Source organism: Wolbachia endosymbiont of Anurida maritima, from assembly GCF_042182995.1.
Classification (GTDB): domain Bacteria; phylum Pseudomonadota; class Alphaproteobacteria; order Rickettsiales; family Anaplasmataceae; genus Wolbachia.
The window spans coordinates 519,042-576,712 of sequence record NZ_CP102058.1 but is presented as its reverse complement, the minus strand read 5'-3'; the positions used below and the strand labels follow the sequence as shown (position 1 = coordinate 576,712).

General features: G+C 34.9%; 59 protein-coding genes, 3 tRNA genes and 5 pseudogenes (2 of these 67 cut by a window edge). 27 read left to right on the top strand and 40 right to left on the bottom strand.

Annotated features, from left to right (window positions below; translation table 11 throughout):
• Together NOX90_RS03240 and NOX90_RS03235 are read right to left on the bottom strand one after the other, a co-directional pair.
• On the bottom strand, nucleotides 1-301 hold the 5' portion of the coding sequence (locus tag NOX90_RS03240; protein ID WP_375604573.1) for a transposase. Its footprint begins 83 nt before the window's first position; the window shows 301 of its 384 coding nt (coding positions 1-301); its start codon is at nucleotides 299-301; the stop codon falls past the left edge of the window.
• Nucleotides 302-318: 17 nt separating this feature from the next.
• Nucleotides 319-684, bottom strand: a complete 366-nt coding sequence (locus tag NOX90_RS03235) for a transposase (RefSeq protein WP_375603639.1) — start codon at nucleotides 682-684, stop codon at nucleotides 319-321.
• Between the two features lie 46 nt (nucleotides 685-730).
• Between NOX90_RS03235 and NOX90_RS03230 the strand changes: the two genes are divergently transcribed.
• Nucleotides 731-1,474, top strand: coding sequence for a hypothetical protein (locus NOX90_RS03230; RefSeq protein WP_375604486.1), 744 nt, complete (start codon nucleotides 731-733; stop codon nucleotides 1,472-1,474).
• Here the strand turns inward: NOX90_RS03230 and NOX90_RS03225 are convergent.
• The 3 genes from NOX90_RS03225 to NOX90_RS03215 all read right to left on the bottom strand — a co-directional run bounded on the left by NOX90_RS03225 (nucleotide 1,471) and on the right by NOX90_RS03215 (nucleotide 5,248).
• On the bottom strand, nucleotides 1,471-2,643 hold the full coding sequence (locus tag NOX90_RS03225; protein ID WP_375604485.1) for a CCA tRNA nucleotidyltransferase: 1,173 nt from the start codon (nucleotides 2,641-2,643) through the stop codon (nucleotides 1,471-1,473). The genes NOX90_RS03230 and NOX90_RS03225 overlap by 4 nt on opposite strands.
• A gap of 80 nt (nucleotides 2,644-2,723) precedes the next feature.
• A complete protein-coding gene (locus tag NOX90_RS03220) occupies nucleotides 2,724-3,869 on the bottom strand; it encodes a hypothetical protein (protein WP_375604484.1) in 1,146 nt (381 codons plus the stop codon).
• A 173-nt stretch (nucleotides 3,870-4,042) separates the two neighbouring features.
• Nucleotides 4,043-5,248, bottom strand: a complete 1,206-nt coding sequence (locus tag NOX90_RS03215; protein WP_375604483.1) for a hypothetical protein — start codon at nucleotides 5,246-5,248, stop codon at nucleotides 4,043-4,045.
• Nucleotides 5,249-5,366: 118 nt separating this feature from the next.
• On the opposite strand from NOX90_RS03215, the gene ychF reads away from it, so the two are divergent.
• Entirely contained in the window at nucleotides 5,367-6,461 is a 1,095-nt protein-coding gene (ychF, locus tag NOX90_RS03210) for a redox-regulated ATPase YchF (protein WP_375604482.1), read from the top strand.
• Nucleotides 6,462-6,478: 17 nt separating this feature from the next.
• On the opposite strand, the gene NOX90_RS03205 is transcribed toward ychF, so the two are convergent.
• The gene (locus NOX90_RS03205) at nucleotides 6,479-7,138 is read right to left on the bottom strand and encodes a conjugal transfer protein TraJ (protein ID WP_375604481.1); all 660 of its coding nucleotides are present in this window, start codon (nucleotides 7,136-7,138) and stop codon (nucleotides 6,479-6,481) included.
• A gap of 102 nt (nucleotides 7,139-7,240) precedes the next feature.
• On the opposite strand from NOX90_RS03205, the gene NOX90_RS03200 reads away from it, so the two are divergent.
• Together NOX90_RS03200 and NOX90_RS03195 are read left to right on the top strand one after the other, a co-directional pair.
• Complete coding sequence (locus NOX90_RS03200; protein ID WP_375603621.1) at nucleotides 7,241-7,483, top strand: transposase; 243 nt, start codon at nucleotides 7,241-7,243, stop codon at nucleotides 7,481-7,483.
• 64 nt (nucleotides 7,484-7,547) lie between these two features.
• Nucleotides 7,548-8,006: a transposase gene (locus NOX90_RS03195; RefSeq protein WP_375604575.1), complete on the top strand. Its 459-nt coding sequence runs from the start codon at nucleotides 7,548-7,550 to the stop codon at nucleotides 8,004-8,006.
• 41 nt (nucleotides 8,007-8,047) lie between these two features.
• Here NOX90_RS03195 and NOX90_RS03190 read toward each other — a convergent pair whose 3' ends face one another.
• The 4 genes from NOX90_RS03190 to NOX90_RS03175 all read right to left on the bottom strand — a co-directional run bounded on the left by NOX90_RS03190 (nucleotide 8,048) and on the right by NOX90_RS03175 (nucleotide 10,932).
• The gene (locus tag NOX90_RS03190) at nucleotides 8,048-8,842 is read right to left on the bottom strand and encodes a hypothetical protein (RefSeq protein WP_375604480.1); all 795 of its coding nucleotides are present in this window, start codon (nucleotides 8,840-8,842) and stop codon (nucleotides 8,048-8,050) included.
• Between the two features lie 73 nt (nucleotides 8,843-8,915).
• On the bottom strand, nucleotides 8,916-9,737 hold the full coding sequence (locus NOX90_RS03185; protein ID WP_375604479.1) for an AAA family ATPase: 822 nt from the start codon (nucleotides 9,735-9,737) through the stop codon (nucleotides 8,916-8,918).
• Between the two features lie 17 nt (nucleotides 9,738-9,754).
• Nucleotides 9,755-10,342 carry an L-threonylcarbamoyladenylate synthase gene (locus tag NOX90_RS03180; protein WP_375604478.1) on the bottom strand — a complete coding sequence of 196 codons (588 nt, stop codon included), beginning with the start codon at nucleotides 10,340-10,342 and terminating at the stop codon, nucleotides 9,755-9,757.
• A 110-nt stretch (nucleotides 10,343-10,452) separates the two neighbouring features.
• A complete protein-coding gene (locus tag NOX90_RS03175; RefSeq protein WP_375604477.1) occupies nucleotides 10,453-10,932 on the bottom strand; it encodes a hypothetical protein in 480 nt (159 codons plus the stop codon).
• A gap of 75 nt (nucleotides 10,933-11,007) precedes the next feature.
• On the opposite strand from NOX90_RS03175, the gene miaA reads away from it, so the two are divergent.
• Nucleotides 11,008-11,871, top strand: a complete 864-nt coding sequence (gene miaA / locus NOX90_RS03170) for a tRNA (adenosine(37)-N6)-dimethylallyltransferase MiaA (RefSeq protein ID WP_375604476.1) — start codon at nucleotides 11,008-11,010, stop codon at nucleotides 11,869-11,871.
• A gap of 101 nt (nucleotides 11,872-11,972) precedes the next feature.
• Here the strand turns inward: miaA and iscX are convergent, their stop codons facing one another.
• The 3 genes from iscX to rpsD form a co-directional block, all read right to left on the bottom strand.
• Nucleotides 11,973-12,188, bottom strand: a complete 216-nt coding sequence (gene iscX / locus NOX90_RS03165; RefSeq protein WP_375604475.1) for a Fe-S cluster assembly protein IscX — start codon at nucleotides 12,186-12,188, stop codon at nucleotides 11,973-11,975.
• Between the two features lie 30 nt (nucleotides 12,189-12,218).
• Nucleotides 12,219-12,305: transfer RNA gene (locus tag NOX90_RS03160), tRNA-Leu, on the bottom strand.
• A 9-nt stretch (nucleotides 12,306-12,314) separates the two neighbouring features.
• A complete protein-coding gene (rpsD, locus tag NOX90_RS03155; protein WP_375604589.1) occupies nucleotides 12,315-12,929 on the bottom strand; it encodes a 30S ribosomal protein S4 in 615 nt (204 codons plus the stop codon).
• Between the two features lie 105 nt (nucleotides 12,930-13,034).
• Between rpsD and tkt the strand changes: the two genes are divergently transcribed.
• Nucleotides 13,035-15,077, top strand: a complete 2,043-nt coding sequence (gene tkt, locus NOX90_RS03150; protein WP_375604474.1) for a transketolase — start codon at nucleotides 13,035-13,037, stop codon at nucleotides 15,075-15,077.
• Between the two features lie 166 nt (nucleotides 15,078-15,243).
• Here tkt and NOX90_RS03145 read toward each other — a convergent pair whose 3' ends face one another.
• From NOX90_RS03145 to NOX90_RS03130, 4 genes are all read right to left on the bottom strand, one after another.
• On the bottom strand, nucleotides 15,244-16,020 hold the full coding sequence (locus NOX90_RS03145) for an IS4 family transposase (RefSeq protein ID WP_375604473.1): 777 nt from the start codon (nucleotides 16,018-16,020) through the stop codon (nucleotides 15,244-15,246).
• A gap of 32 nt (nucleotides 16,021-16,052) precedes the next feature.
• Nucleotides 16,053-17,000: an IS5 family transposase gene (locus NOX90_RS03140; RefSeq protein ID WP_375603607.1), complete on the bottom strand. Its 948-nt coding sequence runs from the start codon at nucleotides 16,998-17,000 to the stop codon at nucleotides 16,053-16,055.
• Between the two features lie 1,101 nt (nucleotides 17,001-18,101).
• Nucleotides 18,102-18,257 (bottom strand): hypothetical protein, encoded by a 156-nt coding sequence (locus tag NOX90_RS03135; protein ID WP_375603647.1) that lies wholly within the window; start codon nucleotides 18,255-18,257, stop codon nucleotides 18,102-18,104.
• A 73-nt stretch (nucleotides 18,258-18,330) separates the two neighbouring features.
• Nucleotides 18,331-19,056 (bottom strand): ABC transporter ATP-binding protein, encoded by a 726-nt coding sequence (locus tag NOX90_RS03130; protein ID WP_375604472.1) that lies wholly within the window; start codon nucleotides 19,054-19,056, stop codon nucleotides 18,331-18,333.
• A gap of 146 nt (nucleotides 19,057-19,202) precedes the next feature.
• Between NOX90_RS03130 and NOX90_RS03125 the strand changes: the two genes are divergently transcribed.
• Nucleotides 19,203-19,276, top strand: a tRNA-Arg gene (locus NOX90_RS03125).
• 291 nt (nucleotides 19,277-19,567) lie between these two features.
• A pseudogene (locus NOX90_RS03120) lies at nucleotides 19,568-20,568 on the top strand (pyruvate dehydrogenase complex E1 component subunit beta).
• A gap of 5 nt (nucleotides 20,569-20,573) precedes the next feature.
• On the opposite strand, the gene NOX90_RS03115 reads toward NOX90_RS03120, so the two are convergent.
• Complete coding sequence (locus NOX90_RS03115) at nucleotides 20,574-20,930, bottom strand: TrbC/VirB2 family protein (RefSeq protein WP_375604471.1); 357 nt, start codon at nucleotides 20,928-20,930, stop codon at nucleotides 20,574-20,576.
• A gap of 276 nt (nucleotides 20,931-21,206) precedes the next feature.
• On the opposite strand from NOX90_RS03115, the gene NOX90_RS03110 reads away from it, so the two are divergent.
• Nucleotides 21,207-21,572: a transposase gene (locus NOX90_RS03110; RefSeq protein ID WP_375603639.1), complete on the top strand. Its 366-nt coding sequence runs from the start codon at nucleotides 21,207-21,209 to the stop codon at nucleotides 21,570-21,572.
• Complete coding sequence (locus tag NOX90_RS03105) at nucleotides 21,515-21,973, top strand: transposase (RefSeq protein WP_375604575.1); 459 nt, start codon at nucleotides 21,515-21,517, stop codon at nucleotides 21,971-21,973. Before NOX90_RS03110 ends, NOX90_RS03105 begins: the two co-directional genes overlap by 58 nt.
• Here the strand turns inward: NOX90_RS03105 and NOX90_RS03100 are convergent.
• The 3 genes from NOX90_RS03100 to NOX90_RS03090 are packed head-to-tail and all read right to left on the bottom strand — an operon-like array spanning nucleotide 21,959 to nucleotide 22,631.
• On the bottom strand, nucleotides 21,959-22,219 hold the full coding sequence (locus tag NOX90_RS03100; RefSeq protein ID WP_375604470.1) for a hypothetical protein: 261 nt from the start codon (nucleotides 22,217-22,219) through the stop codon (nucleotides 21,959-21,961). The genes NOX90_RS03105 and NOX90_RS03100 overlap by 15 nt on opposite strands.
• Before the next feature lie 51 nt (nucleotides 22,220-22,270).
• Nucleotides 22,271-22,453: a hypothetical protein gene (locus NOX90_RS03095; RefSeq protein WP_375604469.1), complete on the bottom strand. Its 183-nt coding sequence runs from the start codon at nucleotides 22,451-22,453 to the stop codon at nucleotides 22,271-22,273.
• 55 nt (nucleotides 22,454-22,508) lie between these two features.
• Nucleotides 22,509-22,631 carry a hypothetical protein gene (locus tag NOX90_RS03090; RefSeq protein ID WP_375604468.1) on the bottom strand — a complete coding sequence of 41 codons (123 nt, stop codon included), beginning with the start codon at nucleotides 22,629-22,631 and terminating at the stop codon, nucleotides 22,509-22,511.
• 171 nt (nucleotides 22,632-22,802) lie between these two features.
• On the opposite strand from NOX90_RS03090, the gene NOX90_RS03085 reads away from it, so the two are divergent.
• From NOX90_RS03085 to tsaB, 3 genes are all read left to right on the top strand, one after another.
• Nucleotides 22,803-23,423: a hypothetical protein gene (locus NOX90_RS03085; protein ID WP_375604467.1), complete on the top strand. Its 621-nt coding sequence runs from the start codon at nucleotides 22,803-22,805 to the stop codon at nucleotides 23,421-23,423.
• Nucleotides 23,424-23,695: 272 nt separating this feature from the next.
• Nucleotides 23,696-24,826, top strand: a complete 1,131-nt coding sequence (locus NOX90_RS03080) for a cation:dicarboxylate symporter family transporter (RefSeq protein ID WP_375604588.1) — start codon at nucleotides 23,696-23,698, stop codon at nucleotides 24,824-24,826.
• Nucleotides 24,826-25,410, top strand: a complete 585-nt coding sequence (gene tsaB, locus NOX90_RS03075; RefSeq protein WP_265021948.1) for a tRNA (adenosine(37)-N6)-threonylcarbamoyltransferase complex dimerization subunit type 1 TsaB — start codon at nucleotides 24,826-24,828, stop codon at nucleotides 25,408-25,410. The genes NOX90_RS03080 and tsaB overlap by 1 nt, the downstream gene beginning before the upstream one ends.
• Here the strand turns inward: tsaB and NOX90_RS03070 are convergent.
• Nucleotides 25,405-26,028, bottom strand: coding sequence for a hypothetical protein (locus NOX90_RS03070; protein ID WP_375604466.1), 624 nt, complete (start codon nucleotides 26,026-26,028; stop codon nucleotides 25,405-25,407). The two genes, tsaB and NOX90_RS03070, sit on opposite strands and share 6 nt — an antisense overlap.
• A gap of 265 nt (nucleotides 26,029-26,293) precedes the next feature.
• On the opposite strand from NOX90_RS03070, the gene NOX90_RS03065 reads away from it, so the two are divergent.
• Nucleotides 26,294-27,001 (top strand): class II aldolase/adducin family protein, encoded by a 708-nt coding sequence (locus NOX90_RS03065; RefSeq protein ID WP_375604465.1) that lies wholly within the window; start codon nucleotides 26,294-26,296, stop codon nucleotides 26,999-27,001.
• Nucleotides 27,002-27,335: 334 nt separating this feature from the next.
• Here NOX90_RS03065 and radC read toward each other — a convergent pair.
• The 4 genes and pseudogenes from radC to NOX90_RS03045 form a co-directional block, all read right to left on the bottom strand.
• Nucleotides 27,336-27,965 (bottom strand): annotated as a pseudogene (radC, locus tag NOX90_RS03060) (RadC family protein).
• A 67-nt stretch (nucleotides 27,966-28,032) separates the two neighbouring features.
• Nucleotides 28,033-28,350, bottom strand: a complete 318-nt coding sequence (locus tag NOX90_RS03055) for a transposase (protein WP_375604464.1) — start codon at nucleotides 28,348-28,350, stop codon at nucleotides 28,033-28,035.
• Nucleotides 28,256-28,453, bottom strand: a complete 198-nt coding sequence (locus tag NOX90_RS03050) for a transposase (protein WP_375604568.1) — start codon at nucleotides 28,451-28,453, stop codon at nucleotides 28,256-28,258. Before NOX90_RS03050 ends, NOX90_RS03055 begins: the two co-directional genes overlap by 95 nt.
• A gap of 64 nt (nucleotides 28,454-28,517) precedes the next feature.
• A complete protein-coding gene (locus NOX90_RS03045; protein ID WP_375603621.1) occupies nucleotides 28,518-28,760 on the bottom strand; it encodes a transposase in 243 nt (80 codons plus the stop codon).
• A gap of 662 nt (nucleotides 28,761-29,422) precedes the next feature.
• Here NOX90_RS03045 and NOX90_RS03035 point away from each other — a divergent pair.
• From NOX90_RS03035 to NOX90_RS03025, 3 genes are all read left to right on the top strand, one after another.
• Nucleotides 29,423-30,529, top strand: coding sequence for a D-alanyl-D-alanine carboxypeptidase family protein (locus NOX90_RS03035; RefSeq protein ID WP_375604463.1), 1,107 nt, complete (start codon nucleotides 29,423-29,425; stop codon nucleotides 30,527-30,529).
• Nucleotides 30,530-30,628: 99 nt separating this feature from the next.
• The gene (locus NOX90_RS03030) at nucleotides 30,629-30,943 is read left to right on the top strand and encodes a DMT family transporter (RefSeq protein ID WP_250294651.1); all 315 of its coding nucleotides are present in this window, start codon (nucleotides 30,629-30,631) and stop codon (nucleotides 30,941-30,943) included.
• 16 nt (nucleotides 30,944-30,959) lie between these two features.
• Entirely contained in the window at nucleotides 30,960-31,277 is a 318-nt protein-coding gene (locus NOX90_RS03025) for a DMT family transporter (RefSeq protein ID WP_375604462.1), read from the top strand.
• Nucleotides 31,278-31,432: 155 nt separating this feature from the next.
• On the opposite strand, the gene NOX90_RS03020 is transcribed toward NOX90_RS03025, so the two are convergent.
• Complete coding sequence (locus tag NOX90_RS03020) at nucleotides 31,433-34,213, bottom strand: PD-(D/E)XK nuclease family protein (RefSeq protein ID WP_375604461.1); 2,781 nt, start codon at nucleotides 34,211-34,213, stop codon at nucleotides 31,433-31,435.
• A gap of 100 nt (nucleotides 34,214-34,313) precedes the next feature.
• On the opposite strand from NOX90_RS03020, the gene NOX90_RS03015 reads away from it, so the two are divergent.
• Nucleotides 34,314-37,322, top strand: coding sequence for a phosphoribosylformylglycinamidine synthase subunit PurL (locus NOX90_RS03015; RefSeq protein ID WP_375604460.1), 3,009 nt, complete (start codon nucleotides 34,314-34,316; stop codon nucleotides 37,320-37,322).
• Between the two features lie 893 nt (nucleotides 37,323-38,215).
• Here the strand turns inward: NOX90_RS03015 and NOX90_RS03010 are convergent.
• The 8 genes and pseudogenes from NOX90_RS03010 to NOX90_RS02975 all read right to left on the bottom strand — a co-directional run.
• Nucleotides 38,216-38,410 (bottom strand): annotated as a pseudogene (locus tag NOX90_RS03010) (transposase); the annotation flags it as partial.
• Between the two features lie 59 nt (nucleotides 38,411-38,469).
• Nucleotides 38,470-39,246: a hypothetical protein gene (locus NOX90_RS03005; RefSeq protein ID WP_375604587.1), complete on the bottom strand. Its 777-nt coding sequence runs from the start codon at nucleotides 39,244-39,246 to the stop codon at nucleotides 38,470-38,472.
• Between the two features lie 65 nt (nucleotides 39,247-39,311).
• A pseudogene (locus NOX90_RS03000) lies at nucleotides 39,312-39,632 on the bottom strand (phage tail tube protein); the annotation flags it as partial.
• Nucleotides 39,633-39,647: 15 nt separating this feature from the next.
• A complete protein-coding gene (locus NOX90_RS02995) occupies nucleotides 39,648-40,031 on the bottom strand; it encodes a transposase (RefSeq protein WP_375604573.1) in 384 nt (127 codons plus the stop codon).
• A gap of 17 nt (nucleotides 40,032-40,048) precedes the next feature.
• A complete protein-coding gene (locus NOX90_RS02990) occupies nucleotides 40,049-40,414 on the bottom strand; it encodes a transposase (protein ID WP_375603639.1) in 366 nt (121 codons plus the stop codon).
• Between the two features lie 12 nt (nucleotides 40,415-40,426).
• Entirely contained in the window at nucleotides 40,427-40,963 is a 537-nt protein-coding gene (locus tag NOX90_RS02985; RefSeq protein WP_375604459.1) for an ankyrin repeat domain-containing protein, read from the bottom strand.
• 735 nt (nucleotides 40,964-41,698) lie between these two features.
• The gene (locus NOX90_RS02980; RefSeq protein ID WP_375604458.1) at nucleotides 41,699-42,295 is read right to left on the bottom strand and encodes an RDD family protein; all 597 of its coding nucleotides are present in this window, start codon (nucleotides 42,293-42,295) and stop codon (nucleotides 41,699-41,701) included.
• Nucleotides 42,296-42,319: 24 nt separating this feature from the next.
• Nucleotides 42,320-42,402, bottom strand: a tRNA-Leu gene (locus NOX90_RS02975).
• Between the two features lie 114 nt (nucleotides 42,403-42,516).
• Here NOX90_RS02975 and NOX90_RS02970 point away from each other — a divergent pair.
• Both NOX90_RS02970 and NOX90_RS02965 read left to right on the top strand, forming a co-directional pair.
• Nucleotides 42,517-43,968 carry a replicative DNA helicase gene (locus NOX90_RS02970; protein ID WP_375604457.1) on the top strand — a complete coding sequence of 484 codons (1,452 nt, stop codon included), beginning with the start codon at nucleotides 42,517-42,519 and terminating at the stop codon, nucleotides 43,966-43,968.
• A gap of 114 nt (nucleotides 43,969-44,082) precedes the next feature.
• Nucleotides 44,083-45,492 (top strand): hypothetical protein, encoded by a 1,410-nt coding sequence (locus NOX90_RS02965; RefSeq protein WP_375604456.1) that lies wholly within the window; start codon nucleotides 44,083-44,085, stop codon nucleotides 45,490-45,492.
• Between the two features lie 18 nt (nucleotides 45,493-45,510).
• Here NOX90_RS02965 and metG read toward each other — a convergent pair whose 3' ends face one another.
• Entirely contained in the window at nucleotides 45,511-47,127 is a 1,617-nt protein-coding gene (gene metG / locus NOX90_RS02960) for a methionine--tRNA ligase (RefSeq protein WP_375604455.1), read from the bottom strand.
• 313 nt (nucleotides 47,128-47,440) lie between these two features.
• Nucleotides 47,441-48,610 (bottom strand): bifunctional 2-polyprenyl-6-hydroxyphenol methylase/3-demethylubiquinol 3-O-methyltransferase UbiG, encoded by a 1,170-nt coding sequence (gene ubiG / locus NOX90_RS02950; protein ID WP_375604454.1) that lies wholly within the window; start codon nucleotides 48,608-48,610, stop codon nucleotides 47,441-47,443.
• A 157-nt stretch (nucleotides 48,611-48,767) separates the two neighbouring features.
• Here ubiG and dnaG point away from each other — a divergent pair, with 157 nt between their 5' ends.
• From dnaG to NOX90_RS02930, 4 genes and pseudogenes are all read left to right on the top strand, one after another.
• Entirely contained in the window at nucleotides 48,768-50,507 is a 1,740-nt protein-coding gene (gene dnaG / locus NOX90_RS02945) for a DNA primase (protein ID WP_375604453.1), read from the top strand.
• Nucleotides 50,508-51,260: 753 nt separating this feature from the next.
• Nucleotides 51,261-51,344: pseudogene (locus NOX90_RS02940) on the top strand (Fic family protein); the annotation flags it as partial.
• Between the two features lie 42 nt (nucleotides 51,345-51,386).
• Nucleotides 51,387-51,815 carry a Fic family protein gene (locus tag NOX90_RS02935; protein WP_375604452.1) on the top strand — a complete coding sequence of 143 codons (429 nt, stop codon included), beginning with the start codon at nucleotides 51,387-51,389 and terminating at the stop codon, nucleotides 51,813-51,815.
• 209 nt (nucleotides 51,816-52,024) lie between these two features.
• A complete protein-coding gene (locus tag NOX90_RS02930; protein WP_375604451.1) occupies nucleotides 52,025-53,113 on the top strand; it encodes an efflux RND transporter periplasmic adaptor subunit in 1,089 nt (362 codons plus the stop codon).
• On the opposite strand, the gene grxD is transcribed toward NOX90_RS02930, so the two are convergent.
• Both grxD and NOX90_RS02920 read right to left on the bottom strand, forming a co-directional pair.
• The gene (gene grxD / locus NOX90_RS02925) at nucleotides 53,085-53,453 is read right to left on the bottom strand and encodes a Grx4 family monothiol glutaredoxin (protein WP_375604450.1); all 369 of its coding nucleotides are present in this window, start codon (nucleotides 53,451-53,453) and stop codon (nucleotides 53,085-53,087) included. The genes NOX90_RS02930 and grxD overlap by 29 nt on opposite strands.
• Before the next feature lie 15 nt (nucleotides 53,454-53,468).
• Complete coding sequence (locus NOX90_RS02920; RefSeq protein ID WP_375604449.1) at nucleotides 53,469-53,687, bottom strand: BolA/IbaG family iron-sulfur metabolism protein; 219 nt, start codon at nucleotides 53,685-53,687, stop codon at nucleotides 53,469-53,471.
• Between the two features lie 126 nt (nucleotides 53,688-53,813).
• On the opposite strand from NOX90_RS02920, the gene NOX90_RS02915 reads away from it, so the two are divergent.
• Entirely contained in the window at nucleotides 53,814-54,725 is a 912-nt protein-coding gene (locus NOX90_RS02915) for a P44/Msp2 family outer membrane protein (protein ID WP_375604448.1), read from the top strand.
• A gap of 14 nt (nucleotides 54,726-54,739) precedes the next feature.
• Here the strand turns inward: NOX90_RS02915 and NOX90_RS02910 are convergent, their stop codons facing one another.
• Nucleotides 54,740-56,062 carry a malic enzyme-like NAD(P)-binding protein gene (locus NOX90_RS02910; protein WP_375604447.1) on the bottom strand — a complete coding sequence of 441 codons (1,323 nt, stop codon included), beginning with the start codon at nucleotides 56,060-56,062 and terminating at the stop codon, nucleotides 54,740-54,742.
• A gap of 126 nt (nucleotides 56,063-56,188) precedes the next feature.
• Between NOX90_RS02910 and pgsA the strand changes: the two genes are divergently transcribed.
• Together pgsA and NOX90_RS02900 are read left to right on the top strand one after the other, a co-directional pair.
• Nucleotides 56,189-56,731, top strand: coding sequence for a CDP-diacylglycerol--glycerol-3-phosphate 3-phosphatidyltransferase (pgsA, locus tag NOX90_RS02905; RefSeq protein WP_375604446.1), 543 nt, complete (start codon nucleotides 56,189-56,191; stop codon nucleotides 56,729-56,731).
• Nucleotides 56,732-56,831: 100 nt separating this feature from the next.
• Nucleotides 56,832-57,671, top strand: the 5' portion of a protein-coding gene (locus tag NOX90_RS02900; protein WP_375604445.1) for a hypothetical protein. The gene runs 156 nt beyond the window's last position; only the first 840 of its 996 coding nucleotides appear in the window; the start codon lies at nucleotides 56,832-56,834; the stop codon falls past the right edge of the window.

The following is a 57,671-nucleotide window of genomic DNA, read 5'->3' as shown; positions in this document are numbered from 1 at the left end:
AATCCTTACTCATACGTCTAAAATTGGAGAGCCAAGCAAAGGTTCTCTCAACAATCCAACGTTTAGGAATAACCTGAAATCCTGTATCAACTACTTTCTTGGTAATCGTCAACAAACATCCAGTTTCCAATAAACAGCGGTTTTGCAATTTACCTGTATATCCTTGATCAGCAAAAAACTTACGTAATGTTGGAGCTTTGCATTTGGCTTGAACAAAAAGATTTAGTGCACCATCACGATCTTGAATGCTTGCACTGTGTACTTCAGCAGCAATTACAAGACCTAGAGTATCTACAACGATGTGGCGTTTTCTACCCTTTACTTTCTTGCCAGCATCATATCCTCTGGATCCCCTTTTTGAGTGGTTTTTACTGATTGACTGTCAATTATTCCTACTGATGGAGTTTCATTCTTACCAATTATCTTTCTTAGTTTTTTAACTAGAAAATCATGAATTTCTTGCCATATTCCACTTTTTTTTAAACGCGAATTACAACTATACACGGTTTTCCATGGTGGAAAATTCTTAGGTAGTTGTCTCCATTGACAGCCTGTTCTCATCACATACCTTATTGCATCGATAATCGTTCTGATACTGTGTTTTCTTGGTCTGCCGGTCTTTTTAGGTTCAAAATATTGCTCTATCATCTTCCATTCTTTGTCACTTATATCGCTTGGGTACATTTAAAATATATCTTATAACACACTTCTTAACTCCTTTCTACTTAGTTTGAAGACATGCTCTGAATCAACCCTTTCAAAATTGCGGAACTTGCCCAATAAGCTTTTTGGGAATCAGAATCTCAATAACTTTTTATCTAAGAAAAACGAGGAGTTAAAAAAAGGTTTTCCTGAATTTGAAAAGAAACACTTTTGTCATAACGTACATAATAAAACCATAAAATTTCTATCAAATCAAAATCATGGTAAATTTGAAAGCAGTAAGCTGCTTGAATTATTAGAAAGTAATTTGGAACAATCCGCAAGGGAGATCATAGAAGCCAAGGTTAAAGAAGTTGTCAACGAACATTGTAACATTGGAAAAAATGTAGGTAAAGAACTACAAGATGGCACGTTAAAAGCCAAGTTGTTAACTTCTGTTAAGCAATGCATGAAAAAATTAAATTTTAACGAAAAAGATGCAGTTGCAACTAGAGATTCTATCTTGCAAAGCTTTAATAGCAAAAATAATAATAATAACGACTCAGGAGAATTACTTAAAGAAATTGTTGTGAAAGAGCTAATAGAAGCTAGAATGAGATTTTTTTTAGATAAGATTCAAAAGTTACAGCTAGTATCAAGCATAAGAGATAAATTTTTATCTCCAGATCAGGGAATGTGTAATCAAACTCAAGGAGGAGTAAACAAATATCAATTAACAGAAAAAGCTAAAAAAGAATACACACCTCATTCCTCGATGAGTTCCCCTAATATTGCAAGCATACATTTATTGAATGCCCAGAGAGTAGCCTAAAGTAGACCCTTAGCATAAAGCACCAGCTCCTCTTTTGTTAAAGTGTAGGAGCTGTCTTCCCAATGTTGCCTGAGCAACTCTAAGTTTTTACCTAAACTTTTTCCTGGCTGGTGACCTATACTTATTAAATCATCGCCAGATAAAGGAAATTTTGGAATATTGAATGTGTTAGCAAACGAAATGTATTTATCAACATTTTCTCCAGACTCAGCACCACAAATTCTTACTAAATCACAATATAGTTCCCTACCAAATAAAGATATGTATTTTTTTTGCTCTCTTTCTGAGAGTTCTGTTTTGATATCGTTGGATAGTAAAAATAGCAGCTTTTTCTTTTGCTTGTTCGAAAGACGTAAAAATTTGCTTACATATTCTCCAAGACTTAGCCTGTCATTTTTGGTAGTCCTAAGAAGTAACGCTAATTTTACTAGTGCATCAGTGCCGAAAAGAAGTGACGAAGACAGAATTTCGCATTTTACTTCTTTTGGGATAATCTTTTGCAAAACATCAGATTCTTGCATGCTCTTAAGTGTTGGAAAAGGATCATTGCACTCCAGCAATTTAAGTACTTCATCTCTTATTCTCTCTCCAGAGAGGTTTTGGATCATATGCGAATGCTTTTTGCATATGCTTAGTATTTCATCACTCAAATCTCCGACACATATTTTTGCATGAAAACGAAATGCTCTTAAAATACGTAAATAATCCTCTTTAATTCTATCTTCAGCGTTACCTATAAAGTTTAACCTTTGCGCTTTTAAGTCCTCTATACCACCAAAGTAATCATATATATGGCCATGCTTATCTGCGTATAGAGCGTTAAATGTAAAGTCACGCCTTGAAGCATCAGCTTGCCAATTATTGGTAAATTCTACTTTTGCATGTCTACCGTCACACTTTACATCATGTCTTAGTGTTGTAATCTCAAAGGATCTTTTGTTTAAAATTGCAGTGATAGTTCCATGTTTTAAGCCAGTTGGAATAGTTTTTATATTACGGAGTTTTAACGCTTTAATTGCTTGATCAGGCAGAAGATTGGTAGCGAGGTCAATGTCGTGAACGTCACGCTGCAAAATTGAGTCTCTCACACACCCGCCGACAAGCCTAGCCTCACCACCAAATTCCTCTATGGCATCGATAATTAAACTAGTCTCATGGTCAACTTGCATTTAGTTAGTATATGCTGCAGTTCATATTATATGAAATGCAAGCAAAAAGCCCTATATAAAAATATACAGGGCTATGAAGTTTATTTTACGGATATTTGTTGCTGCTGATCTTCTATTTTTACTTCTTCCATACTACATCTTGGGTTAAGAGACTGTGCATAAATAGAGTCTTCCTGCTCTTGAAGTTGCCTTGCAAGCAAAAAGTCTTTTTCCTCCTGATCTTGGAGTTGCTTTGCATAGAGGAGATCTTCTTGCCCTTGAACTTCTCTTGCAAGCAAGGAATCTTGTTGTTCTTGTGCTAATATATTAAGCAGTGGTTCGAAATGACTACAGCCTTCGTTCATCATATGTATAATAGATTGATCATTGTAATTTAGGTGATCAAGCGTCATATTTCCTGAAGAATCAATAAGGCTATGCGTTTGACCTAATTCAATAAAGCCTAGCACACCTGCTAGTAACTGAAATGCTTCATCAGAGTTAATTTCTTGTAACTTTTGAGTAAGCGCTTCATTAGAATCAGAGCCAATTATTGCCTGCTGAATTTCCACACCAAATTCACCTCTACCTTGAGATACTTCTCTTTGCAAAAATTTAAAATAAGATTGATCTTCAATAAAGTGCAATCTAACACCATACTTCCCACAGAGTATTCTACCTTCAACTTCGGGATCACCCCATCTATTATTACTCATGATGTTTATTACATAAGTATTCAAATCTTCACTACGGTGCTGGCCATTATTATCATGACTATTCACAATTGCATTCGCAAACCATTCTGGTGGATTATTTTGTGCAAATTCTCTGCAGTCATTCCTTAACTGCTCTACAGTAACTTGTACCCCTGTTTGCTGTTCTAACCCTTGTCTGAACGAATCGAAAAAGCAGTTTCCGTCATCGATTGCCCGCCCTACATAAAAATTGTCAGGTTTGTTTAATTTTTGTTCCCTACTACCTTGTTTTTCTGCTTTTTCAGTAACTTTTTTCTCTAAATCAAAAATTTCGTTCCATTCGTATCTACCTTCTAATCCTAGCCTTCTACTTTCCTTTTCTGCTGCATTAGCTAAGTCTTTTTTGGAAACATCCTGCTTACTTTCAAATAACTTGTATAAAGCTTTGAAAAGTGATATTAAAGGAGTTCTGAAATCAAAGTTTTTTTCTTTTTTAATTGTATTGACTTCAATTTCATGTAAGTCTATTATTAGTTGTTGATTTGAGTTCATGATTTTACCCCTCTAGATATTAAGCTATATATTACTATACCAATCAAGGTAATAATAAATCATTAATTAGGACTAAGAAAAACCTCACGTTCTTACACTCCATTTAATCTAGGCTTAAAAATTAAGGCATTTTTATAGAATACCCTATGTAGAAGTATATAGGGCTATGAAGTTTATTTTATGTATATTTGTTGCTGTTGATGAGGTGTTACTCTTGGTTCTTCCATGCTACATGATGGACTCAAAGACTTCTGCTGCTCAGAACGCTCTATGTGCTGCTCTATATCACTAACGCACTGCCCTATAACAACATTAATTTCTCCATCAGCATTTTTTGCCAATAACTCATCAAATCTCTTCTCAACCTCTTCTCTCTCAGAGATATCCTTTGAAAGGTTACAATATTTTAAGATCTCATCTAACTGATATTGTTTTGCTAATAGGAAATCTTCTTTCTCTTGAACTTCCTTAGTTTTAGCTCTAGAGTAATGACCACTTTCAAGATATATTGTTTCTCGCTCTTTACTGCCCCATAACTCGTCTTTTTTCTTTACATACTCAGGATTTATCATGTTTGGGTCTGGTTTATATATTGTTGCATTTTCCTGACCCTCAAAATATGCTTCGATTTCAGTATTAGATAAAGAAGCTAAAATAGGGATTTCACCGTGAAAAACAAAATACCCTTGTCTTTGTATTGCTTGCAAATAAGTCTGATAAAAGGCTTCTTGACAAACAACTGAATCTAATATTATTTCGTTATTAGTTATATATTCCTCTTTATATTTTTCTTCAGTAAGCGTGGTGTCAAGTATATATGCACAAGACTCAAGCTCTTCCTCTACTCTATTATACAATGTTTCCTCATTTTCTTTCTTTAGTAAATCTTCGATACTAAGCAAATCTCTTTGCTGCGCATTACGCTCATTATGTGCACTGATAGCTTGCCTTATTACTTCATATATTTCATTACGAAATTTTTCATCCTTAGAAAACTTTTCTATAATTCTATCTTTTAAAGCTTTTGTTCTTTCAACACTTTCATTCATTACATCGTTAACTTTTTTATTTGTTTCCTCAATGAGTCCTTTCATCTCTTTTGGTACATTAAGCACTTCCCCAGTGTTACTCAATAGATCTACAAAAAATATTTTTAAGTGTTGCTTAAGAGGATTTGGCATTTTTGGATCACTTAAGGATTTAAATTGACTTAAAAATTTGTGCCATTCCATTCTCATATCTTGCGCTCTTTCAGCTTCATATATAACAGAGCTGTTGTCAGCAAACACTGCATGGAAAAAGCAATTGCCATCACCTGTAGTATCATATTTAACTACTTGACTATTAGTTGGTAATTTCCGTTCCCTAGATTGAAGCATAACTTTTACCTTAATTTAAGCTATATATTAATATACCAACAACACTGTCAATAAGTAACTAATTAGGTATAGCAGAAATTTTTAAATTATGCAATAGTTATAATTTTACATAGCAAATATGAGTTTTAACTGCGGTATAGTTGGACTGCCAAACATAGGAAAATCAACCTTATTTAATGCACTTACAGAGTCAAGTGCAGCCGAAGCTGCAAATTATCCTTTTTGCACAATCGAGCCAAATATAGGCAAGATTTCGATAAAAGATCAGCGTTTGAAACAAATCGCAGCAATTGCCGGTTCAGAGAAGACAATCTATAACCAATTAGAAGTTGTGGATATTGCAGGTCTGGTAAAGGGTGCAAGCAAAGGTGAAGGACTCGGAAACAAATTTTTAAGCCATATCAGAGAAGTTGATGCCATCGTTCATCTGCTCAGGTGCTTTACGGATGACGATATCAGCCATATACACAGTAAAATAGATCCAATATCAGATGCTGAAGTGGTAGAAATGGAATTAATCCTAGCTGATATTGATAGCATAGAAAAAAGGCTACCTCAGTTGGAANAAAAAGCAAAACAAGGCGATAAAGAGCTAAAGAAACAACTTGAGCTAATGCAAGAGGTTCTAGCTACTTTGAAACTCGGTAAACCTGCAAGAAGCTTGGAGAATATCGATGAAGATGAGATGAAGTCGCTTCAATTGCTGACAACAAAGCCCATTATGTACGTTTGCAATGTTGAAGATACAAATGTTATAACTGGCAATGAATTATCTAAAAAGGTAGAGAGAATGGCGGAGGAAAATAAAAGCAAATTTTATTGCATTTCAGCAAAACTTGAAGCAGATATTGCAAACCTTGATAGCGAAGAGGAAAAACAGAGTTTTTTATCAGAATTTGGCTTACAAGAATCAGGCCTTGATGGAGTAGCGCGTATCATGTATGAAGTGCTGAGTATGATAACTTTCTTTACTGTAGGGCCAAAAGAAGCACGTGCATGGCCAGTAAAAATAGGATCAACAGCTGACAAAGCTGCAGGTGTAATCCACACTGATTTTGAGAAAGGCTTCATAAAAGCAGAAACTATAAGCTTTGCAGACTACATAAAGTATGGAAGTGAATCAGCTTGCAAAGACGCAGGAAAAATTCGCTTTGAAGGCAGAGATTATATCGTACAAGATGGTGATATAATGCACTTTAAGTTTAATGTGTAGTAATATTTTAAATGTGATTATCTGTATTTATAACCATTAACAATAAATTTAAATGGTATTATGCCACCCAGGGCTGCCTGAATATTGGACAAAGTAAAGCTGATCTCAACAGCCTGATTTTTTACCTCCTTATTTTGCTCAATTGTAAGAACTACAGTAGCATTTCCAGCAAATGTAACTAGGTCCTTGGTCGATCGGTCAATAGATAATGTTATTACGTTTATGTTGGTAATTTTTCTTTTGGATGAAACAGCTTCATTATTCGTTTTTTCCTGAAAGCCTTGATAGATTTTATGTATAGAATTGTTTCTTATAAAATTTTCTTGGTACTTCGGTTCAACGATCTTAATGGACTCATATATTTCGATGTATTTACTTATTAAGTACCTCGCTGTGGAAGTGTATTCATCTTCCTTTTTACTGAAACTAAGCTTATGCATTGCAGAGAACTCATCTTCTGTGTGGTTCATATACTTCACAAAATTTAAATCTTTTTTAACAGGAAATAACAGGTATATATTTAATGTTAATAAACATAAGCATACTAGGAGAAGCGATACTATTAATGCCATCCAAGATCTTTCTGCTACACAAAACAGATACCTATGGCAGTACCATTCGACTGCTTTACTGAAATAACTTTTGTTTTTTACTGATTTAAGCAATTTATCTTCCATAACACAATACTACCAGACCTAATTATAATAACAATAAGCTTAGAGCATGTCTTCAAACTAAGTAGAAAGGAGTTAAGAAGTGTGTTATAAGATATATTTTAAATGTACCCAAGCGATATAAGTGACAAAGAATGGAAGATGATAGAGCAATATTTTGAACCTAAAAAGACCGGCAGACCAAGAAAACACAGTATCAGAACGATTATCGATGCAATAAGGTATGTGATGAGAACAGGCTGTCAATGGAGACAACTACCTAAGAATTTTCCACCATGGAAAACCGTGTATAGTTGTAATTCGCGTTTAAAAAAAGTGGAATATGGCAAGAAATTCATGATTTTCTAGTTAAAAAACTAAGAAAGATAATTGGTAAGAATGAAACTCCATCAGTAGGAATAATTGACAGTCAATCAGTAAAAACCACTCAAAAAGGGGATCCAGAGGATATGATGCTGGCAAGAAAGTAAAGGGTAGAAAACGCCACATCGTTGTAGATACTCTAGGTCTTGTAATTGCTGCTGAAGTACACAGTGCAAGCATTCAAGATCGTGATGGTGCACTAAATCTTTTTGTTCAAGCCAAATGCAAAGCTCCAACATTACGTAAGTTTTTTGCTGATCAAGGATATACAGGTAAATTGCAAAACCGCTGTTTATTGGAAACTGGATGTTTGTTGACGATTACCAAGAAAGTAGTTGATACAGGATTTCAGGTTATTCCTAAACGTTGGATTGTTGAGAGAACCTTTGCTTGGCTCTCCAATTTTAGACGTATGAGTAAGGATTATGAGCATTCTCCTCTCACTTCAAAAAATAACATCTTTTTTAATATGATCACTATTATGCTTCACAAATTAGCTCATTCTTGAGTTTGAAGACATGCTCAAAATTAGATACTCTAAAAAAAACTTTAAAATATGTCTAAATTTTCCCAAATAGGATGAATGATTATATCACCTTGTTCTGCAATGAGGTAGAATTTATCGATTTTGCTCACATCTATATTTATCATTTTTACACTGAAATTTTCAGGATCATAAGTATTACTTTCTACACTTTTGTGATAATTATAATAATGTAATTTATTTTGATCATCAAAATAACCAAATTCATCAGCAAAGGTTCCCACTTTTCTACCTTTACCACTTTTGACTAGCTCAAATAGATCAATTACATGGTTTTGGAATCCAGGCTCAATAGGCCCTTCTGCAGCAAAAAATTTAGGTGCATGACCAACGTATTCCTTAAATTTTAGATTATGAGTCTTTTTTACACTACCAAAATCCACAAACTTATATTCATCTGAAACGCCAGAATATTGTGGATCATACTTTTTATATTCAAAAAACTCGTTACCTAAAAAATTACAAAACGTTAATTTATAATCATCATGATCGGATTTAACGACTTTAAGGTAATGAAAATCTCTAGGAATCTTTACTTCCTCTTCCGTAATATGATTACGTACAACAAGCTCACCATTTAGCATATGATAGCCAATTTTTGGCAAAGTGGCTATATTGATTGCCTTGTTTAACTTTAAATTTGCCTCATAGATGCCGCTTAACAACTCCTTTCCTTTTTCTAAGGTGACGTCCTGGTCTAAAGCTATATTCTTGATTGAACTCAATTCTTTCTGCATGTTCAGTATGGCTTTTGTCAAAACTTCTATTGATTGCCATACAGTTAATTTATTATCAGTCAAATTATATACTTCAAGTATTAAATTAACAGGATTTTATCATGAATTTATGTTAAAAGTATTATACTTTGTAAACTTATGTCATGATATTAACTACATTAGCTAAAACATGCTTTTTATCTAAGTGGAGTTGCTTAGCAATAACAAAAAGTTCATCTATTTTTTTCCACTGACCTAGTAAAATTTCAACACCATTTACCTCTCTCTTTATGCTTTCTAAAATGAAGGCCTGAATTATATATGATGCTAATTCTAGTTCGATTTCGCTATTAATTACTTTATTAATCATATTGGGATTCTTTAAATCATGAAGGAATTTATAAAAGCATTTGTATGCTTCATAAGCATCACTACTTATTGCATTTATTATCATTCCTGGCATTCCAGGAAATAAAGTAATCATTTCATCAAACGTTTTATCATCAGATTTACATTGAGATGAAGCAACTTGCTTTGTTTCATCATAAGTTAATGGGAGTAAATTCAGCTGAAAGCACCTACACCGGATAGTAGCTTGTATATCATATGGCTTATGGCTAATTATAAATATCTTAGAATTTTTTGGCGGCTCTTCTAATATTTTCAATATTGCATTTTTAGCGTTATTAGTCATTGCCTCTAAGCTATCTATTATAGCTATTTTGTGTTCTGATTGAATAGGACTTAAGTGTAGAAAGTTTTTCATTTCTCTGACTTTTTCTATTCCGATAGTATCACCTTCAACAATGTGTAAGTCCAATGCTACTTCATTATAGCTTTTTATGAGTAACCAATTGGAGAAGGATTTTGCAAGTGTTGCTTTTCCTATACCTTTTTTACCACAGATCAGCCAAGACTGAACAGACAAGTTGTTCATTAATTTTTTTTTGGCTTGGTTGTGACCTATTACTTTTTTCATTCTTTCTCCTATAGATCTTAGTTTGAAAATGCGTTGTTTACTGTTTGTAATGAAATTGCACCTTCCCTTAAAACCTTAATCTTATCTTCGGTTAAGTCAATAATAGTAGATTCTGTACCAGAAACTAGTTCATCATCTTCAATCACTACAGATAAATGTTGCTTAATGGATTGTGGTATATCGTCTGCCTTACATAAACTTTTTTCTCCTGAAATATTTATACTAGTTGCAACTATTGGAACTTTCAGTTTATTTAATATTGAAATTGCAATAGGATGCTTAGGGATTCTGATGCCTATACTATCTTTAAAGAACTCGTTTGGCAATATATTGTTGTTTTTAAGTGGTAAAATATAGGTAATTGGTCCAGGAGAAAAGTGATTTACTAAACCAATATACTTTTTCTTTAGCTTTGCTATTTTTGTCAAATTGTAAATATCACTAACAAATATAGACAGTGGCTTATTTTGAGAGCGTTTCTTTATCTGATATATTTTTCCTATAGATTTATTATTTAATGCATTACAAGCAAGAGCATACACTGTTTCTGTTGGAAAACACACTAACAAGTTATTCTGTATTGCATTTATTATTTTAGATACCATATAGCTAAAAACTTATTCATAACAACTAGTGTTGCATTGTATCTTATATAGTAACTGCTAGTTTTTGTGAACGTAATGCAACGCAGCTTACCATTTGTTATGCAGATTTGCTACAACCCAAACTCTTCATTGACTTTATCCATTATTGCCTGTGGTGGATCCTCTCCCCATCCTGAATACAAAATCTCTCCATAGTCTGCAACATCTATAGAGCCAGTTCTGCTTTTTGCTAGAAACATTTCTCTTTTCTCTTTATCAACTAATACATAATGCCACGCTGATTTTCCACGATCTTTACCACGGACTAAATATATGAGATCTGATCTACTTCTTTTTGTTGCATCAGCAAAAGATCTTTCATTGACAGTTCTGCTTTTGCTTTTGATACCACCGCTTTCAGAAAAAGCTTCCTTAGATTCGTTTTTTTTGCCTGCTAATTCAGAAATTTTTCCTTTTTCCCCTAATGCACGTTCTTTGGTGTTTTGAGATGAATACTTGCTGGAAAAACCTCCTCCTGAAGCATTTCCATTATTAGAAATCCTGTTTGCAAAACGCTTAGCAAATGAATCATTATCGTTTTTTTCTGCCATAAAAATCTCCAAATTTTAGATTGTAGGACCCAAATTTTTACTACACTCTATCATACGTTAATTAAATTAATATAAATGAAAAATAATATAGTAATTATTACAGGAATTACGGCCTCAGGTAAATCAGAATTGTGTGATAACCTGATAAAAGAATATAATAATATCAGCATAATAAATTGTGATTCAAAGCAGGTATACAAAGAAATTCCCATAATTACTGCTCAACCGCCAAAGCAAGAAGAATTTTATAAACTATATGGTTATGTTTCAGCAAAAGAAAATTATTCCGTGGGTCTATGGTTAGAGGATTTAGAAAAAGAAGTTAATCACGCATTAGAAAATGCTCAAATACCTATCATCACTGGAGGAAGTGGGCTCTACATTAGCAGCTTAATCAAGGGCTTATCATCAATGCCACAAATAAGTCAGGAAGTGAGGAAAAATGTAAGTGAATTAAGCAAAAATTTAAGTAAAGAAGAGTTCTATAAGTTAGTGCTAAGTAAAGACTCAAAAATTCAGGGTAAAATATTCATGAATGACTTGCATCGCCTTTCAAGGGCACTTGAAGTTATCACCGAAACTGGCAAGTCAATTTTTGTGTGGCAAGAACATAGACAGCCTCCCTTGTTCAATAATTTTAAGATACACACAATTTTGCCTAAGCGTGAAAACGTATATCAAAAAATAAATTCTCGTTTCATTACAATGGTTGAAAATGGAGCAATTGATGAAGTAAAGAAGCTACTTAGCATGAACCTAGCTCCACATTTGCCAGCTATGAAAGCACACGGAGTGCCAGAAATTATAAAATACTTGAAAGGTGAGATTAATTTAGACGAAGCGATACAAATTGCTCAAACAAACACAAGACACTATGCGAAACGTCAATATACTTGGTTTAAAAATCAGTTCCCAAATTCTGTAAAAGACAAGATTTAATCTGACAGACAAGAATTAACTGATAAAAGAATTAAAACTAATATCAGGCTGTTGTTTAATGCTACTAATATTTTTCTGAAAAGCAATAATTGCAATAGAAATCACATTTGCGTATGGTTTATTGCTAATCTTTCCTCAATCCAAGCTGCTTGAATGGCTTCGAGTATTTTTTCGTTACAGCGTTTTTCATCATCATCAAATTCCTCTAAACTCAAGACCTTTTTTTTAAGCTCAGTGAATCTGATACTAATTATATTCTCATCTGGAAATTTTTCCTCCAGAGCTTCTACAATATCTTCTACATCAAGCCATTTCATACTTTTTTGTATTTATCTGCTAAGTTAAATTGGTGCCCATGGGGAGACTTGAACTCCCAAGGTCGCAAAACCCACGGATTTTAAGTCCGCTGCGTCTACCGATTCCGCCACACGGGCTTTTTTTATCTATCTAGAGTAAAACTCTATTACTAAATTGACTCCCATGTCTGCTGAATAAGGAACCTCAGAATATTGAGGCGACCTCAAATATTTCACTGAATGCTCTTTACTATCTGCTTCTAAATAATCCGGGGCCTTGCGCTCTTGTCTTTGCGCAGTCTCTACTACTATAGGGATTTTTGCTGCCCTTTCTCTTATTTTTATTATATCACCTGGTTTCACTCGATAACTCGATATGTTAACCACCTTATCATTAACTGTAACGTGTTTATGAGATATGAGCTGCTTTGCTGAGTAAATTGTTGGAACAAGACCAGAGTGGTATAAAACAGAACTCAATCTCGATTCTAAGATACCGATAAAATTATCAGCCGTATAACCCTTTCTGTTATAAGCATCTAAAAATGTACGTCTGAGCTGCTTACTTGAAATCGCGTAGTAAAACTTAAATTTCTTATGTGCAGCAAACTGCTTACCAAAGTCAGATAACTTCTTAAATCCAAGAATACCATGTTGACCTGGAGGGTATTTCCTTTTGTTTACTGGGTCTTTAGCTCTACCCCATAAATTTACACCAAGTCTACGGCTAATCCTATACTTTCTAGTGATAACAGTTGTCATATAAAAACTCTCACGATTCAACTCTAGATTATTAAGGATTTTGGCACTTAGTGTCAACTTGTTTTTGTTGGTATAATCTTTTATACTTCATTTTTAAGTTTTTCTATGAATCATCTACCTTTGGAATCTATGGCAAACGCCATCCGTTTTTTATCAATTAATTCAGTACAAAAAGTGAACTCTGGGCACCCAGGTATGCCACTTGGCATGGCAGATGTTGCAACTGTTTTGTTTGCTAAATATCTGAATCATAATCCTGATGATTCTAAATGGTTCAATAGGGATCGCTTTGTTTTATCAAACGGTCATGGGTCAATGTTACTATATTCAATATTATATTTGACAGGTTATATTAGCATAGATGAGCTAAAGAACTTCAGGCAAATGGGATTCAAGACCCCAGGTCATCCAGAGTTTGGCTTGACTTTCGGAGTAGAGGCAACAACAGGCCCGCTCGGTCAGGGGTTTGCCACTGCTGTTGGTATGGCACTTGCTGAATCGATTCTTAAAGAACAATTTGGAGATAGCTTAATTAATCACTACACTTACGTGATGCTAGGGGATGGCTGTCTTATGGAAGGAATAAGCCATGAAGCAGCATCACTTGCTGGGCATCTTAAATTGAATAAGCTCATAGCCCTTTTTGATGATAATGATATCTCTATAGATGGCGCTACTTGCCTTTCCTGCTCTGATGATGTAGAGAAACGCTTCTTAGCGTATGGATGGAATATTGACAAAATTGATGGCCATGATTTTGATGCCATATCCTTTGCAATAGAGCAAGCAAAAAAGTCTGATAAACCTACAATGATCTGCTGCAAAACCATTATCGGAAAGTTTTCAAGCCGTGCTGGCACATCCTCTGCTCACAGTGGTGCTTTTTCGGAGGAAGACATCAAACAGATGAGAGAGAAATTAAACTGGAATTATGAACCATTCCATGTGCCAGAAGATGTGAAAAATGCCTGGAAGAAAACTGTTGAGAGAGCAAAACAAAACTACACGATGTCATTCCAGCGCGTGACCAAGAAAGAAGAAAAAGAATGGATCCCAGTTTCAAGCACTGGGATGACAAAAGAGAATGCTGGGATGACAGGGTATCATGCAGAACTTCAAAGGCGGATAGATAAACGCCTACCAGATAATATCGATAGTGTTTTGGCTGGTCTAAAGAAACAAATATGTAAGCTAATGCCAAACGAAGCTACTCGATCTTCTTTTGGCAGAGTAATGGAACTTTTAACTGAGTCTATGCCGGAATTAATCGGCGGTTCTGCTGATCTTACTGGGTCAAATTGCACTAAATATAAGCACATGCAGGTAATAGATAGTAATAATTATAGTGGTTCTTATGTCCACTATGGAGTGAGAGAGCACGCTATGGCAGCATGTATGAATGGTATGGCACTTCACGGCGCGATTCTTCCTTATGGCGGCACTTTTTTGGTATTTTCTGACTACTGCCGTCCTGCTATACGTCTTTCAGCTTTGATGAAACAGCAGGTTATGTATGTCATGACTCATGACTCAATTGGAGTGGGAGAAGATGGTCCAACTCACCAACCAATAGAGCATTTAGCCTCTTTGCGCGCTATACCAAATTTGTATGTTTTTAGGCCAGCCGATGCAGTTGAAACTCTAGAGTGTGTTAGCATTGCACTCGAAAAAAAAGAGTCACCTGCACTGTTTGCGCTTTCAAGGCAAAATGTCAATTACATGCATTCTGATATCGATCAATCTACCAATCCATCGAAGTTTGGTGCATATGTTTTGTGTGAATGTTCAAAAGAATTAAAAGTGACAATATTTGCTACTGGATCTGAAGTTGAAATTGCAGTTGAAGCAAGGGAAAAATTGCAGGAAAAAGGCATAAGTACAAGGGTTGTTTCTATGCCATGCTGGAGGCTTTTTGACGAGCAAAGTGATGAATATAAAGCGGCGATATTAAATAATGACAGCATCAAAGTTGCAATTGAAGCCGGAAGTGAAATGGGTTGGCATAAATATATAGGTTCAAACGGTATATTTATTGGCATGAAAAGCTTCGGAGAATCAGCACCTTATAAAACACTCTATGAGCATTTTAATATCAGTGCTGATCGCGTAGTAAAATGTGTGTGTGAGAAACTGGTTTACATTCAGTAGACCTCTTGTATAACCATATGAAAGCCCACTCTTCTTTGTCATTCCAGCGCGTGACGTTATTTCCATCCAAGATGGTGTCATGAAAGTAGCTGACATATAACTGTACGAACATTGTCTACCAGGAAGGTGTTATCCCAGTGCCCAGACCCCATAAGTGTTGAAAGTATCAAAAATAACGTGATATGAGATGATCAACGGCATGTAAATTACCTCCCGACAGTAAAACAATCGAACGTATAAAAGAGTCATTTAGATCCAATGTGAATTGCAGTAATGCTATTTTGAACCCATGTAGATTATTTTTGATTTTATAAACAAGAAATAACAAAGCCGTAATAATAATCATGTAAATATACACCTTCATGCCATTCATAGTATGGCTTAAAAAGTGCTTATATCCAAGATTTTGCTTTATAAATTTAAAGAACACTTCTATATCCCATCTGCGCCTATATAGCTCTGTTACTTCATAAGCTGGCATTTCAAACAAGTTTGTCAAAAACCATATTTCATCTCCAATTTTATTTCTGATTTTTATTAGCCGTAGATCATGCTTTTCTGCCACTTTACCTCGTGCACGATAAAGATTAACTATTATATCTTCTAAAATCTCTGATCCATCCGATTTTTGTTCTCTTATAACTTTGTTCCTGCTTATAACATCATGTTTTCTTCCCACTTTAACTCTTGTGATAAATTTGTACTCCTTTTCATCAAATTCGGCAAAAGTTCCAACTTTTCTGATTCCTCTATCAAATAATAAAATATCCTCTTTTTCAACTTTAGCTTCATTAATTGCTCTCACTAATGCTATATCTTCACTACTTTCTTCTTGTCCTTTACAAAATCTTATACTTGTCGGCAATTGATCCTTTAATCCTACACTCACTTTAACTTGACTGTCGTTACTTTTACCGCCTATTTTTAGCCGGCTTTGTTGCATGGCTACCAATGAGAAGGTGTGATGTAAGGGATTTACGAGGCAAATTCGAAAATAGGCATACCGATATCAGTAAATTTGTTAATCAAGTAGCATTTTAAGATCATCTCTTGAGAACGATTTATTTTGGATTTATTCTTAAAACTAAATCCAAATGTTTTTTTAACCCTAAAGAAAAAACTCTCAATACGTGATCGTGTTCCATACCTTGTCTTCTTTTTCCACTGACTTAAATTGTATGCTTTTCTTATATTGATGTTCTTATTTCGTTCCGATAAATGATCTATATCATTGTAGATTTTTGCATTTTTTCTCGGCTTTATTATGGGTTTTAAATTATACTTATTGCATAACTTATATAAATTTGCTGTATCATAAGCTCCATCTGCACGAAGAGACTTAATCTTATAGATATCACCTATTTCTTTTAGTATTTCCGATGCTGATACGCTATCATGTGAAAGGAAATTAGTATATCGAGTTGTTATTGCCTTTTTACTGTTTATATCTAAAGCAACATGTAGCTTTCTTGCTTGATTTCTACCATTATATTTCCTTATCTTGGCATTATCTTTGTTATGTTGAGTGCTGTTGCTATAAATATGGATTACTGTACTATCTATAGCAATTTCAATATTCTCCATATCATTTTTATCTGTTCTGTGATCACACAGTTTCAAATTAAGTTTGTTTAGTCGGCGACAAGCCTGTGAATAGCTCATCACTTGCAGATTCTTCCCTATACCTTCTAAATATCCTTTTATGAATCCAACTGCTTGCCTTAAACCTATTCTAAATAGATTAACAATTATATGTATTGCAATGACAACTTTATCGCTGTAAATGTTATTTCCACCTGCAACCTTTTCTGAAATTTCATACCAGTTTTCTATAGCTTCATCAATGAAATGAAAGACATTTCCTCTTTTTTCTAAAAATTGATTATACTCGTTATTGTTACTGACTTTCATTTTCTGTGGCATACACTCCCTAAAGCATTCATTTTTCAATAGAGTAACCACTTCTTTTTTTAATTTTCTCTCTTTTTTTCTCCTATCTCTACTCGCTATGCAACAAAGCCCCCTTACTCAGAAAAAGTGGAGAGACAGGGATTTTTATAGTACAATAAAATGTTTTAGAACGCTAACTTTTTACGACTAATAACATTATTTTAGTTGGTATATATTTCCATATTTTTTATTAATAAGTTAATCACTCTTTGCCTAATTAGCACAACTACCTGTTATCTAAGTGGAGAGAGGTTACTTTCTCCACTTAGATAACACGCTAGCTGTTTTTGGTTGCTGGAAATGGTTCTCTAATTGCGTACAAGTCAACAATAATTTTCACATAGATCAAAATAGCATATTTCCTCCATAATCCTTGATATAAATTAAAAATAGCATGCTTCCATGGTTCTCTCCGCGGTCTGATATGGCTAGTTTAATTTTAGCCAAGCCGCACTATACTTGTTAGGNNGCGGAAGTGGATGGCAACATGTTGTTTACGAAGTCTACGCTTCAACCATAGCTCTTGCTTATCCCTTCCATCGGCATTACTATCTTTACTTTCAATAAAATTATTGGGTAGTCCTCAACAACTCATGATGAGGTTGTAGTGATGGACGAAATTCCAAATGGCACCTATATGGTTGCTTAAACTCTTGGAAAATGACAAAGTTTTTCTGACTAAACCTTTGCCACATTGTGCAATTAAACCGCTCTATATAGACCAGAGTGTTTATAAACTTGAAGTATTGCTGGAAAATTTGCAGTATAAGAGTCTAGTTTATCAGAAATAAAAGTAGCATTCTTGCTATATGCTTGTTTTGAAATAGTTTAGCTGCATCTTCACTGCCTCAACATGTAACCCAATTATCTGTCTGGTTCATTGCCAACCACACTTTTTTTGTCTTCTTACCAACAAAACTCCACATTTCGTCGCATTCTACTACTATTTTACGTTTGTTGGTATTGACTCTATATGGCTCCTCAATTTTTTTTTACGTTGTTGTATTTTTTATTTACATAATTTTGTAAATGGGTTTCTGAGATTGCTGTAACTCTTCCGCTATAGAAATTCTTTCAACTATCTACTAAATTCCATTCTTCCTGTGTAATATACTTTTTCTTTGCATTTTCCACGAATTGCTTGCCACATTCTTTGCATTTATATTGTTGTTTTCCGCTTTTCAACTTACCGTTCTTAACGCACCTGCCGCTGCACTTAATACATTCCATTCTAGTATAATATTTCTTACCTTATACTAGCTTTTTTTCCTCAAGATATATTTATATCATGAGTTGTTGAGGACTATCTAGAAGAGAGCTCACTAAAAAACTTTGCTAGCGTAGCATCTTTAGGCCTATGGTATATGTCGCTAGAAACTCCTGATTGAATAATTTTACCATTTTCCATTACGTAGATAAAATCTGCAACTTCCAATGCTTCTTGCGGGTCATGAGTTACTATTAGCACAGGGATATTTTTACTTCTAAAAAGGGACAATACATGTTGTCTTGTTTCGCACTTGCGCATTATATCTAAATTAGAAAATGGTTCATCTAGCAACACAACATCAGGATTTTGTGCCATCACTCTTGCTATTGCAACTAATTGTTGCTGTCCTCCAGATAAAGCGTTAGGGTAGATATTTTCATATTTTGCTATATCGAGTAACTTCAAGATTTCCAATGCAATGAGGTGCTTTTCTCTATTGGAAAAGCTGCGGATAGCAAAGGCTATATTTTGCACTACTGTTTTGTTAGGAAATAATGCAGGATGCTGAAAAACCAATCCAATATTTCTATGCTCTATAGCAACTGATGCCTTATTGCTTGCAACTAACCTATCATTTATAAAAATGGTTCCAGATTTTGGATTTTCTATCCCCGCAATTAACTTCAAAATTGTTGACTTGCCACAGCCAGACTCCCCCATNAAACATGCAACATTTCCTTTCTTTACTTTAATGTTTATATTGCTTAAAACAAAGTTGTTTTGATTGTTATAAAAATAACCAATGTTGTTAACTAGCATTAATCTTACTTAAACCATGTTATTAAATATAATAGCATTATACTCAAGAAGTACAGAAATGTTTTGTCGTCATAAATTGGTTATGCAAGAAATCTAGGAAAGAGAAGGATTTTTTGCTATAACTTTACATACATGGTAGGAAACACGGGACTATAGCTCAGCAGGATAGAGTGTTGGACTCCTAATCCGAAGGTCGTGCGTTCGAATCGCACTAGTCCCACCCGTTCAAACTTTTCTCTATAGTGTTTAGTATAACATAAAACCAGCCACAATAGCCTGTTTTAACCACCTATATATACAGCCTTTTTGTCTAATTATTTGCCCAAAAATTCCTATTTTCTTCATAATCTGTTGATTTTCTAACAATATTAAATGTGACCTTACCCACCACTGAATTGAAATAAGTAGCTACTCAAAGTTCAGTACAACATGGTGTTTGTAAAACTTAATTTGTACGCTTCCTAGTAATTCTGATATAGTTACTTTAGTTAAAGTCTACAAAAGTTTATAAATGGCAACCTTAAGTGTAAGAGAAGCTTTATGCACAGCAATTAGAGAAGAAATGCAAAACGACCCTGATGTGCTTATCATGGGTGAAGAAGTTGCAGAGTATGATGGTGCTTATAAAGTAACGAAAGGATTACTGAAAGAGTTTGGAGAAAGTAGGGTAATTGATACACCTATTACCGAACATGGATTTGCTGGCCTTGCTGTTGGAGCAGCATTTGCTGGATTAAAGCCAATAGTCGAGTTTATGACTTTTAATTTTTCTATGCAGGCTATTGACCAAATTGTGAATTCCGCAGCAAAAACGAATTATATGTCAGGTGGGCAACTTGGATGCCCCATAGTATTTCGTGGGCCAAATGGTGCTGCAGCAAGAGTTGCTGCACAACACTCTCAATGCTTTGCATCTTGGTATTCGCATATACCGGGATTAAAAGTGATAGCACCTTACTTCGCCTCCGATTGCAGAGGTTTGCTTAAAGCTGCAGTTCGTGACCTGAGTCCGGTAATATTTCTAGAAAACGAAATAGCTTACGGACATGAACATGAAGTTTCTGACTCTGAGCTGTCAAATAAAGATTATCTACTTGAGATAGGCAAAGCTGCTGTTATAAGAGAGGGAAAGGATGTAACTATCACTGCTTTCTCATTAAAATTAATGGATGCTTTAAACGCAGCAGATTTACTTTCAGGTGAAGGTATAGAAGCTGAAGTTATTGACCTTAGAACCTTAAGACCACTTGACACTCAAACTGTTATTAACTCTATTCAGAAGACTAATAGATTAGTTAGTGTAGAAGAAGGATGGCCATTTGCAGGAATAGGAGCAGAGCTGTCAGCCGTTGTCATGGAACAAGGATTTGACTACCTTGATGCTCCAGTTATACGTGTAACTGGCAAGGATATCCCCTTACCTTATGCTACAAATCTGGAANAAAAAGCATTACCACAAGTGGAAGATATAGTTGAAGCCGTGCGTCNNAGGTCTGTTTTAGAAAAAAATAACCCTATTAGTTCTTTTTTGTGTCTCCTGTTCCACATTGGTCCATCAAAGAAGTATTTCCTGTGCCGCCTATACCACCCATTACTTTTGTCACAATAGTTTTAGCACCGAAAAATACAGCACAAAATACACCAAGTGCAAAAAGAGCTGGCCATGGCATTCTACCAAATATCGCAAGCAAAGCTGCACCTATTATCACTACGGTCATAAGCGGTCCGCCTATTCCCCAAACGTAGCCAATGATATTACATATTACTTGAGCAGTTGTATCGTCATTGGCGTTAGCAGCACTCCCAACATGAGAGAAAGAAATAAATAATACTATAAGAAAAATATTGAAAATTCTCTTGATTGTAGGGTTCATCCCTATACCTTAAATTTAGATATTGCAATTATACCTAAAATACTATAATTTTTAGTAAAACTAGCATAAAGATTAAACGGTGCCACGAAAGTAGTTAACTGCACGAATATTGTGCTACCAGGAGGGCGGCTTTGTTGCATAGCAAGTAGAGATAGGAGAAAAAAAGAGAGAAAATTAAAAAAGAAGTGGTTACTCTATTGAAAAATGAATGCTTTAGAGCATGTCTTCAAACTAAGTAGAAAGGAGTTAAGAAGTGTGTTATAAGATATATTTTAAATGTACCCAAGCGATATAAGTGACAAAGAATGGAAGATGATAGAGCAATATTTTGAACCTAAAAAGACCGGCAGACCAAGAAAACACAGTATCAGAACGATTATCGATGCAATAAGGTATGTGATGAGAACAGGCTGTCAATGGAGACAACTACCTAAGAATTTTCCACCATGGAAAACCGTGTATAGTTGTAATTCGCGTTTAAAAAAAAGTGGAATATGGCAAGAAATTCATGATTTTCTAGTTAAAAAACTAAGAAAGATAATTGGTAAGAATGAAACTCCATCAGTAGGAATAATTGACAGTCAATCAGTAAAAACCACTCAAAAAGGGGATCCAGAGGATATGATGCTGGCAAGAAAGTAAAGGGTAGAAAACGCCACATCGTTGTAGATACTCTAGGTCTTGTAATTGCTGCTGAAGTACACAGTGCAAGCATTCAAGATCGTGATGGTGCACTAAATCTTTTTGTTCAAGCCAAATGCAAAGCTCCAACATTACGTAAGTTTTTTGCTGATCAAGGATATACAGGTAAATTGCAAAACCGCTGTTTATTGGAAACTGGATGTTTGTTGACGATTACCAAGAAAGTAGTTGATACAGGATTTCAGGTTATTCCTAAACGTTGGATTGTTGAGAGAACCTTTGCTTGGCTCTCCAATTTTAGACGTATGAGTAAGGATTATGAGCATTCTCCTCTCACTTCAAAAAATAACATCTTTTTTAATATGATCACTATTATGCTTCACAAATTAGCTCATTCTTGAGTTTGAAGACATGCTCTTAAATACCAAATTTACTTCATCAAGATCAATGTTGACTTCTTTTACTAATGTCCTAATAAGACTACGTTTAGCTTGCCAATCTAGGTGTTCCAATTCCGATTTAACACTAGAATAAAAGCCCTTTATGCTATTTATAATAAGATTCATTTGCTGCCGTAGTTCCTTTTGATCAATCACCTTTTTCTTCTCTCCTTCAATCTCTTTTAAACGTTGCTTCATTTTTTTCATTGCCTGCTTAAATTCTTCCTTACTTATATATTTTTCCTCACTTGTATTCTCTTAACTATAATAATTGTTTATAAGTTCTTTAATACTTTGTTTTAATTGACTCTCACGTCTTGCAAACCTTTCATCTAATAATTTATTCTTATGTTCTGAAATTCTACATTGGTACTCCTTCACCATCCTATCTGGATTTTTTAATACACTTTTTACTTCTTCCCACACACCTGTTTCTAACACTCCTTATTTTTATTATTCTTAACTTACTTATTTTAAGTGTCAGATCAAGTCCTATTTAATACAAAGGCAATATGAGCTTACTATTTACTGCAAGTGCTGCTTTATAATGGTTTGTTGCAATATGATCCTTCAACTGCTCTAAAAATTCTGTATATTCTTTTGCTATAATTTTTGTCATACGGTTATTTTTAATCCATTATATAATTCTTTGTCTGTCGAGAAGGCAATCTTTCGCTTGCCTGCAACTTTGAAGGGATTCCTTATTTACTTCAAACTTGTCCATCAACTAAAATATATTGACTTTACATGCAATATTAGCTTTAAACCAGTAAAACAAGCTGCTTAACATATGCGTTTTTTCTATTCTAATTACATTCTTTTTTTATCTTCATGTTGTTTTCTGCTTTTTTCGTTACCTTCAACAAAAGCCCAAACGAATGATACGTCAGTTGTTCTTATACCACAAAGGAAAAAAGAATTGGTTGAGCACACTGTTGTAACACAACCGAGGCAAATTATCGAAATGCAAGAAGAAGTCATTATTAACGAGGGTAAAGAATTCATTCCAGTTCCAAAAAGANAAAAAAGTGTAGAGAAGAAACTAAGAAGGGATGTTAAAGAGGCAAAGAATGAAGTAGGAAACGAAAAAAGCGTTGAGAGCAAAAAGGATGAATTAGTTGTAACAGAAATTATTAACTCTATAAGAGACAAACTTACAAAATGCTGGAGCATTCCTGAAAGCATAGCTTACAAAGAAAATTTTAGTATAAAAATCAACTTATTATTATCCAGTCAAGGTGAGATAATTATGGCCGATGTAGCAGACAGTGATTCCTATCGAAATAATCCACTTTTCAGGTCGATAGCAGATAACGCAATGCGTGCAGTATATAAATGTAGCCCATTAACCGGCTTGCCTACTCAGCACCACCACATTTGGCGTGAAGTAACACTAGACTTTATTCTATAGGTAAAGTAATTGCAGCTGCATGAATGTTGTGAACGTCACATTTCACATGAAAATGTAATTCAATCATGGAATTGCGTACAAAATAGATTCCAGATACAAATGTCATGCTACTTGGGTAACATCCTTCCTAGTGGATTAAAATCAAAATATTCGTACAGTACGCGCGGAAAAGCTGCTTGTCTTTCATAATGTTTCGTAGCAATAGGCAGTTTTGCTTTACTTAACAACTAACTTACCATATATATGTCCATAGAACATTGGTATATAAGAACGTGCTACAACTACTAATCTTACTCACGGTCATCACTTCAGCTGCATTCTTTGGTCATTTAGTTCCAATGGAAATAAAAACCTTCTTGTACTCAGTGAGCCTTAGTATAAAAGAGGTTTTGCTATTTATAATGCCTTTTGTTATTTTTGCGTTAATCTTTAGCAGTGTTAACAATCTTAAGCAGTCAGCTATAAAGTTTATATTATTACTTATTATAATGATCTTCTTATCGAATCTGGCTTCAAGTTTAATAGCTTATTCTGTTGGACATTTTATCATACAAAACACTCATTCAATACAAGACATAACGTATGAAGAAACAATTGTTCCTTTATGGTCGTTTAGGCTGCCGCTACTCCTTTCTAATTTTTATGCCCTTGCTTGTGGATTTGTATCCAGCATAGTAGTGTCCACATTGCTACCCAAGAAAAGCAAAGAGCTTTCGAACAAAATGTTAGATTTAACTCTCTTTATTTTGAAAACGTTTTTGACGCCGATTATTCCAATATTTGTACTTGGGCTTGCTTTAAAAATGCAGCATGATCAAGTTTTATCTATAATATTTAAGGATTACTCAATAATTTTCATTATTATAGCATCTGCAACCTACCTTTATGTTTTCCTCTTATATGGAGCAGCAAATTCATTCAAGGTTACAAGCTGGATAGCTAGTATAGGCAATATGATACCGGCATTTATTACTGCAATGAGCACAATGTCTAGTAATGCAACTATGCCGCTTACTCTTGAAGGAAGCAAAAAAAATGCAAAGCAACCTGACATAGCATCGTCTGTTGTACCAATAACTGCTAGCTTTCATTTAGTAGGTGATTGCTTTTTTATTATAATATTATCAATGATAATTGCCTCCGGTTATTCATTGTTCACAATAGATTATGTAACTTTTCTTCTCTATTTTTTGTTATTTAAGTTTGCTATCGTGGCAGTGCCGGCAGGAGGAATTATGGTAATGCTACCTATTCTTGAGAAATATCTCAAATTCTCTCCAGAAATGCTTTCGTTAATTACAGCATTGTATATAGTGTTTGATCCAATAATCACTTCAGCAAATGTTATGGGTAATGGTGCCTTTACTATGATGTTTGCAAAACTCTATGATAAGCTTAAGTAATGTCTATTTTAGCGATTGATACTGTAGGTATTGGTAGTTCAATAGCAATAGTTGATTATGATGGTAATTGTTTTGTAGAGCGCAATTCCACCAGCAATAGTCATGCAGAATCATTTTTTAAAACTTTAAATACTTTATTTAATAAGCACAATTATAACTACGATAAAATAGACCATTTAGCGGTAGTAGTTGGACCAGGAAGTTTCACTGGAATTAGAGTTGGTATATCAGCTGCACAAGGTATAAATCTTGCTACAAATAAGCCGTTATACGGAGTTAATGCACTGGAAGTTCAAGCCTATGCAATATCTTTGCTTTGTACAAATAGCAAAAAAAATATCAGAGCTATAATCAAAAATGCTCAAGGGTTTTATACGCAGTTATTTGATTTCAATTTATTGCCGCTGTCTGGTCCAACTGCAGCATGTGACCCTGGTCACGCTACAAGCAGTACACATATGGATTGCAATTTAAATGCTAGCCATGCAGGACTATTAGTTCATTATAGACTGAAGAACAAGCAAAAATTAAATGAAGTTGAAGCTCTATATTTAAATGAGCCTCAGTATATGAAATTGCTATAGATTATTCTTTTGCATACACGCAATTTGGCTAAGCTTGTGCATCTGGTTTACTATCTCTTGAGCTACTTCTTTTATACTCATATTTGAATTTTCTATCTCTATGGTACTCGGTGGTATAAATGAATCGTTAGTCCTCAATTTCTCTATAACGCTATTTACATTAATCACCCTCCTATTTTTTCTTTGCCTTTTTAATGCAATACGCTTTTGTAATGTCGGTAAATCGCACCTGAGTACTACAGGAAGGATTTCTGTGCCCATTTTTTTACTAAGCCTTACTATTAAGTCATACATCCTCATACCCTGGTCATTATTTTTTGTTAACTCATCAATAAATATGTAATTTTTTGAATCAATTGGATAATTTTCTATTGCCTGAAGCATAATTTGTGTAATGCCATATATTCTCTCTTGAACTTCTTTAGGAATTTGATCATGTTCAAAGACACCATTGTATATAGAGCAAATTTGAGTGTTGTTAGAGAAGCTACTATCTACAATTAATGCGTCTATCATACTGGATAATTCTATTGCTGTGGAAAGTTTACCACTTCCTGAAAGACCAGAGAGGTATATGAAAAATCCTGTTAGCTGTTTTTCTGTATTAATATTTACCATATTATCTTTAATGTTAAAATCTACACTTATAATAACATAAAAATGAAGCTTTAAAACATATGAAATATTATATAGAAAATTATTTTTATGGTTAAGATATTATGTAATTTAGAAAGATAAATTCTATATAATAACGATAACTATTTTTAAGCAAGTTACAACACAAAAGTGTTTGGTATTCAGAAAGCAAGACGGAGTGGCATAGACTTATTAGTTTACTACAAGCCTTTTTTCGTGTATAAATCTTCAGAAGATTTTAACAGTGATGTTAACAGAAAGCAAAGTAAAAAGGGATCTGGTTTACGCCTATCAAATTTTGTCTTACCTTAAGCTGGATGACCATACATACACTCATCTCTCGGTACGTTCTCAAGATCAAAAGTCGTTTTATATTTACCCATTTGGTATACGCTTTAGTGAAGTAAATGAGAATTCATTGATGAGAGTATCACTTGATGGAAATGTGATTGAGGGTACAGAATATCAATATAATAAAACTGGCTATGTAATCCACGGTTTTATTTATCAAGCAAGAAAAGACATTCAAGCAATTTTTCATCTGCATACACCCTCTATTGTGGCAGTTTCCTCTCTCAAAGATGGGCTGATTCCTACAAGTCAATGGGCACTGCACTTTTATAATAAAATATCTTACCATGATTATAACTCCCTGGCACTTGATGATGCAGAAGGAAAGAGACTAATAGCTGACCTGAAAGAGAATTTTGTGATGTTAATGCGTAATCATGGATCCATAACGTGTGGTCGGACTATACAAGAAGCAATGTTCTACACATATCATTTAGAACAAGCGTGCAAAACTCAATGTTTAGCGTTAGCAATGAATAAGGAGTTATCAATTCCAAGTGAAGAAATTTGCTCAAAAGCTGTAAAGGATCTCCTATCTTTTGAAAGCAATCTTGGTGAGAGGGATTGGCACGCATGGGTTAGGCTACTTAAAAGTAAGTTATAAGAGGCTTTTTGCACTACTATCTTCCATCCCATTTCTTGTTATCCAAGTGCCCTCTTCTTGTCATCCCAGTGCCCTGACTACTTGGATCCAGGAAACTTAATTGCAAGTAATGCATTGGTTTTGGTGAGTATGGGTTTTGCGTTATAGAATGAAAAACTTTTGGTGAATTTGTAAAGAAAACTTGATCCCAGTGTCAGCTACTCGGATGACAAAAAAAGGAGCACTGGAATGACAGCAGTCCTACGTCATACCGTCACGGTATCTCTAGATCTCGCTAACAAGCAGCGGGATGACGATTGTCGATAAACCTAAGTTACTGTAGCTATAAAAGCTTTCACAATAACCTATTTTCCTTGAAACTAAAATAGCTACTGAATGTAATAATAATGTGGTCTATTAATTCTATTCCTATACTTTGGCAAGCTTCTGCTAGTTGTTTAGTGAGAGATATATCGCTATTTGAAGGTTGTGTATCTCCGCTTGGATGATTGTGAGATATTACAATGGATGTTGAACCAATCAAAAGTGCGCGCTTGATGATCTCTCTGACATAAAGAGGAGTTTGATCTACTGTACCAATGTTTTGCAGGTCTTCCGCTATTAGACGGTACTTTTTATTCATATAGATGACGCGAAAATTTTCCTTATTGAGGCTTCCTATACTTATTCTTAAATAATCAAGCAATTTTTCCCAGTTATCGATTATAGGCAGATCTTTTATTTCTTCTCTTGCAGAGCGAACGAAGGCTTGTTTTACACAAAAGATGGCAGATATCGCTGCATTGCTAACACCATCAACGTTTTATAGCGCTTCCAGGTCAGCATTAAAAACTTTATTCAAACTGCCAAAATTTTCTATCAAACTCTTTGCCACCGGTTTTACATCAATTCTACTGTATGCTGAATATAAAATGTGCTCTAAAACCTCATAATCAAGTAATGATTGTCCATTATCTAAAATAATTTTCTCCCTTAGAGCATGTCTTCAAACTCAAGAATGAGCTAATTTGTGAAGCATAATAGTGATCATATTAAAAAAAGATGTTATTTTTTGAAGTGAGAGGAGAATGCTCATAATCCTTACTCATACGTCTAAAATTGGAGAGCCAAGCAAAGGTTCTCTCAACAATCCAACGTTTAGGAATAACCTGAAATCCTGTATCAACTACTTTCTTGGTAATCGTCAACAAACATCCAGTTTCCAATAAACAGCGGTTTTGCAATTTACCTGTATATCCTTGATCAGCAAAAAACTTACGTAATGTTGGAGCTTTGCATTTGGCTTGAACAAAAAGATTTAGTTGCACCATCACGATCTTGAATGCTTGCACTGTGTACTTCAGCAGCAATTACAAGACCTAGAGTATCTACAACGATGTGGCGTTTTCTACCCTTTACTTTCTTGCCAGCATCATATCCTCTGGATCCCCTTTTTGAGTGGTTTTTACTGATTGACTGTCAATTATTCCTACTGATGGAGTTTCATTCTTACCAATTATCTTTCTTAGTTTTTTAACTAGAAAATCATGAATTTCTTGCCATATTCCACTTTTTTTAAACGCGAATTACAACTATACACGGTTTTCCATGGTGGAAAATTCTTAGGTAGTTGTCTCCATTGACAGCCTGTTCTCATCACATACCTTATTGCATCGATAATCGTTCTGATACTGTGTTTTCTTGGTCTGCCGGTCTTTTTAGGTTCAAAATATTGCTCTATCATCTTCCATTCTTTGTCACTTATATCGCTTGGGTACATTTAAAATATATCTTATAACACACTTCTTAACTCCTTTCTACTTAGTTTGAAGACATGCTCTTAGGCGCTTTCTATGCCCCTTTTTGTAATTTTTCATCATTAATGAATNNTTGCTTATCTCTTGTATAATAAGAAATTAGATTTTTAAGTAAAATATTTAATAAAGCGCATGACGCACAATTGTAAGAACATTTGTTTACGGAGGTAGTNGTGTTAAATATTATGGCCAGTTTTGCCTCAAACACAAAGGTGTCATCCGAAAGGGAGGGTGTCATGCAAGTAGCTGACACTGGTTCCTTTATAACAGCAGTGCCCCTTTTCCTGTCATCCCAGTCCCCTATAGTGTCATCCGAGTAGCTGACACTGGTTTATTATGCAGCCACTTATTTAAAGTTAAGTTTTCTGGATCCCAGTGTCAGCTACTCGGATGACAAAAAAAGGAGTGCTGGAATGACACCCTTCACGGGCTCTTAAATTGCTTTAGCCACAAACATTAAGCAAACGAAAAAAAGGCAAAAAACCTAGGATAGCTAATTATTCACTGTCCTTATGATAAGGGGGCTGGCGGAGTTTGTCAAGGAATTTTTATGCAAGAGATCTATTGAAATGCCCCTGTAAAATTATACTATTAATTAGTACACTATAAATTTAAAATTATAGATATGTTAAGCAGATTGGTAATTTTGCTATTAGTTTTTATACTTCCTTTTTCTTCATACTCATACCAGTTTAGAACCAAAGCAAAGCAAGCAGTAGTTTTAGATTTGGCTTCAGACTCGTTCATTTTTGACCATAATTCTGATGAAAAAATGGCCCCATCTTCAATGAGCAAGCTAATGACTTTATATGTAGCATTCGATTATCTAAAAGCTGGAATAATACACATGGAGGATAAATTTCGAGTAAGTAGAAAAGCGTGGGAAAGAAAAGGCTCTTCTATGTTTTTGAAAGAAGGTCAATTTGTTACAGTGAGAGAATTACTTGAAGGAATTACAATAGTTTCAGGTAATGATGCCTGCATAACACTAGCCGAGGGCATTGCAGGATCAGAAGAGAACTTTGTGGCTGAAATGAATGAGGTTGCACAAAATTTGAATCTGAATGACAGTCATTTTGTCAACTCAAGTGGGTGGCCAGATGGAGATCATTTTATGAGTGCAAAAGACTTGGTAATGCTGGCAAAAAGGATTTTCACCGATTTTCCTGAATATTATGATTTATTTTCTGAACAATATTTGACATATAATGAAATTGTACAAAAGAATAAAAATCTTCTACTTTTTCACGATATTGGGGTTGACGGTTTAAAAACCGGTTATACAAATGCTGGCGGTTACGGCATTGTAGCATCTGCAGAACGAAATGATAGGAGAATTTTTGCTATCGTAAATGGTTTAAACACTGAGAAAGAGCGAATAGAAGAAGCAAAAAGACTGATACAATACTCCTTAAATCATTTTAACACCAAGAAAATATTCGCTAAGGATAGCGTAGTTGAGGAAGTAAATGTTCTCTATGGAAAAGATAAAAAAGTGCCTATTACAGTTGTAAACGATGTTACCATAACTTACAACCGCAAATTGCATGACCAAATTAAGGTGCGTATTGAATATAAAGATATGATACCTGCACCAATTAAAAAAGGTCAAGAAGTGGGCAAAGTTTTTGTAGAAATACCAGGCATTGAACAACAAACTACACCACTTTATGCAGCAAATGACGTGCAGGAATTGAATTTCGTAGAAAAGTTTTTTAGGATGTTATTTTAAGTTTGATATTAAAGTAATTTCGAAAGAGAGATCTATTGCACTTTAGTGTAGTTTTAACTAACAATTTCTGTTACAATACAAGATTGAAATGTTACGAAAATGTGCTGGTTATATTTGTTGCTGTCTAGTATCCTAGAGATACTGTGGGCTGTAACGCTAAAGTTTAGTAACAGTTTTACTAAGGTTGTGCCTTCGATTGCAACATTGGTAATTATGATCATTAGCATTTATTTTTTATCTCTTGCAGCATGCTTTCTACCTATTAGAGTATGCTATGCAGTTTCCTCTGGAATATGCACAATTGGAATAACTATAATTGGTGCAACCGCTTTCACAGAGAATATTAATTTATCTCAAGTTTTATGTATCGTTTTAATTGTAATAGGAACCATAGGGCTAAAGCTCTCTATTTAAACCTAAAAATCTATGCATGAATTGGATATATTTACTCTTATCGTCACTAATTGAAGTGTTCTGGGTCATAACACTTAAGCATAGTTGTGGATTTACTCATCTCGTACCATCAATAATTAGCATATTCTCCATGGCTCTTAGTACGTATTTACTTTCGCTCGCTATACGTTCTATACCTATCGGAGTATGCTATGCAATTTGGACTGGAGTAGGTGCTATAGGAGCTTCGATACTTGGAGTTTATCTATTTAATGAACCAGTTAATTTATTCGAAGTAATATGCTTTATTTTAGTTACATTCGGGATTATAGGATTAAAATTGTTTAGTACATAGTCCGAAGTGGCGGCCAATGGCGGCTCTTGCCGAGAATTTACGGCAATTACAGGAGTATAAAATGCTACTTAATGAACAAATTTACTGCAATTGGTATGCTTAAATTTGAAATATTCGCATAAAATTATTTACCCTGTTACCACACATGACACCATTTACAACCACTCCCCTACCCTTTCTAGCTGTTTATAGCTGTTAAACCTCAGAAAATATGGAGAGGCAATAAAGGGAATAGTATCTCTTAAATAATTAGATAAAAAATCTGGCAAATCATTCTGAAATTCTAGCATTTTTTGTCTATAATCTCGTAAAGAAATAACTTTTATTTTATCATAATCAAGTTTCCAATAAGCAAGTTCTGAAACTTCTCTTTTTGTTATATGTTCTACCGCTAAGGCTTGTAAAATTAATTGCGGAAAAAACCCCGACATCACTTCTTCATTGGAAGGTGGTGAACCAAGTTTATAGTCTATAATTGCTACTTGCCCACTTGGTAGATACTCAACTCTATCACATCTTGCTGTCAGTAAAATTTCTTGTGGCCTATTTGTTATCCCAGCAGTTTCATACTGATCACAAGAACCAGCGTCACGCGCTGGAATATGAAATATCGGACAGGAAAAGCTCTTTTCCAACTCAACATCATTGCTTCGAGTCTCATCAAATTCGACAAAAGATTGAATTATCTTTTGTAGTCTTACCCACCACATATTTGAAAAATTAAACTGACTAGTCGAAAATGCTTTTCGTGCAATGCTCATTGGCGATTTTTTGTTGCGTAAATATCTTGCAAGAATGTTGTGTACCATAGTGCCAAATTCCAATATCGATGGCTTAAAATTCAAGTCTCTTAATTGTTTAAGGCCCAGTATATATTCAACGTAAAATGAATAAGGGTTGCGGATTAGTTTTTCCACCGCACTACAAGACATCACCTGCATTTTTTCTTTTCTAACTTCGGTTTGAGGTTTTGGCATAGGCTGAGTACATGGAACAGTACATTCAGGCGTATTTAATACCCTCAGCCAATCACGATAAGGATATTTCCCCTGCTTAAACATAATTTCCAAACGCTGCAATAGAATTGGTTTTCTATGGCTTAGCGATCTTGTAATATAAACCTTACTTGTGCAAAACAAATTGTGTAAAGTATAAAAAAANTACCCCTGCTCTTCTTGCACAGAAGGAAGGTTAAATTTTTCTCTCGTAAGTGCATTCAAAAGCGGACTTTGAAAGCTTGGCGCTTCATTAAATCCAGCAAGTATTACAACTTTGTTGTGATATAAGCTGAATTTATTCAAGTCACTTGCTACAGAGAAAAACTCTTTCTCTAAAAATAAAGTCAGAATTTGGCTATATAACTCTAAGGAGCACTTAATTTCTATACCCTCACATGCATTCAAGAAATTACAGGTAAAATTACCTATTTCACTGTTTAGCTCTGAAAAATTTATACCAGATAGCATATTAATACACTGCAAATGAGTTGCCACCATATCAGAAATAGGGCAATTTATAGAATTAAGCAAAAGATTAAGTATAGCCTCTAACTTACTGATAATAAATAATATATCTTCTTTGTATTTTAGCTTTTTATGGGCATTGATAGCATTTATAATATCACTCAGGCCATTTGTACTAAAGTTGCGTAATATCTCTATTTCAAATTCAGATAAAATCTGAGAGTACTCTTCTTGAGTGTAATCAAAAGTCACTAGCCTATGTTTAAGGAGCGAAAGTAATGCCACACTGTTCCAATTTGAGGTCAAAACTTCGATACTATAAAGTAGGAGCGTTATATAAGAATAATTTTCCGATATGGTACTGTGTTGCCTTGATAAACATGCTATACGAGCTGCAAGTAATTTATCAAAGACAACCAAAGAAACGTTTTCATAACCTTCATTTTCTATAATTAATGATGTCACTTGTGCTTCTTCCTCTCTGGAATCGCAAGTGATGACTTCAATATTTTCAATTGATCTACCACCAACTTTGCTCAGATCGGCAGTTGTATCAAAGATACAATCAAGATATTCCTCAGGACTTCCTGTTATCCCAGCCCTTTCTTCTGTCATCCAAGTAGCTGACACTGGGGTCCAGTTTTCATTATACAGCCACCTGGTGCGCTCATTTAAAGTTAAGTTTTCTGGATCCCCGTGTCGGAGCACTGGAGAACACGCTTCTGGTAGAAAACTAACATCTCTTCTATCTACATTTAGATAATCGAGTAGATCTTTCAGACAATATTGATAGTGTTTTTTATCAAGCAATTTCCAGTCTTTCTCTTCAATTTTCAAATTCAGGTTAGGCAAAATTATTTTTCCAAATGGCAGGTCATATATAGCCTTGATCAACGACTTATCCTTTCCAATTCCAACAAAGATTATATGTTGGTCTTTTTGTAAAGAGATTATCATATTGTTTATGTAATCACTCTTATGTTTTAATATATCTACTACTTCTAAATCTTTTAAAGTTTTACTCCAAGTCTCAATGAGTAAGCTTATGAAATTCTCTATTTTTTTTGAATGTTCATCAAATTGATAACAATCCGTTGTTTGGGTAGATTGAAGCAGTGATGGCAGGCTATAAGCTAAATCAATTGGAAAATTGTCGTTATTTTTTCTATTCCACTCTAATATGAATTGAATGAGTAGCAGCATCCTTTTTGTTAGCTTGATAACTTTGACTCTATCAAGATTTAATATTAAATCCTCCTCATCGATGTTCTCTAGCGAAACTATCTCTGGCAAAATTATGCATTTTTTAGCATTATGATTCTTGAATGCACTCAGCAGCGCTATCACATCCCTCTTGCAAGGAAGTATGATTTTTACTTCAGGAATTTTTTCTCTTTCATATTCAGAAAATATGTGCTGAACCAGCACATCAAAAAGGGATTCATCCACATTAACGGTAAAAACTCTTCCCACTAACAGTAACAATTAATACAATACTTTTATTATATAGAAATTATTCAAAATATAAATGTGCTTGTATGCTATTATATATTAAAGTCTTTCACAATATTACATGGCAAACATTAGAATAGAAGTTTTAAATAAATGTGAGCAAGTTGGCCGCAGATGGTTAGTTAACGTTTACTCGATTTACATACGCAAAGGATTACCATCCAAATTATATGAAGAAATTTGCGGGCTATTTTATAATAAAGTCATACAAGACTGCCGTTATTATTCCTACAATGAAAACCTTGAAGAAGTTCCGTATGATTTCATAGAACCACAAGCAAAGTGGGGCTTGGAGATAAGCTTTTTACCTGGCATGACCGATAATGTAGGCAACACAGTGAAACAAATTGTTAGAGAATATTTAATAAGCAAGAACTACATTGATGAAAATGTTTATATCAAAGCAAGAAGTTCAAAATTGATTCTAAGTCAAGCAACTGAAGATGACATAAAACAAGAATTCAATCCTATCACTGAGTATTGCACACTTATCTGTAAAGAAAATAATAACTATAGCTGGAAATATTATGGTAAATACAAAGCAAACTCTTCAGCGCTCTCTTACTTGTCATCCCAGTGCCCAGACACTGGGATCCAGAAAAAAGATGTAGATTCCAGTGTCAGCTACTCAAATGACACCATTAATGGTAAAGCCAAATCTGTTAACCTAAATGTAAGTGACCAAGAACTTGAGAAAATCAGCAGAGATGGAATCGATGGTAATGGCACTTTAGGGCTCTCGCTGACAGCAATGAAAGCTATAAAGGATTACTTTAAAAAACTTAATAGAAATCCATATGATATTGAACTTGAGTCCCTAGCACAAACTTGGTCTGAACATTGTAAACACAATATTTTTTGCTCCCCTATTGATGAAATAAAAGACGGTCTATATGCTCATTATATTAAGCGTGCAACGCGTGAGATAAATTCTGACATATGCGTGTCAGTTTTCTCCGACAACGCAGGAGGAATAATTTTTGATGACGATTACTTAATCGTAGATAAAGTTGAAACTCACAATAGCCCTTCGGCGCTTGATCCGTTTGGTGGAGCAATGACTGGAGTGCTTGGAGTAAATCGTGATATAGTTGGTTTCGGTAAAGGCGCAGAGCCTATAATGAATACCTATTATTTCTGCTTTGCCAAAGAAGCAAAAGGCAAATTTTATAGGGATAAAGAGCGCACTGATGAGATCTTACCGCCAAAATATATAATGAAAGAAGTGATCCATGGCGTTAATGTTGCTGGTAACTGTTCTGGCATTCCAACACAACTTGGATCGGTATATTTTGACGATAGATTTTGTGGCAAGCCGCTGGTCTTTGTTGGGAGTGTAGGAATTATTCCACGCAATATAAATAATACACCTTCACACATTAAAGGACCAAAAAATGGCGATAAGATTATAATTATTGGCGGAAGAGTTGGAAGAGATGGAATTCACGGTGCAACGTTCTCTTCAGAGGCTTTATCGGGAAATAGCCCTTCAACAATTGTGCAAATTGGTGACCCTATAACACAANAAAAATTATCCAATGCCGTTATAGAAGCAAGAGATCTTAGTCTTTATAACGCAATAACGGACAATGGAGCAGGTGGTCTATCATCTTCTATTGGTGAAATGGGAAAAGACGGATTTGAAGTTGATTTGAGCAAGGTTCTACTTAAGAACGATGGTATGGCTCCATGGGAAATATGGATATCAGAATCACAAGAGAGAATGACCTTAGCAGTGCCAGAAGAAAATCTTCCTGTGTTTAAGCAAATCATGAAAAAACATGATGTGGAGGTTTGTGTGATTGGAGAGTTTAACGAAAGTGGTAAAGCTGTTGTTAAATGTCCTAAAGGGAAAGTAATAATGGATATCGGAACTGAATTTCTGCATGACGGTAATCCCAAAGTGCATTTACAAACAAAGCCATGGTTCAAGGAGCCTGCAAACATTTTACGCCAAAACTCATCTAATGGTGGAATTGAATGTGAAATGGATTCCAGTTTGCATAACACCTTTGCACTAAAAGAAATGCTGAGCAGACCAAACATTTGCAGCAAAGAGTTCATAGTGGTGCAATATGACCATGAGGTTCAAGGGTCGTCAGTGCTAAAACCACTGCAGGGCAAGGGAAGAGTGTGCAGTGAAGCTGTTGTCTCAAGGCCAATCCTTTCTTCAAATAAAGGTGTTGTAAAATCGCAAGGATTTGGCTCAAGTTATGGAGAAATTGACACTTACCATATGGCAGCATGTGCAATTGACACCGCGATACGCAACTATGTAGCCGCAGGAGGAAATATAAATCACTTAGCATTGCTCGATAATTTTTGTTGGTGTGATGCTTACAATCCAGAAAAGTTGTGGCAACTAAAGAAAGCTGCGGAAGCTTGTTATGATTACGCAACTGCATTTAAAACGCCATTCATATCCGGAAAAGATAGTATGTTTAATGACTTTAAGGGATATGACGAAAATGGCGAGAAAGTGATGATATCTGCACCACCTTCATTACTCATCTCAGCAATTGGAATTATAGAAAATATTGAAAATGCGGTATCGCTTGATGTAAAAATGCCGGGGGACTTGATATATGTACTTGGTACAACCCACGATGAGCTTGGTAGATCTGAATATCAATTATACAGTGGAATAGGTAATAACAACGTACCAAAAGTTGATGCAAAGAGCGCTAGGAAGTTGTATGAGCGTTACAACCAGGCAATAAAAGATGGCATAATTGCCTCTGCAATTGCACCAAACTTAGGCGGATTAATTATTGCTCTGGCAAAATCGCTAATTGCAGGAGATCTCGGCGCTGAAATCGATCTTTCACTAGTGCCAATAGGAGAAACACAAAATACAGACATAATAAACAAGATAATAATGTTTTCTGAATCGCAAAGTAGAATTTTGGTTACTATTGCACCACAAAGCCAGAAGAGGTTTGAAGAATTGTTTGAAGGCGCGGTTTATTCATGTATTGGTAAAGTAACAGAGAAAAAGGTGCTAAATATAAAGGATGTTTTAAAAGTAGATCTGAAAGATTTGGGAAATAGTTATAAATATTTTTTTTGATTATGCTAAATAACTCTTCCACTATGTGCAATATTTACTTAAAATGAACGTATATTATTAAATTTGGGTAGGTAACTATGTCTATTTTATCGATACTCTTGTTTATAAGTCTTTCTTTACTCAACACTTCAAATAAATTGATGATATGTGCTGCCTTATTTGTGGGAGCTGCTTTAGTTGTAAATTCAATGGTTGAATTTTATGGCAGAAGGAAAGCTACATACAGCTTAATAGTGTGTACAGCGCTATGTTGTGTTTTTAAATGGCAAAGTTTTAATTTGATGATATTGATTTCATATACTGCAATTTTAGTATCTCTTCTCTCAAGCATAATTATTTTTAAAAAATTGAGGTCCAAATTGAATTTTCATATGGCAAATCTCATTACTTTAATTATAGCATCAATGGTTGACAGTGCCGTTGTATGTGTTGGATTACTATACAAATTTTCTGCAGGTAAATGCCTATCAATATATACTAGAGACTTAATTTTTAAGTTTTCTTATGCGTCAGTATTGAGCATCTGCTTGTTTGCAGGAATGTATTTATTTTGCTTGGCGAACAAGAAATATTTTAAGATTTCCACATAACCTGTTTTCTGATAGCAGCTCTAAAAGGGTGCTAGCCAATGGAGAAATAGAGTTTTTGACCGAGAGAATTTACGTATCCGTTCAGCCAATGGCGTCAACTTAAGGAAAAATATCGGTGATAATGTATAAAATTTCTCTCTAAAATTTTTACCATTAAATTACCTAAAAGCTGCAATAAATAGCACTTTTGTTGCTGTTTTATTTCAACAAAGAAGTCTAAAATGTCCTTAAGTTGACGCCATTGTCCGCTCAGCTAAGCGGTGTGAGAGACGATAGATAGTATTCTGTTCACAGATTTTCACTTCACTCTTCAATCTTACTCATGGAAAGGCCAGTAAACTTAACAATGGCATTGACATCAATATTGTCAGCCAACATTGCCTTTGCCATTTCAATTTCTCTTGCCTTTCTACCTTCCTCTCTACCTTCCTCAAGTTTTTGTTCGAAGATAGCTTCCTCTTTGTACAGATCCATTATTCTTTCTTCATACGCTGTTATCCTATTTTTAAGTATTACAACTTTTGACCTAAAAGATAGAAAGAAATCAGAGAGTAAGTCTACACAGATCGACCCTTTTGTGGATCTGCGTTTCTGCTTTCCTCAACTTGTTTTGCAAAAGATGTTTCCTGCTTCTGAAGTGGTTTAGCAATTTCACGCACAACGGCAGTAACTGCTGTTAAAAATGTTTTTAACAATGCACCTAAAGCTCCACCAACTGCTTCCCTGCCATATATATGAGCTTGCTTTTCGTTATCGTCAGCAGTTTCCCCTGCCCTCCTTCTTGGATCCATCCTATGAGCAATCACCGAAAACAACACTCCCCTGATTGAAGACTTCACTCGTTTTTTTGCTTCATCATCATGTGCTGTTTCATGTCCATGACTTAAGTGTTTAGCGTTCATTAGCTCCTTTTGTTGCTGGGCAAACATGCTACTTAATACTTCTTCTATTGCTTGCTTCCTTCTTTTCTCTCTAACCCTTTTCATAGATTCTGATTTATCGCGAGTATGCTTTATGGTTTCAAATTCTGCATCAATATCTTCAGACGCAGCCTGACTATATAAAGTCTCTATGAGCCTGTCTATGCTTCGCTTTATTTGCATAGTCCTTTCGTAACTATCCGAATTATCAATTCCTTCGTCGATCTGATTTAGAATATCCTCAAAAACTTTCAAATAGTCTTGAATATACTGTATTATGTATTGCTTATCTTCCTCTTTGTGTTGTTCTTCTTGATTTTGCTGATTTTCATTTTCTAAACTTTTCTCTCTTTTATCATCGTTATTTTCTTCAATATTATCACCGTCTTCCTCAAAAAGGTCTTTTTCGTTCATGATTTTTTTTAATTTAGTTAAAATTCTCACCAGTTACTATTGTATATGAAAAAATTAAATTAACATTAATGAAAAGCGTTTACAACTTCAGCACTCGCTAAAATTACAGTAAAACTGTCAAAAGCAGCGGGGTCATAATATCTCTCATACAGTTCAACTGAACACCGTAATCTGATCTTTTCCTTAGCATTAAAACTAATTTCATAATCATTATTAGAGTTTAGCATAGCAGAATTACGTAATAGTTCATCAGCTAATACAGAGTCTAAAATCCCATTAATTTTTATTGTAATATGTCTGCTTCCAGCAGAGTCCAATACTTTTCTCCAGCCAAAAGAAGAAATATCTTTCACCTCTTCTCTGTTATTGCGCAAGGTAAACCTTAGAGCATGTCTTCAAACTCAAGAATGAGCTAATTTGTGAAGCATAATAGTGATCATATTAAAAAAGATGTTATTTTTTGAAGTGAGAGGAGAATGCTCATAATCCTTACTCATACGTCTAAAATTGGAGAGCCAAGCAAAGGTTCTCTCAACAATCCAACGTTTAGGAATAACCTGAAATCCTGTATCAACTACTTTCTTGGTAATCGTCAACAAACATCCAGTTTCCAATAAACAGCGGTTTTGCAATTTACCTGTATATCCTTGATCAGCAAAAAACTTACGTAATGTTGGAGCTTTGCATTTGGCTTGAACAAAAAGATTTAGTGCACCATCACGATCTTGAATGCTTGCACTGTGTACTTCAGCAGCAATTACAAGACCTAGAGTATCTACAACGATGTGGCGTTTTCTACCCTTTACTTTCTTGCCAGCATCATATCCTCTGGATCCCCTTTTTGAGTGGTTTTTACTGATTGACTGTCAATTATTCCTACTGATGGAGTTTCATTCTTACCAATTATCTTTCTTAGTTTTTTAACTAGAAAATCATGAATTTCTTGCCATATTCCACTTTTTTTTAAACGCGAATTACAACTATACACGGTTTTCCATGGTGGAAAATTCTTAGGTAGTTGTCTCCATTGACAGCCTGTTCTCATCACATACCTTATTGCATCGATAATCGTTCTGATACTGTGTTTTCTTGGTCTGCCGGTCTTTTTAGGTTCAAAATATTGCTCTATCATCTTCCATTCTTTGTCACTTATATCGCTTGGGTACATTTAAAATATATCTTATAACACACTTCTTAACTCCTTTCTACTTAGTTTGAAGACATGCTCTAACATTTTTATTATAGTATCCCTGTTTTGCACATCACCAACCATCTCTCTTGGAGTCTTACCTTTGCTTTTTAATGAAGGATTCACTCGATCATCATCTAGTAACAGCTTTATTATGTTCTCATGGCCATCAGAAGCAGCAATGTGCAAAGGAGTTGGTCCATCATCAGATCCATCTTTCACTTGAGTGTTAACACTTACTTTCTTTTCTAGTAGGAGTTCTACTATTGGTACACTGTTACATGCCACAGCAAGATGTAATAATGTCCAATCTTCCGCAATTTCTTCTGAAGTTTTTATACTGAATAGGTGATCTTTCCAGAGATCGTTTTTAAATTTGTTATATTCCCCACGATCTTCTTCAGGTAACTTCTTTTCTACCTCATATAACTCATCTTTTATTTTTTGGAGCAAATTATCCTCATTCAAATCTTTACTCTTACTCACATTGCATATTATTTCAAAAAACTTTTCCTTTTCTATTGCCATAACCTTTCCCTCTCAACTTATTTATTATTGCTGAACAGTCTCACAAAAAAGTTAAGTTTGTCGAAATTCCATGTTTGATCTAAAAATTAGTCATAAACATTTTCTTGTCTGTTATTCAATTCGTTGTTATGCAAACTGGTTCCTCTGTGAAGGCAGTACTGGAAACTTAATTGCAATTGGGTTTGGTGAATATGGGTTTTGCGTTATAGCTAACGCGAGCTCTACGTCATACCGCCGCGGTATCTCCGCTAACACATAGCGGGATGACGGTTGTCGTTTAGCTATAAACATTAAGAAATTTACTAAACGGAAAAAAAGGCAAAAGAAACCCCGTTGGTGACTAGTTATTTATATGTACTTCAAAATATTGGCGTTTTTTATTCTAAACGCTACGATTCAGCCGCTTTTAAATGCAACTAACCTAAATTATAAACGTTAAGAAATTTACTGAGCGGAAAAAAAGGCAAAGAAACCCCAAGGTAGCTAGTATTCAAATTCTCCCTTGTCTATTTGACGTCTTTTACTGTCTTAAACGACTTATAAGCGCGTTTCAGCTTATATAGGTAAAAACCCGAAGATTTTATAAAGACATAGAATGCACATAGTGCAAAAATTAAGCATGATTTACGCCAAATACATTAAGTTTTTTGTCATTAATCCACTGCAGAGATTGCGAAGATAAATAAATAGCTTCAGTTTCATGATAAGGGCGCTGGCGGAGTTTGTCAAGTAATTTTAGCTCTGCCTTCTGAGGCTTTTACTCGTGACAACCACTGTGCCTGCGATCTTATCGTGCCAAGTTTGGCAGCGTTTGTTGAAATTTGACCATAAAAAGCCCAAGAATAATGGTGCAACTGATAGTATGAGGGAAAANAATCTCTTGGTTGCTTGCCTTAAAGTCATTTTTCCGAAGGTTTGTGCATCCACAACTCTGAGCCCAAATAATAGTTTTCCAGGTGTAGCAGCAAACTTTACCCACATATATATTACATAGCAAAAGAGCATAATAAACTGGACTATTTGATTTAGAATCATTAATTTTACAAGTCTACTCTGCATTGCCTTTTCTTCTATAGAAAGTGGCACTTGCATTTGGTATTTTGCAGCAACTTGGCTTAATATTTTGCTATCCTCTGAGTTCATAAAGAACTGATTTAAGGCTTGGCTGCAAAACTGCAAGAACAAAACGATAATAATCAAATCAAGCAATACTGATATATAGCGCCTGAGGCCCGTTACATAACATATCCCATTTTCATCCTTTTTCACCTTTTGAATAACATTTATAGAAGAAAAAATAGAAAATAAACGATCAAAAAATTTATGTAACATATATACACTTTCCAATATTTAACGTGCCCCTGGCCGGACTTGAACCAGCACACTTTCGCAAGCAGCAGATTTTGAGTCTGCCGTGTCTACCATTCCACCACAGGGGCATTAAGTTTTAATGCTATAGGCAACACGGAATTAGTCAAATTTTTTTGCCTTTACATCTTTCAAATGAGGACTAAATATTCTACAATAATCAACAGTTACTCTCAAAACTTAAAATGAATGAATTAGCTAGTCTCTTGGGTTCAAGAAGTGTAGAAAAGGAAATATGTAAATTACCGCATAATCTAGAAGCTGAACAGATGCTTATTGGTGCAATGATTCGTGATAATAGAATCTGTGATGCAGTTGAAGACACAATCACAGCGGAGAATTTCTATGATCCATTACATCAAAGTATTTTTACGCAAATATCCAAAACCAGAAAACACGGCATAATTGCCAATGAACTGAGCCTCAAGATGTTTTTTGAGCACGACAAAGCATTTACCGAATGTGGTGGAGTTGAATACTTAGCAAAGCTTGCAGCGAAGGCAAGTATTGCGCTTGATATCTATAGTTTGACTAGAATAATCCGTGATACTTACTTAAGGAGATGTTTAATTAAGCTCGGGCAAGAAATAGTTGGTGATAGCTACAACTACGATATTGAAAATCCTGCGCAGGCGCAAATTGAACAAGCAATGACAAAATTGTTCAATTTGGCAGTAAAAAAACAAGGTGAGAAAACATATATAAAACTTGCAAGTTCAATTAAAGACGTAGTTGAGAAGATCAGCGCACTGAAAAATAATCCAGAGGCGCTAGGCATTACAACCGGACTTCAAGATCTAAATCAGCTTCTTGGTGGTTTGCAGAAATCTGACCTATTAATTCTAGCTGCAAGGCCTTCTATGGGTAAAACAGCATTGGCGCTAAACATCGCACTTAATGCTTGTAAGATGTTGCAAAAAAGAGCAGATAAACAACACCATGTAGCGTTTTTCTCACTTGAAATGTCAGCAGAGCAATTAACTGCAAGATTGATTACTATAGATTCAGGGATTAGTTATTATAAAGCATTAACTGGGAGAATTAGTGATTTTGAATTGCATGAATTTATCAATACTAGTACAGAGTTATCTGAATTACCTTTCTTAATAGATGATACTCCTGCACTGTCAATTAGTGCCCTTCGCACCAGAATACGCTTGCTGTATCAATTATATAATGTAGAAGTGGTATTCATTGATTATTTGCAGCTAATCAGAGGAACAACAAAAAGGAGTAATGAAAATAGAGTGCAAGAAATCTCGGAAGTGACGCAGGGTTTGAAAGCAATTGCAAAGGAGATAAATATTCCCATTGTTGCACTATCTCAGCTCTCCCGTTCTGTTGAGCAGAGGGATGACAAAAAACCACAACTTTCTGATTTACGTGATTCAGGAAGCATAGAGCAGGATGCGGACATAGTAATGTTCCTCTATAGAGAAGAATATTACGAATTGAGAAAGCAACCAAGTGAAGGAAGCAATAAACATCGAGAATGGCAAGAGAAAATGGAGAAAATTAGAAATATTGCAGAGCTTGTTATTGCAAAGCAGAGGAACGGGCCAATTGGCAGTGTGAAATTATATTTTGACTCTAACAGAGGTTCGTTTAAAGATTACACAGAAAGGCATAGTTTGTAGCTTGGCAGCAATCTTCTTGTTCCCAAGTTCATTGATTGTTTTTTTTATGTAAAGATAGCTTGACAACTTCTTAAAAATCCTTTTATAATGGTATTATATTTTATAATACGTGAGATGGTAAGTAAAAACAATGTACTCTATTATACAGCTGGAACTCTGGCTGCTTTAACTTTATTAGCATCTGGAGTGTTTGCTATAGCTCCTTATGCTCAGTTCTTAGCTCCAGTTGCAGCCTTGAGTGTTGGCCTTCCATTTATTATTGGTTGTGCTGTATTTTCTGTTATAACTATTGCACTTTCGTATAAAGCAATTAGTAAGAACAAAACTATTTCTGAGAAAGATGTTCAACTTGATGGAAAAAATAATGACATTTCTCACCTGAAGGATCAGCTTGATCAAGAAAAAGCTAAAGTACAAACTCAAAAGCAAACTATTTCTGAGAAAGATGTTCAACTTGATGGAAAAAATAATGACATTTCTCACCTGAGGGATCAGCTTGATCAAGAAAAAGCTAAAGTACAAACTCAAAAGCAAACTATTTCTGAGAAAGATGTTCAACTTGATGGAAAAAATAATGACATTTCTCACCTGAAGGATCAGCTTGATCAAGAAAAAGCTAAAGTACAAACTCAAAAGCAAACTATTTCTGAGAAAGATGATCTACTTATTGAAAAAAATAAAAAAATAGAAGAAGACAAATCAAAAGTGGCAATTGCTGATGGCATTGTTCAGCTTGCAAAAGGAACAGTTAATGGTGCTGTTTCACTTACAAAAGGAATAGCTAACGGTACTCGGTACCTTAGCCAATGTGTTTATGATAATTATGTACCATCAATTGAGTCTACAAAAAGAACACTTAGTGGTATTGGAAGCGGCGTGAAAAACACTTGTGGTGCATCAATTGCATCTGTAAGAGGAGCACTTAACAGCGTTGGAAGTAGTATGGAAAATACTCCTAGTATGCTAGTGAAGTTTATAGGAGAAACATTTAATAGTAGTTTTAAAATACAAAACTTGATAGCAAGATCATTAGCAGGAGTAACTACTCAAAAAACTCAACCTGCTAAAAAAGATCCTGAGACTTCTAGTATGCAATCGGAGCATAATCAGAATGAAGCTAAGCCGAGTGAGAAAAGGAAATTTACCACAATAAAGGTTACAGTAGACGCACCGGAAGTAAATTTTGGTAAAGGTTGTATATATATTGTAAAAGCTCCTCTGGCCATACTGCGTTGGCCTGTAGAAAAATTATTTGATTGTGTTCTCTGGATAGCAGGAGGAACAGGATTAGCAGGAGGAACAGGATTAGCAGGAGCAATTACTGGCAACTCATCTAATGCAGTAGGTGATTCTACTAATAGTGTTCAAAGTAGTCCACCAATCTTAAACTTATCGCCTAACTTATACAAACCAGAAACCCCAGAAAAGATTGTAGATAATGGTACAAACACATCAAAACAACAAAGTACTCTTATGGATTCTGTTGACTTGGAATCAAGAGCACCATCCTTCAGCCTATCTTAATGGTTCACTAAGGGTTATTTAAACGTCAACCCTCAAAAAAACCGGCGTAGGTTTAGGCAGCGTAATGCCTGAACTTACGCACGCGTCGCACAGAGATTTTAAATCACGTTGTTCTTTCGGAATTTGCAGTTGATCGAGTATCATTTCCGCTGACTTGGGGACAATTGGCTGCAATAAAGTGCCAATTATCCTGATATATTCCAGTAACTTGTAAATTACTAAATTCATGCGTTCTCTATCAGTTTTGCTTAATGTCCAGGGTGCACTTTTGTCTATGTAGGCATTGGCTTCAGAAGAGATGTTGATAATTAGAAGTATAATCTGGTTAAATTCATACTTTGATAAATGGTCCATCACTTGACCTAGTATAGCTTTGCAATTTGGCAGACTTTCTTCACCTCTAAGTAAATCTCGATCAATTGTTGGTACAACTCCCGAGCATTGTTTGTGCAAAAATGAAACTGTTCTCTGCACTAAATTGCCTATATTGTTTGCCAGCTCTGAATTTATGCGGCTGATCATGTTTTTCTTACTGAAATTACCATCCTGACCGAAGCTTGCTTCCCGAAGGAGAAAATAGCGTAGCTGATCAACACCAAACTCTTGAGCGAGGCCAATTGGATCTATGACATTACCAAGAGACTTGGATATTTTTTCTCCCTCGCTGAGCCACCAACCATGAACTGCAATTTGTTTTGGCAGTGGCAGTTCTGCTGCAAGGAGAATTGCCGGCCAATATACAGCGTGAAAGCGCAATATGTCTTTGCCGATTACATGAACGTTGAAAGAGCGTTCTAATGTCATTCCAGTGCATAACGCTGGAGTCTGTGTTTTCTTCTGGATCCCAGTATCAAGTATTGGGATGACAGATGGTGGTTCTGCCCAAAACCTCTTATATTCCTCACTCTCAGTACTAGGAAAACCTATTGATGTAAGATAATTGGTTAATGCATCTATCCAGACATAGATTACGTGTTTGTCATTACCTGGTACTTTTATTCCCCAGTTAAAACTAGTGCGAGAGATTGAAAGGTCAGTGAGCCCTGATCTTACAAACGATATCACTTCATTTTTTCTGCTCTCAGGAAAGATAAAATTTGGTTGATTTTTATAGAGTTCCAGTAATTTGTCTTGCCAGTTTGACAAGCGAAAAAAGTAGCTCTCTTCTTTTATCCACTGAACTTCTGCGCCTGTTGGTGCTTTGCCATCTATCAGCTCTGATTCCTGATAAAATGCTTCATCACGAACTGAATACCAACCCGAATAGGAATCCAAATATATTTGCCCTCTCTCTTCAAGTCTATTCCATAAAGCTATAACTGCTTTTTTATGACGTTCCTCCGTAGTGCGAATAAAATCGTCATACTCAAAATTCATGAACTTAGCTAATTCTTTAAATGAAACGCTCACTTCATCTGTAAATTCTTTCGGCTGCATTCCCTTTGCTTTAGCTGCTTTTTCTATTTTTTGCCCATGCTCATCTGTACCGGTGGTAAATTTGACATTTTTTCCAGCTAGTTTCATGAACCTTGCCACCACATCACAGATGAGAGAAGTATATGCATGCCCGATATGCGGCTTGTCATTTACATAATATATTGGCGTGGTGATGTAAAAGTTCTCAGATTTATCCATACTTAAGTACCTAGAGTTCTAATGCTACTTATGTTGGCAAGAGAAATCAATCTTTCTGTACAGACCTGTGTAAAACTCTCTGTAATTCTATAAATCTTACTGTCACCAGAATAGCTAATCCCAGTAGCATGAGGTTGTCATCCGAGTAGCTGACACTGGGATCCAGCTAAGTTGGTAAGCATAAAAGTAGCCGTTTTATGTTAAAATACTACGTTTTGATGATTATGAAAAAACTGGATTCCAGTGTCAAGCACTGGAATGACACCGTCTTGGATCCAAGTAGTCAAGCTACTCGGATGACATTAGAACCGTCTCAAACTACAATGTTTCCACAAAGTATATAATTAACATCCACGCCTTTAGTTAAATTCCACTCACGCTTTATTACGTTGTACTCCATGCCAGCCATGTTTTGTAATGTTACATTATTTTCTCTTAAGTGATTTGCAATTTCTGACGGCTTGAGAAATTTATTCCAATTGTGTGTGCCTTTTGGCAGCCAGTTTAATATGTACTCTGCACCAACTATTGCAAGACAGAAGGATTTGATAGTTCTATTTATTGTGGATATAAAGATTAGCCCTTCTGGTTTAAGCAGTTCTACTGCTCTTCTCATAAAGAATTCCAAATTATCTACATGCTCGACTACTTCCATCAGCAGAACCACGTCGTACTTCTTATCATTGCTTAGCTCTTCAATGCTGGTGTGCGTATATTCTATATTAAGCCCTACTTTTTTCGCATGTGATTGTGCCACTTTTATATTTTCCTCACATACATCTATTCCCACAACATTAATGCCAACGCGTGCCATTGATTCTGACAAAATGCCACCACCGCATCCAACATCAAGCAATGATAATTCTTTTAAATCGCATTTTTTTAACTCTTTTATTTTCTCAATAATGTAAGATACCCTCACAGGATTCATCATGTGCAATGGTTTGAATTTGCCGTTCTCATCCCACCATTCACCTGCCATTTTAGCAAATTTTGATATTTCATCTTCGTTATAAGTTTTTGTTTTTTTNTTCTTAGAGGTTATATTACTGAGTTTATCAAGACGTTTTTTATGTCTGCTTTCTTTTGAAAATTCTGTTTCGAGGAATTGTTTGACTATGTCTTTTGCTAATCCACTCGCAGTAAATCCTGCACCAAGACACAATACATTTGCGTTGCCATGCTCGCGAGCTAATTTTGCGATCTCAACACTATTACATAAAGCAGCGTAGATTCCTTCAAAACGATTTGCCACAGTACTCATGCCCAAACCTGTACCACAAATTAATATCCCGTAATTTGCTTTTTTGCTCGTTATATCTTCTACGACTTTAACAGGATAGTCTGGATAATCTACACACTTTTGCTTAGCAGTGCAGCCACGATCTATTACTGTGTAACCCAGAGCTTCCAGGTAAGGCTTCATTTCTGATTTTAATTCGTAACCGGCGTGGTCTGAAGCAATTGATATTATATCTGACATATAAGAAATTATGACTTAAAGACACTTATATGGGTAATTTATTTTGATCTTTCTGTCAAGTCACTCAGTGCTCATAACCCTTGAAAGCTCAAAATAAATTTCGAGTCAGATGTGTATAAATTCTATATAATTTTTATCCTACTACTAATTTAACAAGATGGATCATATAGATATTATAAAATCAAAATTATTATTATCTGACATAATAGGTAAAAAAGTCAGGCTAATAAAAAGAGGAGATAGTTTTGTTGGGCTCTGTCCATTTCATAACGAAAAAACCCCATCTTTTTCGGTGAGCAATACTAAAGGATTGTATTACTGTTTTGGTTGCTTAGCTAGTGGTGATGCATTTGAATTTATTTCACAAACTGAAGGATTAAGCTTTAAAGAAGCATTGGGAAGATTAGCATCGGTTACAGGTGTTGAACTGCCCAAAAGTCTTAGTATTACAAAAGAGGACAATAAACTATTTTTAGCGCTTGATTTAGCTGCAAATTGGTTTGCACAAAAAAATCAGGGCGTTGTAGATTATTTAAAGCAGCGCAAGATTTCACCTAAAATCATAGATAAATTTAAGATAGGTTATGCACCAAGCTCTGGTTTGAAAGAGTATTTAAACTCTTCAGGTATTGAAGACAAAATTTTAATTGATATTGGATTAGTAAACAAAAATTTTCATGATTATTTTTATAACCGGCTGATATTTCCTATACAGAGCATTGCAGGGAGAGTTATTGGTTTTGGTGGACGTGCGCTGAGCTTTGAGCAACAGCCGAAATATTTAAACAGTCCAGAGAGTCAGCTCTTCAAGAAGAGGGAGAATTTATACGGATTAAACTTTGCTTTAAGCGAAATACGTAAAAAACAGCACATACTTGTTGTTGAAGGATATATGGACGCTATAGCGCTACATCAAGCAGGAATTAGTAATGCAGTTGCTCCGCTTGGTACCGCAATTTCTGCAGAACAGATAAAAAATCTATGGAGATTTGCTAAAGAAATCTCCATCTGTATGGATGGAGATAGTGCTGGACGTCATGCTGCTACTCGAGTTGCAGAACTTGCTCTGCCAATATTAGAGCCTGGATACACGTTAAAGTTTGTGACTTTGCCGAGTAATAAAGATCCATACGATATATGTAACGAACTGGAATACAAGAAAGAAGACGTATTGACTGCTCTTGACCATTCAACAAAACTGCATTCTGAATATTTATGGCATCACATAATCGATAGCAATTTGCAAAATTATGAAAAACTTGCTCCGGAAAAATATTCAATTCTTGAGCACAAGTTCATGGAATATGTAAATACTATTAGCAACAGCAGTATTAGAAGGTATTACAGGGATTATTTTTACAATAAGGCTAGTGAACTAAGAAGTAGCTTCAAAAAACAGATTTTTAATAGTAAAACTAGAGCAACAAAAGGTGAGTATCTTCATAACAAATCTCCAGAGCTAATTGAAGCAGAGCAAAATCAGGCCATAATTTTGCGTATAGCCGTAGAATTTCCTGAAATCTTGAACCGTCCTATATTTTTTGAGCAATTTTCTCATTTTGAATTTACCAATGAGATGAAAAGATTACAACAGCGTATAATTGATGTAACAAATAATAGAAGCAAACTCGATAAAGAGCAAGAATTGAAGCAGTTTAACGTTATAAAGTATGTATTTGAAAAAACTAGCGTACTAAATAGCCAATTGAACGAGAGAAAATCTGCAGAAATTGTGTGGAATAATATAGTGTTACTAAAAGAATTAAATGCATTACGAAAAGAAAGAACCGAAGCGAGGCTGAGTGGTAATCTTGACTTAGAGGAAAGGTTGATAGAACAAATAAAACAAATAGAAAGCCGTATACAAGAAATGCAAATGGAGTTTATTGAAAAGTAGATACCGTCTCGTTAGTCAACAAGCAAATTACAAAATAAGACAATATTTTACATAAGATTGAAATTTTTAACTAATTAAGCCTTCCTCCAACAGCTTTGCCCTGTAGTTTTTGATATGGTTAGGATCACTTGAAAATGTATAATTTTTGTAGTTAGCTCTGCTATGCATATAAAGCTTACTATTGACTTTTATCACATTATCTCACATAATATGCATGTGAGAAGAATATGAACTGGAAGAATTTTCGTCTTAGTACACGTCTCAACCTAGAAGGGCCTGTAATTGAACAAGTGTACGAGTTAATTACTGCAGTTGATAGTGTTAAAAATAGCTGGCAGATAACGAAAAAACTACTACCACAAACAATTGAAAGATTAACTCATTCAGTTATTGTTACATCTTCTGGCGCTTCTAACCGTATTGAAGGAAATCGTCTAACCGATAAAGAAGTTGAGGATCTATATAAAAACCTACGTGTCAAAAAATTTAAAAATAGAGATGAGCAAGAAATTGCTGGCTACTTAGAAATGCTTAAACTAATATTTCATGATTATACGGATATTCCAATTAATGAGTCATCAATATTGCACATTAACAACCAGATGCTACTTTATAGTGAAAAAGATTTGTATCATAGAGGAAAATACAAAGCAAGTTCTAATAGAGTTGAGGCAAAAGATCAGAATGGAAAAGTTGTTGGTATAATTTTTTCCCANNCCACCTTACCTTGTTAGAAAGGAAGTACAAGAGCTTATTGATTGGTATCACTGGTCCTTAAATAATAAATTTAAGCATCCTCTTATTATTGTTGCTAACTTTGTTTTTGAGTATCTGGCAATACACCCTTTTCAAGATGGGAATGGCAGAACTAGTAGATTGATGACTAATTTAATGCTGTTGCAGCAGGGTTATGATTTTGTATCTATTGTATCACATGAAAAGATAATTGAAACTAACAAACTTGATTACTATTTAGCGCTTAATAAAACACAAAGTAGCTGGAAAAGTGGCAAAGAAGATATTTCCCCATGGTTAATATTTTTTCTTAATGTGCTCAAAACGCAAGCAAATGAGGCGCATTATATTCTTGAGAGGGAGAATACTGAATATTTATTATCAAGAAAACAATTGTTCTTCTGGGAATGGGCACTTAGCCTTGCAGATAAAGAATTTAGTAGAAAAGATGCTATAGAAGCTCTAGGATTTCCTCCAAGAACAGTAGAGGCAATTACAAAGAAACTGCTAGGGATGAAATACTTACAGCGTCTTGGAGAAGGCAAAGCCACTAGATATAAAGTTGTTATTTAAAAGTTTTAGTATGTTTTTCGAGATTTTTTTAAATCCAGTTTTATGCACAACTTTATTTGCAATTTTACATTTTTATTCGATTCAAAATTGCATTTTTGCAATAGAAAACTTACTTATTGTAGGAAAATCTTGTGTTTGTTCTCATATAAAATTATTTATGGAGTGACGATGGTGCATGTATTATACTTACATTTCTGATTCGAAAATTTATGCAGTTGTTTCTAACAAAATTAGTTAACAAATTCTATTGTTTAAAGATGAGAAATAAAGTAATCATCATTTCCAGTATTGCTTTTATTCTACTGTTTTTTATCAGCAGTGCATTTTTAAAAAAAGATCAGGCGGTTCATAGCAATAATGCAACTAGTAGCTTTTCAGTAAAAACTCAAGAATGTGCGCCGCAAAACCGCACTATATATTTAAATTTTTCTGGTACAGTAAATCCCTTACATAGAGCTAGCCTTGTCTCAAAAATAAGTGGTAAGATTATTGCTATTTATTTACCTGATGGTGAAAAGGTAAAAAGAGATGATGTAGTGTTAAAGATAGAAGATTATGACAGGATTGAGCAAGCTCAGAAAGCCAAAGCTTTATTAAAGCAGCGTGAAATTGAGTATGATTCCTCTCACAAACTGAATAAAAAAGGCTATGGAGCACAAATACAAGTAGAAGCAGCTTTTACTGCGTTACAAAGTGCAAAAGCTGACCTAAAAAGGCTAGAATTGGATTTAGAAAACACTGCAGTCAAATCTCCTATAGATGGTTATATTGATAAAATCAATGCAAATGAAGGGGATTTTGTTAATGTTGGGCAAAAAATAGCTGACGTGGTTGATTTCAATCAAATTCTTGTGGTGTTATACGTTTCAGAAAATGAAGTAAATAAAATAGAGCTAGGCAGTACAGCTCAAATTAATTTGCTGGACGGAAAAGAATTGGCAGGTGAAGTAAGTTTTATTAGTAAAATTGCTGAACCTAAAACTGGGTCTTATAGGGTAGAGGTAAAGGTAACTAATAATAAAATGATATCCTTGCAGGGACTAACTGCCAACGTAAAACTACCTTCAGGCGAAAGATTTGCATATAAAGTTCCTTCTTCAGCCCTGAGCTTAAGTGACGAGGGTGCTCTTGGAATAAAGATTGTTGATGACAATAATTATGTAGTATTTGCACCAATAGAAATTGTTGATCATGAGAGCGATGGGGTTTGGATAGTAGCAAATAACGAAGATAAACCCATAAAGTTAATAGTATTGGGCCACCTATTTGTTAAGCCTGGTGATAAGGTTGAAGCCTAAGTCTTTCTGAATTTGAGGTCTTATTCAACAATTTTTTTTCTTTTAATAAGCTTTGCAATTCACCTTTTTCGTACATCTCGCGGGTTATGTCGCAGCCACCGATAAACTCTCCCTTTATATATAATTGTGGAATTGTTGGCCAATCAGAAAACTTTTTTATAGATTCACGTATTTCATCATTCTCCAATACGTTAATACACTTAAACTTCACGTTCAATTTTTTAAGGATTGACACAACGAGTCCAGAGAATCCACATTGAGGAAAATCAGAAGTGCCTTTCATATACAATACTACATCATTTTCTGCTATATTNTTTTTTATTTGTTCAAAATTGCTCATAAATTCACCTTATTTTTAAGTATTAGTTTCCAGTTGCAAGGCATGTATAGACTGACCTTCTAGTGCTTTATATACCATTTTATGCTGTTCTATTTTTGTCTTTCCGAGAAAGCGCTTGGAGGTTATTTTTAAATAATAATGATCATTATCTCCAGCAAGATCATGAACCTTTATATCAGCGTCGGGGAACGATTGTTTGATGATCCTCTCTAATTCGTGAATTGTAATAGTCATTGATTTGCTTTAAATTACAATACTTTCATTATAAATCTAAAACGATTGAGCGCAATAAAAAGTTGCTATCACAAAAAATAGAAGCATACTATAATAATGGAATGACAAATTATGCAGGGAGTCTCTGTGGTGGGCAAAAGATTTAAATTCACATATCTATTGGTTTTGCTAACCTTTTCATTTAGGTGCTTATCTTACGATGATAAAATAAATAACTTAGAGAATGTTTACATCAAAGCTAACTATTTTGGAGCATTCTTCAATGCAATAGGCTCTCTAGAAGGAAAAGAAGATGCAGGTGACAATATAACAGAGGGGGTTTTTAGTTTTAATAAGAAGGAGCGAATTGAAGCTGGATACAGTCCTAAATATGTTCCAGGGTTTGCCGGTAGTGCTGCAATAGGATATTTACTTAAAAATATGAGAGTTGAGCTTGAAGGCTTATATTCTCATACTAACTTATATGATGAAGATTACTCAGATAAAAACAAAGCAAGATATATTGAACTTCGTCGTAAGGATGATGTGTCTGCTGGAGCGGCATGCAATTCACCTTGGAGAAGTGGAAAGGTTGATATTCACATTCAAGAAAATTGTGGTGCTCAAGCAAACTTCAGAGCTGCATTTAAGATGAAAAATGAAGGTTTTAATAATTTAGCTGGAATGGTCAATATGTATCATGATTTTAATATAGCAGAAATGCCATTCACTCCATATGTTGGTGTTGGTGCAGGTGTAACTAAGGTTAAATTTCTAGGAAAAACCAGATATGCCTTGGCTTATCAAGCCAAACTTGGTGTCAATTACCAACTTACAGCACAAACTCAAGCGTTTGCTGGTTTACGCTATTTTGGTATCCTTGATAACCAATTTAAAGATATTGTACCAGGAATAAAGATACTAGCTGGTGAAGAATATACTCCTGCCGGTGGAGAAAGTAAAGTTGATGAAACTGCACGTATTGAATCAACAACTGCAACCATTACCAATAGGTTTGGCATATATGGCTTAGAGTTTGGATTGGTTTATCACTTTTAACTTTATCCAATAAATTACATATGTGAAGATAGTAAATTCAGCGTGCTGAGAACATTAGAAAGACGAGATTTTAATTGATTTTCATATTTACTCCAATCTTGTATTGCCTTTCTTGCAACACCTGAATCAACTGCGGCTTTTGCAACAGCAGGAGATACTATAGAAATTAATCTTGGGTCAAATGGAGTAGGTATTATATATTCACGACCATAACTCATTTTACGACCGCCATAGGCTGCAGATATCTCACCTGGTACTGGCTCACGGGCAAGCTTTGCTATTGCATCTGCAGCTGCAATTTTCATTTCATCATTTATTGTTGTTGCATGTACATCAAGTGCCCCTCTAAATATATAAGGAAAACCCATTACGTTGTTGACTTGGTTGTTGTAATCTGACCTACCAGTTGCGATTATTGCATCTGGCCTCACAGATTTTGCAAACTCAGGCCTTACTTCTGGATCGGGGTTGGCGAGAGCGAAAATAATCGGGTCTTTGCCCATACTTTTTAACATCTCTTCATTTAACACATCTTTTGCAGATAGTCCGATGAATACATCAGCGTCTTTTATTGTATCAAGTAGAGAACGTTCGGGAGTATCAATTGCATATTTTTCCTTCCACTCATTCATGTCCTCGTTTCTACCTTTGTATATTACTCCTTGCTTATCACACAGCACTATATTTTTAGCGCCCATGGACTTTAGTATTTCTAAACATGCAATACCGGCTGCTCCAGCACCATTCATAATGATCTTAACGTCCTCTAATTTCTTTTCAACAATATCAAGAGCATTTTCTATGCCAGCTGCAACAACCACCGCAGTTCCATGCTGGTCATCATGGAACACTGGAATATCCATCAGTTCATTCAGGCGTTTCTCTATTATAAAACAATCGGGAGATCTTATATCTTCTAAATTTATTCCTCCCCAACTTGGCCCAAGATACCTTACTGCATTGATGAAATCTTCTATATTTTCTGTACCAACTTCTATATCAACTGCATCAATATCAGCAAAACGCTTAAATAAAACAGCTTTGCCTTCCATGACAGGTTTTGCAGCAAGAGGACCGATATTACCAAGCCCAAGCACTGCAGTGCCATTTGAAATGACAGCTATAAAATTGCTTTTTGCCGTATAATCATAAACAACCTCAGGATTTTTAGCTATTTCAAGGCACGGAGCTGCAACGCCAGGAGAATAAGCAAGTGACAAATCATACTGGGTAGATAAAGGTTTTGTTGGCATAATTGAAATTTTACCAGGGTTACCACCTCTACTGTGATACTTAAGTGCTTCTTGTTTTGTGGTACTATCTAAATCATCGTTCATCATTATATTTTAAGCTTGTATTTTTTAAGTATATGGAGTTTTTATAAATGTTCAATTGTAAACTATTAGCTTGTGAACTCTATTGTACTTCTGTATAAGTTTACCTACTACGTAAAATGGTATTATATGCTTAAGAAGAACTTGCCTAATTTGCTTACGATTTCTCGTGCACTTGCAATACCAGCAATAATATTAAGTTTTTATATAGAAAATAAATATGCAGGTCTGATAACAATATCAATCTTTGTGTTTGCGTGCATTACGGATTTTTTTGATGGTTACCTGGCGCGTGCGTGGAAAGTCCAATCAAAGTTTGGCAAGCTATTTGATCCAATTGCTGATAAATTAATAGTGGTTTCAACAATAATTATGCTAATTTATAAGCAAAAGATAAATGATTTTACAATAGTACCGTCGATTATCATCATCTGTCGGGAGATATTGATTTCAGGTTTACGGGAGTTCCTTATAGCTACAAATGTTAGTCTACCTGTAAGCAAAGCTGGAAAAATTAAAACATTTCTACAGATGGTTGCTGTAGTAGCGCTAATAATGAACGATTATTATATGATTCAATATACAGGTGCGATTTGTTTATGGATTGCAGCTATTATAACTATGTGGTCAGGCTATAATTATATCCTAGCCGGCATCAAACAGATTGACTGAATTTCTTGAGAAACAGTTAATATACAAAAGTGGTTAATACTTTCATAATATTGACTGAATAGTTAAAATCCTGTATAATATATTAGTTAATAGGGTTTATATGACTAGCATTACAGGTGACTTTGAGACTAAGTTTCGTTCTAAAGAACCAGGAATTAAAGAAAATCCTGAAATGGAAGATTTTTTTCAAGATTTTTGGTTAGGGATTGAAGAANGAAGAAACAAAAAAAAAGAAGAAACTCGAACAAGAGTTATTAGCACTAAAAAAAGAAGAAGCAGAAAAAAGAAGAAACTCGAACAAGAGCTATTAACACTAAAAAAAAGAGAGCTATATAGACAATGTGTATCATTGGTAACAATGGTCCCATTTGCATTATTTATGGCTATTGAACTGGAAACAATATGTAGCGATCAGGTGTTACTTGGCGTGATAAGTGGCGCGCTAAGCCACACTATATTACCTTTCATGGTCCTATCTCTTATTTATACGCTATATTTAATTTACAATAATAGAAAAATAGCACAAAAAGAACGAGAGTTGAAGAATATTGAAAATGGAAAGGAAGTAAAGGAAAAAGAGCACAATATTTCTGATATAGGTCAGTGTTTGATCTATATTGAGGCTATAACAACTGCACTGGTTATTGTAGGTATGGTAATGGGTGAAACATCTTCACTTGAAGCAACAGAGGATGCAATTTTACTTCTTGCCAATGCAATTGCTTTTCTTGCAACTCTTGCTTCTTATATTAATGAGCATGGAAAAAATAATAAAAAGGAAACAGAAAAATCTAATCTTGATGAGAAATCTAGCAAGAAAACTAGCAATATGTCTGTAGCCGGATTGGCGCTTGCTGGTTCTTCTATATTTTTAATAAGAAGGATAATGTTAATGGCATTAGCATCGTCCTTAAATCCTGCTGTTGGACCTACTTTAGGC

Excerpts from the sequence above, each read along its gene's own strand:
- NOX90_RS03045 (WP_375603621.1), bottom strand. The coding sequence starts at position 28,760 with ATGTACCCAAGCGATATAAGTGACAAAGAATGGAAGATGATAGAGCAA.
- NOX90_RS02910 (WP_375604447.1), bottom strand. The coding sequence starts at position 56,062 with ATGAACGATGATTTAGATAGTACCACAAAACAAGAAGCACTTAAGTAT.
- NOX90_RS02930 (WP_375604451.1), top strand. The coding sequence starts at position 52,025 with ATGCAGTTGTTTCTAACAAAATTAGTTAACAAATTCTATTGTTTAAAG.
- NOX90_RS03140 (WP_375603607.1), bottom strand. The coding sequence starts at position 17,000 with ATGCCACAGAAAATGAAAGTCAGTAACAATAACGAGTATAATCAATTT.
- NOX90_RS02970 (WP_375604457.1), top strand. The coding sequence starts at position 42,517 with ATGAATGAATTAGCTAGTCTCTTGGGTTCAAGAAGTGTAGAAAAGGAA.
- NOX90_RS03235 (WP_375603639.1), bottom strand. The coding sequence starts at position 684 with ATGTACCCAAGCGATATAAGTGACAAAGAATGGAAGATGATAGAGCAA.
- NOX90_RS03215 (WP_375604483.1), bottom strand. The coding sequence starts at position 5,248 with ATGCTTCAATCTAGGGAACGGAAATTACCAACTAATAGTCAAGTAGTT.
- NOX90_RS03090 (WP_375604468.1), bottom strand. The coding sequence starts at position 22,631 with ATGACAAAAATTATAGCAAAAGAATATACAGAATTTTTAGAGCAGTTG.
- NOX90_RS03135 (WP_375603647.1), bottom strand. The coding sequence starts at position 18,257 with ATGGAATGTATTAAGTGCAGCGGCAGGTGCGTTAAGAACGGTAAGTTG.
- NOX90_RS03180 (WP_375604478.1), bottom strand. The coding sequence starts at position 10,342 with ATGGTATCTAAAATAATAAATGCAATACAGAATAACTTGTTAGTGTGT.
- tsaB (WP_265021948.1), top strand. The coding sequence starts at position 24,826 with ATGTCTATTTTAGCGATTGATACTGTAGGTATTGGTAGTTCAATAGCA.
- metG (WP_375604455.1), bottom strand. The coding sequence starts at position 47,127 with ATGGATAAATCTGAGAACTTTTACATCACCACGCCAATATATTATGTA.
- NOX90_RS02965 (WP_375604456.1), top strand. The coding sequence starts at position 44,083 with ATGGTAAGTAAAAACAATGTACTCTATTATACAGCTGGAACTCTGGCT.
- NOX90_RS03145 (WP_375604473.1), bottom strand. The coding sequence starts at position 16,020 with ATGCAACAAAGCCGGCTAAAAATAGGCGGTAAAAGTAACGACAGTCAA.
- NOX90_RS02985 (WP_375604459.1), bottom strand. The coding sequence starts at position 40,963 with ATGGCAATAGAAAAGGAAAAGTTTTTTGAAATAATATGCAATGTGAGT.
- rpsD (WP_375604589.1), bottom strand. The coding sequence starts at position 12,929 with ATGACAACTGTTATCACTAGAAAGTATAGGATTAGCCGTAGACTTGGT.
- NOX90_RS02990 (WP_375603639.1), bottom strand. The coding sequence starts at position 40,414 with ATGTACCCAAGCGATATAAGTGACAAAGAATGGAAGATGATAGAGCAA.
- NOX90_RS03030 (WP_250294651.1), top strand. The coding sequence starts at position 30,629 with ATGTGCTGGTTATATTTGTTGCTGTCTAGTATCCTAGAGATACTGTGG.
- NOX90_RS02920 (WP_375604449.1), bottom strand. The coding sequence starts at position 53,687 with ATGACTATTACAATTCACGAATTAGAGAGGATCATCAAACAATCGTTC.
- dnaG (WP_375604453.1), top strand. The coding sequence starts at position 48,768 with ATGGATCATATAGATATTATAAAATCAAAATTATTATTATCTGACATA.
- NOX90_RS03220 (WP_375604484.1), bottom strand. The coding sequence starts at position 3,869 with ATGAACTCAAATCAACAACTAATAATAGACTTACATGAAATTGAAGTC.
- NOX90_RS03100 (WP_375604470.1), bottom strand. The coding sequence starts at position 22,219 with ATGAAAAAAATGAAGCAACGTTTAAAAGAGATTGAAGGAGAGAAGAAA.
- miaA (WP_375604476.1), top strand. The coding sequence starts at position 11,008 with ATGAAAAATAATATAGTAATTATTACAGGAATTACGGCCTCAGGTAAA.
- NOX90_RS03025 (WP_375604462.1), top strand. The coding sequence starts at position 30,960 with ATGAATTGGATATATTTACTCTTATCGTCACTAATTGAAGTGTTCTGG.
- tkt (WP_375604474.1), top strand. The coding sequence starts at position 13,035 with ATGAATCATCTACCTTTGGAATCTATGGCAAACGCCATCCGTTTTTTA.
- NOX90_RS03175 (WP_375604477.1), bottom strand. The coding sequence starts at position 10,932 with ATGGCAGAAAAAAACGATAATGATTCATTTGCTAAGCGTTTTGCAAAC.
- NOX90_RS03110 (WP_375603639.1), top strand. The coding sequence starts at position 21,207 with ATGTACCCAAGCGATATAAGTGACAAAGAATGGAAGATGATAGAGCAA.
- NOX90_RS03225 (WP_375604485.1), bottom strand. The coding sequence starts at position 2,643 with ATGCAAGTTGACCATGAGACTAGTTTAATTATCGATGCCATAGAGGAA.
- NOX90_RS03070 (WP_375604466.1), bottom strand. The coding sequence starts at position 26,028 with ATGGTAAATATTAATACAGAAAAACAGCTAACAGGATTTTTCATATAC.
- NOX90_RS03185 (WP_375604479.1), bottom strand. The coding sequence starts at position 9,737 with ATGAAAAAAGTAATAGGTCACAACCAAGCCAAAAAAAAATTAATGAAC.
- NOX90_RS03115 (WP_375604471.1), bottom strand. The coding sequence starts at position 20,930 with ATGAACCCTACAATCAAGAGAATTTTCAATATTTTTCTTATAGTATTA.
- pgsA (WP_375604446.1), top strand. The coding sequence starts at position 56,189 with ATGCTTAAGAAGAACTTGCCTAATTTGCTTACGATTTCTCGTGCACTT.
- NOX90_RS02935 (WP_375604452.1), top strand. The coding sequence starts at position 51,387 with ATGACTAATTTAATGCTGTTGCAGCAGGGTTATGATTTTGTATCTATT.
- iscX (WP_375604475.1), bottom strand. The coding sequence starts at position 12,188 with ATGAAATGGCTTGATGTAGAAGATATTGTAGAAGCTCTGGAGGAAAAA.
- NOX90_RS03200 (WP_375603621.1), top strand. The coding sequence starts at position 7,241 with ATGTACCCAAGCGATATAAGTGACAAAGAATGGAAGATGATAGAGCAA.
- NOX90_RS03035 (WP_375604463.1), top strand. The coding sequence starts at position 29,423 with ATGTTAAGCAGATTGGTAATTTTGCTATTAGTTTTTATACTTCCTTTT.
- NOX90_RS03205 (WP_375604481.1), bottom strand. The coding sequence starts at position 7,138 with ATGGAAGATAAATTGCTTAAATCAGTAAAAAACAAAAGTTATTTCAGT.
- NOX90_RS03005 (WP_375604587.1), bottom strand. The coding sequence starts at position 39,246 with ATGAACGAAAAAGACCTTTTTGAGGAAGACGGTGATAATATTGAAGAA.
- NOX90_RS03065 (WP_375604465.1), top strand. The coding sequence starts at position 26,294 with ATGTTAACAGAAAGCAAAGTAAAAAGGGATCTGGTTTACGCCTATCAA.